The sequence below is a fragment of the Erythrobacter sp. JB1-4 genome (genome assembly GCF_057365025.1).
Window position 1 is genome coordinate 1,791,740 of the sequence record NZ_CP200292.1, and the last position, 56,417, is coordinate 1,848,156.

Sequence of the window (56,417 nt, forward strand, 5' to 3'; positions counted from 1 at the left end):
AGGTGCATCGCCGCCTGCACCCGGTGCAGCAACAGCAACAGCAGCAGCTGCAGAAACGCCCCACTCTTCTTCGAGTGCGGTAGCAAGTTCAGCTGCCTCAAGGACAGTCAGTTTAGAAAGTTCTTCAACAAGCTTGGCGATATCGGCCATGATGTTAACTCCAAAATTAAGCGGGGCCTAAAACGCACCCCATGATGTTTCGTTATTCGCGAATAGCGTCTTAAGCTTAGGCGGCGTCTTTGGCGGCATATGCGCCAATGACACGGGCCAACTTGTTGGCAGGGGCGGTTGCAACCTGAGCGATCTTCGTCGCAGGCGCATTGACCAGACCAACAATCGTGCCACGCAGTTCGTCGAGGCTTGGCATCGAGGCAAGCGCCTTGATCCCAGCTTCGTCGAGCACCTGACTGCCCATTGAGCCACCGACGATTTCCAGCTTGTCGTTCGACTTAGCGAACTCAACAGCCGCTTTCGCAGCCGCCACAGGGTCTTCTGACCATGCAAGCGCGGTTGGACCGTTGAGATATTCCTCAAGGCCAACGTAATCGGTGTCTTTCAGGGCGAGCTTTGCAAGACGGTTCTTCGCAACCTTATAAGTTGCACCTGCTTCACGCATCTTGCCCCGAAGGTCGGTAGACTGGTCCACCGTGAGGCCGAGGTTACGGGTGACAACCACCACGCCAACTTCGTTGAAGACTTGCGAGAGCTGCGCAACCGCATCGGCTTTTTGCGAACGATCCATGCATTTGCTCCTTCACTATGGCCACGTGGATTTAAGGCCCGCGCGACCGGCTCAAATCATCTCGCGCCGTTCATCGACGTGAGACAAGTCCATCAATGGGGAAGGAGGGTAAGCCCTTAGGCTCTAATGCAGCAGAGCTGCGAAAATCTCTTTTCCCCGTCTAGGCTGGAAATTAAGAGAGGCATATTCCTCTCACCAACGGTCTCGGACGGATGACCTCCCGAAAGAGGTCGAGGCGCGCAATTACTATGCGCGACCCGAGAGTCAAGCAAATTGGTGCTTGCCGCTTAGCTATTATTGTATTCCAAAAGGTCGCCCGGCTGGCAGTCCAGTTCCCGGCATATCGCAGCAAGCGTGGTGAACCGGATAGCTTTTGCTTTGCCGGTCTTTAGGATTGAGAGATTGGCAAGGGTTAGGCCAACGCGGTCCGCCAATTCGGTGAGTGTCATGCGCCGGTCGTGCAATATGTCATCGAGCTTGACCATGATCGTTGCTCCTTCGTCATCAGCAGGCATCAGACCGTTCCTTCCAAATCGTCGCGCATCGCTGCGCCGTGCCTAAACACGCGGGCCAGGATGAAGAGGAGAAGAACTGCAAACAGTCCTTCGACGCTCCAGTCTGCGCTGAAATCCCATTCATCCGACATTTTCTGAAACACGGAGACTGTTGTTGCGAACATGGCCACCAATTGACTGGCCAGAAGTAGCCAAGCCATGCGCGCCAAGCGGTCAGCATTGGCAGGGATGAAGGGGTCTCCCATACCCACACTTTCGACAATGCGCTGCAATTGCTGCAGGATGCGTTCGGCGAGTACGATTAAAATAAGCACCACGGTAAATATGATGCCAAGCGCGACCCGAGGGGAAATCGCAAGGCCTTGGCTGGAGAGCTCAAGGCCGATGTCTGCAAATTCCTTCTCTTGGCCAAGGAAAACGAAGCCATAGCCGACTATCATCAGCATTCCGACCAATCCGAGCAATATGCGCCCTATGATTACGCCGATGCGCGCTATTTTGAGCAGCGCATCATTGGGTATGGCGGTGTTTGTCATTTTGAGTTTCCTTCCCAGCGGCGCTGCTTATGCAAGCTCAGTCATGACGATTGTTTCGCCCGTTTGAGCAGGCGGCACAGTTACGATTGTTCCAATGGATGCGAAGGCGAGGACAACTGCTGCAAGAGCTGCGAGTGTGTTGGTGAAACCGAGTGACATATCGTTCTCCTTGAAGTGATTTATTGAATTTCGATAATCACTAGCTAGGTGAGAACGAGTTTATCGTCAATCAATAAATATTGAAAAACGATAATATACTGATCGAAAAGCGATATTTTTGATGATATTGTTTTTCGATATGAAGGCTGGAGCGCAAATTGAAGGCCGGTAAGACGGATTTGGGCCGCGATTCGAATCATTGATCGCACCCGAGGGAACCCTGTTGACGAATCTGGCCGCTATTCCTACATGGCTCATCACACATCGACTTCGAGACGGATTTGTCCATGCGCGACGGACAGGACCAAGGATAGAAGCGGTGCTTTGCCATATTCGCGAGTTTGTAAGCTGCATCCCATTTGGACCTTCTGGAAGGCCCACGTTGGAGTGCGGCTTGTTTGCGTCTCGATATATGGCATCGCAGTCCACGCGTGATGACTGAAACCAACTTGGCTTTGGGTGGTTCAAACCCAGAGCACGACAAGCAAAGAGGCAATACTCCTCCATGGCAACCAAAGCGAAAGCCACCCGCAGCCGCGAGGCAAAGGGTACCGCAAAGCGGCGCATCCGTAAGATTTTTGGCGACATCCACGAAGTCGTCGACATGCCCAACCTCATCGAAGTGCAGCGTGAGAGCTATGAGTTCTTCCTGCGCTCGAACAAGGAGACGGGTTATGTGTCGGGTCTGGAAAAGACCCTGCGCAGCGTCTTCCCGATCCGCGATTTTGCAGGCACCGCAGAGCTCGACTTTGTTCATTACGAACTCGAAGAGCCAAAGTACGACACCACCGAGTGCCGTCAACGCGGGATTACCTACGCAGCGCCGATGAAGGTAACGCTTCGCCTGATCGTGTTTGAAGTCGATCAGGAAACCGAAACGCGCTCTGTTCTCGATATCAAAGAGCAAGACGTTTACATGGGCGATATGCCGCTCATGACGGATAACGGCACCTTTATCGTGAACGGCACAGAGCGTGTGATCGTCTCGCAAATGCACCGTTCGCCGGGCGTTCTGTTCGACCACGACCGTGGCAAGACGCACTCGTCGGGCAAGCTTCTGTTTGCTGCGCGCGTTATTCCTTACCGCGGCTCATGGCTCGACTTTGAGTATGACGCGAAAGACATCGTCAACGTTCGCATCGACCGTAAGCGTAAGCTTCCGGTGACCGCGCTTCTTTATGCGCTTGGCCTCGATAGCGAAGGCATCCTTCACCACTTCTACGACACGATGAAGTGGGAGCGCGCTAAGGATGGGTGGAAGATCCCGTTCAATGCTGAGGCATGGCGCGGTGCGAAGCCAGCCTTCCCGCTGGTGGACGCGAAAACCGGCGAAGAGATTTTTGCAGCGGGCCAGAAGATTTCTCCTCGTGCTGCTAACAAAGCAGCTAAGGATGGTCTCACAGACCTGCTCCTCCCAACCGAGGAAGCTGTTGGTCGCTATGCCGCATACGATATGATCAATGAGCAAACCGGCTCGATCTATATCGAGGCAGGCGATGAAGTGACGCTTGAGCACATTGAAGCTCTCGACGAAGCTGGCTTTGATGCGCTTGAACTGCTCGACATTGACGAGATCAACACAGGTCCCTGGATCCGCAACACGCTGAAAGTAGACAAGGCTGAGAACCGTGATGAGGGTCTTGAGGCGATCTACAAGGTCATGCGTCCGGGCGAACCACCCACCAAGGAAACGGCAGAAGCGCTCTTCGAAGGCTTGTTCTTCGATGGTGAGCGTTATGACTTGTCCGCTGTTGGCCGTGTGAAGCTGAACATGCGTCTTGGCCTTGATGCCGAGGACACTGTGACGACCCTGCGCAAGGAAGACATCCTTGCGGTGGTCAAGGAGCTTGTCGATCTTAAAGACGGCAAGGGTGAAGTTGACGACATCGACAACCTCGGCAACCGCCGTGTCCGCTCGGTTGGTGAGCTTCTCGAAAACCAATACCGCGTCGGTCTCCTGCGGATGGAGCGTGCGGTTAAAGAGCGTATGTCTTCGGTCGATGTGTCGACTGTGATGCCAAACGACCTCATCAACGCAAAGCCTGCTGTGGCGGCTGTGCGTGAGTTCTTTGGTTCCTCGCAATTGTCGCAGTTCATGGACCAAACCAACCCGCTGTCCGAAGTCACTCACAAGCGCCGCGTGTCGGCGCTTGGGCCAGGTGGTCTGACGCGTGAGCGCGCTGGCTTTGAAGTGCGCGACGTTCACCCAACGCATTATGGTCGTATCTGCCCGATTGAAACGCCGGAAGGCCCGAACATCGGTCTGATCAACTCGCTGGCGTCGTTCAGCCGTGTCAACAAATACGGCTTTATCGAGACGCCATACCGTCAGGTGAAAGACAACAAAGTTACCGGCGAGGTGAAGTATCTTTCCGCAATGGAAGAGCAGAAGCACACCGTTGCGCAGGCATCGGCTGAGCTTAACGATGATGGCACTTTCGTCGAAGACCTGATTTCGGCGCGTCAAGCAGGTGACAACCTGATGGCGCCAAACGATCAGATCACTTTGATGGACGTGTCGCCAAAGCAGCTTGTGTCGGTTGCGGCCTCGCTCATCCCGTTCCTTGAGAACGATGACGCGAACCGCGCTTTGATGGGCTCGAACATGCAACGCCAAGCTGTGCCGCTTGTGAAAGCAGAGGCACCATGGGTCGGCACGGGTATGGAAGAGACGGTGGCGCGCGATTCTGGCGCGGCTATTGCTGCGAAACGCGGTGGTATTGTCGACCAAGTCGATGCGACGCGTATCGTGATCCGCGCAATTGGTGATGTTGAGGCTGGTCAGTCCGGCGTTGACATTTACACGCTGCAGAAATTCCAACGTTCCAACCAAAACACCTGCATCAACCAGCGTCCGCTGGTGAAAGTGGGTGAGACGATTGAGCCGGGCGATATTATCGCTGACGGTCCATCGACTGACTTGGGGGAACTGGCGCTGGGCAAAAACAGCCTCGTCGCCTTTATGCCTTGGAATGGCTACAACTATGAGGATTCAATCCTCATTTCAGAGCGTATCGTAAAAGACGATGTCTTCACCTCGATCCATATTGATGAGTTCGAAGTGATGGCCCGCGACACCAAGCTTGGCCCAGAGGACATCACCCGCGACATTCCAAACGTTGGTGAAGAAGCCTTACGCAACTTGGATGAGGCAGGCATTGTCTACATCGGCGCAGAAGTGCACCCCGGTGACATTCTGGTCGGCAAGATCACGCCAAAGGGTGAGAGCCCAATGACGCCGGAGGAAAAACTCCTTCGTGCGATCTTTGGTGAGAAAGCATCTGACGTTCGTGACACCTCGCTGCGTCTGCCTCCTGGTGTGGCTGGCACTGTTGTCGAAGTTCGCGTCTTCAACCGTCACGGCATCGAAATTGACGACCGTACCAAGGAAATCCAAGCGCGGGAGATTGAGAACCTTCGCAAGGATGCCGCGGACGAACGCAACATCTTGAACCGTGCAACCTATAACCGTCTTCGTGACATGCTTATGGGTCAAGTGGTCGCGGCAGGTCCAAAAGGCATCAAGAAGGGCATCGATATCTCTGAGCAAGTGCTCACCGATGTTGAGCGTCATGAATGGTTCCAATTCGCGGTTGCTGATGATGCACGTCAAACGCAGATTGAGGCGATCAAGTCGCAATATGACGAAGCGGCTGGCCTGATTGATGCAAAGTTCGAAGATCGCAAAGAGAAGCTTGAGCGCGGCGATGAGCTGGCTCCGGGCGTTCTCAAGATGGTCAAAGTCTTCGTCGCGGTGAAGCGCAAGCTGCAACCGGGCGATAAGATGGCGGGCCGTCACGGGAACAAGGGTGTGATCTCTCGCATCCTTCCTGCCGAAGACATGCCGTTCCTCGAAGATGGCACGCCGGTTGATCTTGTGCTCAACCCGCTGGGTGTGCCTTCGCGTATGAACGTCGGGCAAATCTTTGAAACGCACCTTGGTTTTGCCGCACGCGGCCTTGGTATGGATATCGCTGAGAAGCTCGAAGAGTGGAAACGCGCCAATCCAAATGCTGCCGAAGACTATGCCGATGTGAAGCCGCCTGAGGCTGTCGTTGAGCGTTTGAAAGATGTCTATGGTGAGCAATATCACAAAGACCTCGACAGCCGCTCGACCTCGAACATTGTTGAGCTTGCAACCAACCTCAAAGCAGGTGTCCCAATGGGTACGCCGGTCTTTGATGGCGCGCGCGAACCCGACGTGACCGACTATCTGGTCAAGGCCGGTGTCGATAGCTCAGGCCAGTCGGTCCTGTTTGATGGGCGCACGGGCGAAGCGTTTGACCGCAAGGTCACTGTTGGCATCATCTATATGCTCAAGCTTCACCACCTCGTCGATGACAAGATCCACGCTCGCTCAATCGGTCCATACTCGCTCGTCACCCAGCAGCCGCTGGGTGGTAAAGCGCAATTCGGTGGTCAGCGCTTTGGTGAGATGGAAGTCTGGGCTCTGCAAGCATACGGCGCTGCTTACACCTTGCAGGAAATGCTCACCGTCAAATCGGACGATGTTGTGGGCCGGACCAAGGTCTACGAAGCCATCGTCAAAGGCGACGACACCTTCGAGGCGGGCATTCCGGAGAGCTTCAACGTTCTCGTCAAGGAAATGCGCTCGCTGGGCATGAATGTCGAACTGACTTCGCTGGGTGACGGCGAAGAGGGCGACGACGATTACGGAGCGATTGCAGCGGAATAACGGGAGCGGGCCCATACGGCCCCTCCCACCTTCCGCCTGAAAGTTTTCACCCTCTCAAGGGAACACAGTTATGAATGAACTGACAAAATTCACCAACCAGCTCGCAAAGCCGGAAACTTTTGACCAGATCCAGATCGGCATCGCCTCGCCAGAGCGCATCCGTTCGTGGTCCTTCGGCGAGATCAAGAAGCCGGAAACCATCAACTACCGTACGTTCAAGCCTGAGCGTGACGGCCTCTTCTGCGCGCGTATCTTTGGTCCGGTAAAGGACTACGAATGCCTTTGCGGCAAGTACAAGCGCATGAAGTACAAAGGCGTCGTTTGCGAGAAATGCGGCGTTGAAGTCACCGTCACTAAAGTGCGCCGTGAGCGTATGGGTCACATCGAGCTTGCTGCTCCTGTGGCGCACATCTGGTATCTCAAATCGCTGCCATCGCGCATCGGCCTTTTGCTCGATATTCAGCTGAAACAGCTTGAGCGCATCCTTTATTTCGAGAGCTATGTCGTGATCGAGCCGGGCCTGACCCCGCTTGAGAAATTCCAACTGCTCACCGAAGACGAACTGCTCGAAGCACAAGACGAGTATGGCGAAGACGCTTTTTCTGCCGACATCGGCGCAGAAGCGGTCAAGGTTATGCTTATGGACCTCGACCTTGAGCAAGAGCGCGAAGACCTCATGGAAGAGCTTGCGACGACGAAGTCGACGCTCAAGCCTAAGAAGATCATCAAGCGCCTTAAAGTGGTTGAGAGCTTCATCGATTCAGGCAACCGTCCTGAGTGGATGATCCTCGAAGTGATCCCTGTGATCCCGCCTGAGCTTCGCCCGCTTGTGCCGCTCGATGGTGGCCGTTTTGCGACGTCCGACCTCAACGATCTTTATCGCCGCGTGATCAACCGGAACAACCGTTTGAAGCGTCTGATCGAGCTTCGCGCACCAGACATCATCGTCCGCAACGAGAAGCGTATGCTTCAAGAAGCTGTCGATGCCCTGTTCGACAACGGCCGCCGTGGCCGCGTGATCACCGGTGCGAACAAGCGTCCGCTGAAATCGCTGTCCGACATGCTTAAAGGTAAGCAGGGCCGCTTCCGTCAGAACTTGCTCGGTAAGCGCGTCGACTATTCAGGCCGCTCGGTCATCGTGACCGGTCCTGAGCTCAAGCTTCACCAATGCGGTCTTCCAAAGAAGATGGCACTCGAGCTGTTCAAGCCGTTCATCTACGCACGTCTGGATGCAAAGGGTCTTTCGATGACCCTCAAGCAAGCCAAGAAATGGGTTGAGAAAGAGCGCAAGGAAGTCTGGGACATCCTCGACGAAGTGATCCGTGAGCACCCGGTTCTCCTGAACCGTGCTCCAACGCTTCACCGTTTGGGCATCCAAGCGTTCGAGCCTGTCCTCATCGAAGGCAAAGCGATCCAGCTTCACCCGCTGGTGTGTTCGGCCTTTAACGCTGACTTTGACGGCGACCAAATGGCGGTCCACGTGCCATTGAGCCTTGAAGCGCAGCTTGAAGCGCGCGTCTTGATGATGTCAACGAACAACATCCTCTCGCCTGCTAACGGTAAGCCAATCATCGTGCCTTCGCAGGATATGGTTCTGGGCATCTACTACCTCTCGATGGAGCGTCAGGAGAAAACCCCTGAATTCCGCGAGAATGAAGATGGCTCCAAGACCGAAGTGCTGCCGCGCTTTGCCGACATGGCCGAAGTGCACCAGGCGCTTGAGACCAAGGCTGTTTCGCTTCACTCCAAAATCCTCGCCCGCGTTCCGCAGGCTGACGAAGATGGCAACATCGTTCACAAGCGTTTCGAAACGACGCCTGGCCGCATGTTGATCGGTGAATGTCTGCCCAAGAACCACAAGGTTCCTTACGACATCATCAACCGCCTTCTCACAAAGAAGGATATCGGCGATGTGATCGATGAGGTGTATCGTCACACAGGTCAGAAGGACACGGTCCTGTTTGCTGACGCCATCATGGTGCTGGGCTTCCGCCACGCATTTAAGGCCGGGATCTCCTTTGGTAAGGATGACATGATCATTCCTGATGCCAAAGAAGGAATGGTTGCTGAAACCAAGTCTTTGGTCGCTGACTATGAGCAGCAATACCAGGACGGTCTCATCACTCAGCAAGAGAAGTACAACAAGGTGATCGACGCTTGGTCCAAGTGCGGTGATCAAGTTGCTGATGCGATGATGGCTGAGATTAAGGCTCAGCCCATCGACGAGGATGGCCGTGAGAAAGAGATCAACTCAATCTACATGATGAGCCACTCGGGCGCGCGTGGTTCGCCAGCGCAGATGAAGCAGCTTGCCGGTATGCGCGGCCTTATGGCCAAGCCTTCGGGCGAGATCATCGAGAACCCGATCATCTCGAACTTTAAAGAGGGTCTGTCGGTTCTTGAGTACTTCAACTCAACCCACGGCGCTCGTAAGGGTCTAGCGGATACGGCGCTCAAGACGGCGAACTCGGGTTATCTGACCCGTCGTCTCGTCGATGTTTCACAAGACTGCACCATCGTGGAGCAGGATTGTAAGACATCGAACGCCATGGAAATGCGCGCCATCGTTCAAGGTGGTTCGGTTATCGCTTCACTTGGTGAGCGTATCCTTGGGCGCACAGTAGCCGAAGACATCGTCAACGCCGCAACGGGCGAAGTGATCGTTAAATCTGGCACTATGGTCGATGAGCCGATGGTGAAGGAAATCGAGGCGGCTGAAGTTCAGTCTGCTCGCATTCGCTCGCCCCTGCTTTGCGAAAGCGATCAAGGGGTTTGCGGCACCTGCTATGGCCGTGACCTGGCGCGCGGTACGCCTGTCAACATCGGTGAGGCTGTGGGCGTTATCGCTGCGCAATCGATCGGTGAACCGGGCACGCAGCTTACAATGCGGACCTTCCACATTGGCGGTGCGGCGCAGCTGAATGAGACGTCTCACCTTGAGTCGATTTCGGACGGTACGGTCGAACTGCGCGATATGCCAACGATCACCGATAAGAAGGGCAACATCTTGTCGCTCGCTCGTAACGGTGAAATCGCGGTTATCGATGCCGAGGGTCGTGAGCGTGAGATGCACAAAGTGCCTTATGGTACGGTCATCAAGTTCAAGAGCGGCGCGAAGGTCAAAGAAGGCGATCGTCTTGCTGAATGGGACCCGTTCACTTTGCCAATCATCACCGAGCAGTCGGGCGTTGTGAAGTATCAGGATCTGGTCGAGGGCACGACGCTCGAAGAGCAGACCGATGATGCAACGGGTATCGCGCAGCGCGTGGTCACCGAAAACCGCGCCACTGGCCGCAAGAAGAAGGAAGAGCTGCGTCCGCGCATGATCCTTCAGGGTGAAGGCCAATCCGACGATGAAGCCGATGCACAGCGCTATATGCTTGCACCGGGCACCACTCTTTCGGTGGCTGACGGCGATACCGTTGAGGCCGGTGACATCCTTGCGCGTGCATCGCGTGAAGCTGCGAAAACCCGCGACATCACTGGTGGTCTGCCGCGTGTGGCCGAACTGTTCGAGGCGCGTCTGCCAAAGGACATGTCGGTCATCGCCAAGATTTCGGGTAAGATCGAATTCGTGCGCGAATACAAAGCGAAGCGTAAGATCGCGATTGTGCCTGAAGAAGGTGATGCAGTTGAGTATCTGATCCCCAAAACCAAGGTGATCGACGTGCAAGAAGGCGACTTCGTGAAGAAGGGTGACACCCTGATTTCCGGCGCGCCAAACCCGCACGACATCCTTGAGGTGATGGGCGTTGAGGCGCTTTCCGAGTATCTTGTGAATGAGATCCAGGAAGTGTACCGACTGCAGGGCGTGAAGATCAACGACAAGCACATCGAGGTGATCGTTCGCCAGATGCTGCAGAAAGTTGAGATCACCAAAGGTGGTGACACCACGCTTCTTCCGGGCGAGCAGGTTGACCTTGCTGAAATGCTCGAGGTGAATTCCAAGCTTGGCAAGAACAAAGAGCCTGCTGAGGGCGTTCCGATCCTGCTTGGTATCACCAAAGCATCTCTGCAAACGCGCAGCTTTATCTCTGCCGCATCGTTCCAGGAGACGACCCGCGTTCTTACCCAAGCTTCGGTTGAAGGTAAGAAGGACACGCTGATCGGCTTGAAAGAGAACGTGATCGTGGGCCGCCTGATCCCGGCAGGGACGGGCGCAGGTATGAACCGCATGCGCGTGACTGCCTCTAGCCGTGATGCTGCTCTCAAAGCTGCTTGGAAAAAGCAGCAAGAGAAACTGGCAGCAGCGGGCGTCAAAGAAGAAGAGCCGGCCGCTGATCCGGTGTCTTCTGAAGAGGCGATGAAGGCAGCTATGGCTGCAGCAGCTCCTACTCCTGCTCCTGAAGCAGACACGAGTGATGCTGGCGAATAAACGCAGCTGTCACTGACAAATAGAAAGGCCCCGAAGGAGCGATCCTTCGGGGCCTTTTTGTTGGCTGTTCATATTGCAGTTCATTTGTGTTTCATATCGTGCGTCCCATTCAAGTTTGGAGGGACTGATCCATGAAAAAGCTTATTCTATTCGCGGCCACCATTGCTGTTGCCACGCCTGTATTGCCACTGACCGCGCAAGACACCGTCGTTGTCACTGGCGCGCGCCAAGACCGCTCTTCGCTCAACGCATATCTAGCGCCAAGCCGGGGTGGCAGCGGGCCTTCGGCCATCGGGGTAACCCGCCGGGCTGACTATTTCGTGACCCCGCTGTTCGTCAGCTCAGACTCGCGTAACTACGACGAACGAAAGTCGGAACTCTTCAAAATGCTGGGCGAGACCCTCAAGCGGGCTGAGGCTGAGGGGATCGATATCGTCGCTGGCCGCTATGGTTTGGAGCCAGTGACACTGGCGAACATGAACGAGCTTCCCTGGCTGGAGGCAATCGGCCAGATACGAACCGCGTCCAGATTTATGCGCGCATACCTCTGCAAGGCGCCGATCCCAAAGTCAGCAAGACAGCGGAGCGGATCAGGGAATTCGTTAAGGCGATCCCAGCCACCGGTCGCTCCTTTATCGACATTGGCACCACCGGCCTCGCGATTGATGACCCTGAGCAATATCGCAAAGACGTGGTCGCTCACATAGCCAAGGAAGCAACCGCTTACGCCAAAGCGTTCGGAAGCGATTATGGGGTCTCGATCAAGGGGCTTCACAGTGATCTCTATTTCCAGCAGTCGAGCGAGACAGAGGTGTTCCTCTATATCGAGCACACTTTCGATATTGCCCCGAAGTAACAGCTCAGCCATTTTGTTCTTGCGAAGCACTTGCAATAAGAGCATTGTGATCTCCCGTCATCGACTAGCAGAGATCACAATGCCCCAAAGCCATATGCCGACCGCCTCCACTCAAGCGCTTATCGCCCGGCTTGCAGAGCCGCGCCAACTTCAATCGCTTGACCCTATTGCAGGCCGCTTCATCTATTCGCTTCGGCTCATAGCCCTCCACCAGCGGGCCAAACGCGATCCTATACCCGAGCTTGCAGCGCGGTTGAGCAGCGTGAATGTGGCGGCCAAGGCGCTCGCCTTGTCGCAGGCTGTATCGGCTCTTTGGCCTGAGAACATCCATGTGTCGCGGTTCTGTTGCTGCAAGCTCACCCATGACGAGGCAACTGTTGCAGCCATGATCGAAGGCGCTATCGCGCGCGACCGAAGCGAATTTGATTATGCGCTCGTGGGCCTGATCCGGCCGGACCGCATCTCTCGGCTTTGGGAGGGTGTGCTTGAGTTGGTGACGGCCGAATTAGAAGCGCTTTAGCTGTAAGCCAGTCTCTCCAACGCGCCGAACGCCTCAAGCGCGCCTGGATCACCGAAAGGGGACATCTGGGTGATGAACAATCCGGCGAGCTCTGAGCTTGGATCAATCCAGTAATAGGAATTGAAAATACCGGCCCACGCCATGCTCCCCGGTGAGCGGCCATTGGGGCCGGGTTCAGGGTTCAAGAGAAACCCGAGGCCCCAACCTGTGTGCATGCCGGGGAAATTGTCGAACGCGCCTGCCAGTTCGGGAAGGCTTGAGGCCATGAAGCCTGCGCGAAGGCTCCCGATTTGATTGCGGCCCATTTCTTCAACAGTCTCAGCTTTAAGAATGCGTACCCCGTCAAGCTCACCGCCTCTCAAAATGGCGCGCAGGAACCGCGAATAATCCTGCGCGGTGGAGACAAGTCCTCCGCCGCCACTGTCGAATTCGGCATTTGAGAGGAAGACCGGCGAGATATCAAAGCCGCCATCTGGCTTGCGAACGTGAACGCTTGCCAACCCTTCGGGCGGTGTGTCGTGAAAAGCGGTTGTGCGCATTGCGAGAGGAGCAAGCACATTGGCAGTGAGGTAATCACGAAGCCGCATGCCGCTTGCCGCCTCAATGGCAAAGCCCACCCAATCCGTCGCAACGCTGTACTCCCAGCGTTCGCCCGGTTCGAACATCAGCGGCATTTCAACGCCCGCACGTTCCCCCGGCTGAGGGATGCCGGTGTGCATGTAATAGCGCAGGATATCGCTGTGAACGAAGAAGTAGCCAAGCCCTGCGGTGTGCGTCAGAAGGTGGCGCAAGGTGACAGGCTTGGTCGCTTTGCGAAGCTGGGGCACACCAGCATCATCAAAACCGGTTAGGATGTCGGGCTCAGCCAAGTCAGGCAAAAGCGGGCCGATGGGCTCATCAAGTTGAAGCTTGCCTTGCTCTACCAATTGCATTGCGGCCACTGAAACCACCGCTTTCGTCATTGAAGCGATCTGGCATTTTGTGCCCAGCTGCATCGGCATACCCGCCGCTGTGTTCGCCTCGCCCACCACATGGCTGAACACCGTACCGTCTTTGTTGACGATCATCGCAGCTGCGCCCGGTAAGTCGGCCGATTTCACTGCGGCTTCAAATTTTGCGGCATCCATCCTGATGTTCTCTCCTTTTCCCGCTAGGACTGGAGCGGTTTTGGCGCTAGCGCAACTTTTATGACGACCACTACACGTTTTGCACCTTCGCCCACGGGCCGACTGCATGTTGGCAACATCCGCACAGCGCTTCACAACTGGATGCTCGCGCAATTGTCTGGCGGGGAATTCATCCTGCGTATCGATGACACCGACGCAGAGCGTTCCAAAGAGGAATATGTCGAGGCCATCCGCGCAGACCTCACATGGCTGGGCTTGGAATGGACCCGTGAAGAGCGGCAATCCACGCGCCTTGATGCCTATGAGGCTGCTTTTGACAAATTGCGCGACGCAGGCCGCATTTACCCGGCGTATGAAACACAGCAGGAATTAGAGCTTAAACGCAAAGTCCTTTTGGGGCGGGGGCTCCCGCCAATATATGACCGAGGTGCGCTGGAACTTTCCGACGAGGAGCGCGCCGCCAAAGAAGCGCAAGGCATTCAGCCTCACTGGCGCTTTAAGCTTGACCATGGTGAGCCCCTCGAGTGGGTTGATGGTGTGCGCGGGAAGACCAAGTTTGATCCGAAACTTTTGTCAGACCCTGTCATCCGCCGGGCAGATGGCTCATGGCTCTATATGCTTCCCTCAACGGTCGATGATGTGGACATGGGCGTGACCCAGGTATTGCGCGGCGAGGACCACGTGTCGAACACAGCCGTTCAAATTCAGATGTTTACCGCCATGGGCGCGGCTGCTCCTGACTTTGCGCATGAGGCTTTGCTGGTCGGAAAAGAGGGTAAGCTGTCTAAACGCTTGGGCTCCCTTGGCTGCGACACCTTTCGCGAAAAGGGGATTGAACCGAGCGCGATTATCGCTCTGCTCTCGCGCCTTGGCACTTCGCTTCCGGTGGAACCAATTGCGGACCGCGCCAAGCTTCTTGAGACCTTTGACCTCAGCACATTCGGGCGCGCGCCTGCGAAGTTCGATGATGCGGACTTGGAGCGGGTTAACACAGCGATTGTTCATGCAATGCCTTATGAGGCGGTCAAACCTCGCCTGCCCGAAGGCATGGACGAGGCAGGATGGCACGCAGTTCAACCCAATATCTCGACTGTGGACGAGGTTGCACAATGGTGGCGTCTGGTAACCGGGCCAATCGAGCAACCAGAGTTCCCAGATGAGGACAAAGAGTACCTCAAGCAGGCCGCTGCAACCCTAGAATGGAGCGATGATCCTTGGGGCGCGCTGACTTCTGCACTGAAAGAGGCAACCGGACGCAAGGGCAAACAGTTGTTCTTGCCGCTTCGCTTGGCGCTAACAGGTATGAACCATGGCCCTGATATGGGCGAACTCTTGCCACTTATTGGCGAACCCGAAACAAAGGCACGGCTTGCTAAAGCGGCGGGTCAGTCTTAAACGCTTCTAGTATTGGTAAATTTTACATTTACTGGTGTCGCAAAAACTTCCGATCAATGTGGATTGAGCCTCGAGAGTATTGGGGCAAAAGTTGATCGGGCACTCGGGGACTAAACCATGAATTTTCTGACTTTCACTTATTTGACCGCAATTCTTGCGTCTTCTGCACCTGCACAAGATGAAGCTGTGCAAGATGTGCCTGCGGCAGCACCAGAGCCTGTCGCAATGCCAGATCCGATGCCAGCCCCCGCCCCGATGCCTCTGCCTGTTCAAACGAAGAAGACTGCGAACGCTGTGCTCCCGGCTAACACCGAAGTGCTGCTCAAGATGAACCAGGAAATCACCACTAAGGGCAAGACCTGGTCTGAAGGCGACACATTTGCGCTGAGCGTTGTGCACGATGTTATGATTGGTGATTATGTTGTGATCCCTGCAGGCGCCAAGGCGACCGGCCGCATCACCTGGCTCACCAACAAAGGCATGTTCGGCAAATCCGGCAAGATGGATGTCGAGATGGAATATGTAACCGTCAATGGTCGCCGTATCGATCTTGAAGGCACCTATCGCCAAGAGGGTGAGGGCAACACGGTTGCCACGGTTGCCGGCGTTGTGGCTGTGCCGATTGCTGGTCTCTTCATCACAGGCCGCAGCGGCACGATTCCGCAAGGCCGTGAAATGATGGCAATGACCCAAGCGGATGTGGAACTCGCCATTCCGGCAAGCGAAGTCTCACGAACGGTTGCGCCGCTTGAGCCAACCGCGGTTGTCGCGCCTGAACCAATGCCAGTGGAAGAAGCGCCTGAGGCTGATCTGAGCGAAGAAGCCGTCGAGGCGGATGTCGATGACGCTGTTGAAACGGCTGAAGAAGCAGTTGAAGGCTAAGCGTCTGAAACGTTTGGAGCGTGTGGGGGTGGGTAACCTACCCCCGTGCTTCTTCAATTCGTCCCCTGCTAGCGTTACGACGTGGAGCACATTGGTGCTCCCCGGAGTTCCAAACGGAACGCCCGCCAGAACGATCTGCTTGGAGCCTGCCTCGCCAAGCCCGTGGCGCAAAGCCATGCGTTTGCCTTTGGCGATCATTTCCTCAAAACTCCCGATATCCTTTGTCACGACAGCATGCGCGCCCCAGAGAAGAGCGACGCGGCGCGCTGTTTTCGTGCTTGGAGTAAGCACCAAGATGGGGGTGCCAGGCCGCTCCCGGCTTACACGGCGCGCGGTTGAACCGCTCATGGTGAAAACCGTGATTGCGGTAATGGGAACTGTTTCTGCAATGGTCATGCAAGAGTGTGCGAGCGCGTCGGAGGTCGTCGAATCGGGTTTCGTCGCGAGCAAGCGAACCCGCTCCTTATACCCCTCTTCGCGTTCAACCTGACGCGCAATAGAGTTCATCATGGCAACCGATTCCTCGGGCCAGTCGCCAGCAGCACTCTCCGCAGACAACATGACAGCATCCGCCCCGTCATAGACCGCGTTGGCAACATCAGAGACCTCGGCGCGGGTCGGTATCGGGCTTTCGATCATGCTTTCGAGCATCTGCGTTGCCACGATAACGGGTTTACCAGCACGCCGCGTTGCGTTCACAATCTTCTTTTGAAGAGGTGGCACTTCGAACGGCTCAAGCTCAACACCAAGATCGCCGCGCGCAACCATAATGCCGTCAGCCATATCGATGATCTCTGACAAGCGATTGACCGCCATCGGCTTTTCGATTTTTGCAAGAAGGGCGGTGCTTGTGCCTTTATGTTCAGCAATAAGCTTGCGCGCCTCGGCCATATCCTCTGGTCGCTGCACAAAAGAGAGCGCGATCCAATCTGCGCCGTGCTGAACAGCAAAGGCAAGGTCTTTGCGGTCTTTTTGTGTGAGAGCGGGAATGGGCACTTCGGCGTCAGGTACATTCACGCCCTTGCGATCAGAGATCACGCCGCCAACTTCGGCCGAACAAAAAATGCGGTTCTCGTCAGCCTCTTTCACCACCAGCTTGATCTTGCCATCGTTGATGAGGAGCCGCTGACCACGTTCCATAATCCCGAACAGTTCAGGGTGGGGCAAGCACACGCGTGTCTCATCGCCAAGCGTGGGATCACGGTCTAGCGTGAAGTGGCCGGAATGACGGATAACCGCGCGCCCGTCCTTAAACTCACCAACCCGCAGCTTTGGCCCCTGAAGGTCGGCAAGGATTGCGATGGGCCGCCCAAATTCCTTTTCCATCGCGCGGATTGCCCGGATTGCGCTTTCATGATCTGTGTGATTTCCATGGCTCATATTGACCCGGAATGCATCAGCACCAGCCTTGAACAGCTTGCGCAGCATATCGGGCGAGCGGCTAGCCGGGCCGATAGTCGCCAAGATCTTGACCTTGCGTCCGCGTGGATCGATTTTGGGATCGATCCGCATTGTGTCCCGTTTTGTCATGGCCTTTTTGATCCCATAGCCCTTTGCATCGGTTTGCTTGCTATGACACAGCCATATTGCAACTCAAGGAAAAGCCTGAATGAATACGAACTCATCTGTCGACCTTGCCCAACTTGACGATGCTGTAGCAGCAGCCGCCTTTCGGCGTCTCGTGAGCCATCTCCAACACCGCCACGATGCGCAGAACATTGAGCTTATGGGGCTTGCCGGTTTTTGTCGCAATTGTCTGGCGGATTGGATTCGCGATGCAGGCTTTGAAGGCGATAAGGCGCAGGCTCGCGAGCTCATTCACGCAATGCCGATGGATGAGTGGAAGGCGACGCGCCAGAAGCCTGCAACCCAAGAACAGCTCGCGGCAATGGAGGCGAGCATCGCGAAAAACAAAGGCTGAGTGGGTCGTCAGTCGGGGTGAATAAAGCCTAGGCGTCCTCGCCTGCGCTTTCGAGGCGGTAAAGTTCAACTTCGCCGTATCTTTTGGGCAAAAGCACGCGCCCAACAGAGATGAAAGAGCACTCGGTGCAATTGTCCATAAGGAGAGCTGCTGCAAAACTCTCTGTGCAATAGACGCCGCCAACTGGCGTGACCGGCTCAATGCGCGCCGTGCGGTTGACTTCGCCGCCGTACCACAGGCGATTGCCTGTGATCCGGTCCGTACCCACCCAAATCGGGCCATAATGCACGCCTATCCGCATGCCTGCGACCGCACCCGAAGGAACGAGCCCGCGCGGAATATCCTCAAGTGCATCCTGCAAAGCGAGGGCTATTGCGGCGGCTTTGCGAGGCTCGTCGACAATCGCATAAACGGCATCGCCCCAAGTGTTGCGGAATTCCACATGGTCACCATATTCGTGCAGCACCTGAGCGATGCGCCCCATGATGAGGTGCATAAACTCAGGCAGTTCGCGCTCACCAAGCCTTGAAAACCCCTTATAATCGGCAAAGATAATCGAGCGGATTTCGCGCTTTGTCCCATCTCCGATCTTGGCGCGTTTGGGGAAGCGCAAATTGCGCGGCACATTGCCCGCAGGGATAGTGACCGTCTTGCGCCCCAAATCCTGCCAAAGCTTCATATCCGCCTTGGTTCCGGCAATGCCTGTGGCAGAAAAGCTTGCAAATTCGTTGGACACAACCGCGATCTGAAACGCTTCACACTTTCGCTTTTCTGAGCGAAGAAGCGCCAATCCCATCGCGTAAAGCGTGTTGTAGGCGAATTGATTATCATCGCCGACATAATCGCTCGGCGTTGCAAAGCTGATCGATTTGGCAGCGTTACGGCAGGCGTAATACCTCTCTGCCCAATCGTGCCCGCCAGAGGTTACGCTTTCATCGATAAAATCCTCTTCGGCAAAGGGCAGCACCACGTTGAGCTCTGCGCCGCGTTTCAGGATCTCTTCTGCGATCACGATATCTGCCCCGCATGCAAGCGGGCCGTAGGCGACTGTTACCTGAAGCTCATCCAAGTGGTTGCTGATCCGCTGGGCTAAAGAGATCTCGGCTTCGCTGCCAGCGTTAAACATATGACCGCAAAAGACAGCAACATTACCCGTTGCATCGGTTTCACTGGGCACAGCTTCCAATTGCTCAGGGGTCATAGCCGCCCCCAGCTTGCGCTTGCGTTCATAATGACCACTGGCGTTTCCCCCACTGCCGTGTCCTCCGATCGTGATCCTACAATATCATGGGGCACACGCAAGCTGTGGCTAGACCGGTGGAGAAAGGCACACACAAAAGCTGCAAGCCGTGCAAGCTCCTGTTAGAGCGCTGCCAAGATTTTAAACCGATTCTTTTGGAAGGACCGACCTTGGCCGAAGCCACCGATGACCGCCTGCGTTTGTTGATCGAGCGTATTGAACGCCTTGAAGAAGAAAAGAAGGGCATCGCTGATGATATTCGCGATGTATACGCTGAGGCGAAGGCTGTTGGTTATGACACCAAGATCATGCGCCAGATTATCAAACTGCGCAAAATGAAACCGGACGAACGCTCTGAGCAGGATATGGTGCTCGAGACCTATAAATCTGCGCTCGGCATGATGTGATCTTGCGATCCTGGCATTGAAACTTCCCAAAAGTGTCTTATTTAAATAACACACTCAAACAGGGAGAATATCAATGGCAGGACCATGGAAAGACGCGCGCGGTGTACTGGTGACCACTACACCAACGGTGGAAGGGCACCCGATCCAGGAATATTGCGGCATAGTCGTGGGTGAGGTGATCGTTGGCGCGAACCTCTTCCGCGATATGTTCGCCAATATTCGCGATATCGTTGGTGGGCGCTCGGGCAGTTATGAGCGTATCCTCAAGGAAGCGCGCGATGAAGCAATTGCTGAGCTTCAGGCAGAAGCAGCGAGCAAGGGAGCGAATGCTGTTGTGGCCATCGACCTCGATTATGAGGTGGTTGGAGATACAGGTTCCATGCTCATGGTCAGCGCTAGCGGGACGGCTGTGCGGCTTTAGCCATCAGCCAAGCCCAAAACTCGCATAATCCAACCCGGCCCAAACGCCATTGTAAAGGGCATGATGTAGCATGGCAGCGCGAAGGCCTAGACGCGTGCGGGTGTATGCAAGGAACATCCCTCCTACGATGAGAGGGAGTAGCACAATCACGCCCAAGGGATGTGAAAGCGGCTCGTAATTGCCGATGTGCGAAATTCCGAAAAGAACCGCGCTGCCCCAAACAAACCAGCGATAGTGGCGTGTGAAAAACTCAGGCACCGCCACATCGTGGTCGCGCCTTGCTCGCCATTGAATATAGCCCAGGAATGCGATCAATAGCCCCAAGAGCGAAACGTATGGGGCGATTGCTCCCAGCCAAACGTATTGCGGCAAAAAGACAAAGGCGAGGGCCAAGAAACCAATCGCGCCAAATCTCAAAGCTGCGATACGGCCGGAAAGCCAGCCGCGAAACACAGCTTCTTCGATGACCGGCGCGAGAATGATCAGGCTAAAAAGATCGAAGATCGGATTGACTTCGAAATCGATAGCATCGGGGACTATTCCAGTGCCTTCATCAACGAAATCAACTGCAATCTGGACGAGGAAATCAATGCAGAAGTCTAATGCGAAGACGGCCAGAAGCGCGATTACTGACGCGCGGCCCCATAGGTGACGATACGCGTAAGGCGAGGGCGAGAGGATAAATTGCACTGCGTCTGCCAAGCGCTCGCGCACTGGCATATGGCCCAAGTCTATAGCCGCCGCCCAGCGACCCGTCGGATCGACTGGCTTTTCTGCATCTGAAATTGAGCCTCTCCCCCGGACTATACAGCGTCAGTCCTACAATTGTCCTGCCAAGGCGGCTAGTCCAAGAGCTGTGGCATTATGCGCCGCGTGGAGCAGGATGGCAGCCCAGAGCGCAAATCGGACGCGGATGTAGCCCAGCATCGAGCCAAGGATGAATTGTGGCAGGACAAGCGGGAGCAACACGGCGAGCGATCCCTCTTCGAAGTTCGCTAAGTGGACCAGCGCAAAGGCCAGCGTTGAGAACCAGAAGAAAAATGGGAATGTTCTTGAGAACCACCCCATCACAGGCCTCTTCCATAATAAGAAGAGCGCGAGAAGTGCGCAAATGAGGCCTACCAAGCCGACCAACGCGCCTCCTGCCGTAGTGAAGGCGTGAAGCAGAGCAGCCCCTATAGCTCCAAGACCAAGAACAAGCATTGCTACAACAGCTCCTGGCCTACCTGAAAGCCATCCGCGAAACGCAAGTTCTTCCATGACCGGCGCCACGATCACGACCATCAAAATTATGGGAAGGGTAAATTCCATCCCCGCAAGCGCCGTTTCAGGGATGTAAACGCCAGCTGCGACAAGAGCGCTTGCAAGGCCGATCAGCGCCACCATCGCCAACATATCGAGCGCGTAAATTCGGGCAAGGACGCGAAACACACCCTCGTTTTGCAAGCTGACATCGAGATTGGGTCGTTTCAGGAAAGCGCCAAAACGCTTCCATTCCTCAACGATGCTTGCCGCTGGACCTGCGTTCGCAGCGGTCATGTCACCTTCAGCAAAGGTGGCCTTGATGCCGCCTTCTGAAATTGGGCCCGAGTTGGGGCCAGATAATGGGGTTGTCGTCATGTCGCTCATAGGGCTAATGCCAATTCTCTAATTCACGCTTAAGCGTTTAAACGAAACACTTCGCGCAAAAGAGTTATCATGGCAGGCCATTCCAAATTTAAGAACATCATGCATCGCAAAGGTGCACAGGACAAGAAACGCTCAAACCTGTTTTCCAAACTGAGCCGCGAGATCACGGTCGCTGCCAAAATGGGCACGCCGGACCCTGATATGAACCCGCGCCTGCGTTTGGCGGTCAACACGGCCAAAGGCCAGTCGATGCCCAAGGACAACATCCAGCGTGCAATTGACAAAGCAGCCGCAGCGGATGGTGAGAACTATGAAGAGGTTCGCTACGAAGGGTATGGTCCAGGCGGTAGCGCCATCATCGTTGAGACGCTCACCGACAACCGCAACCGCACCGCAACCGCTGTGCGCACGGCGTTTTCTAAAAATGGCGGCAATCTGGGCACAGAGGGTTCAGTTGCGCACGGTTTTGAACGTGTCGGCCTGATCGAATATGCAGTTGAGGCTGGCGATGAGGACACCGTTCTTGAAGCCGCGATGGAAGCAGGTGCCCAAGACATCGAATCGAGCGAAGACGGCCACACGATTTGGACCGCAGCCGATGAACTTCATGGGGTTTCATCCGAACTCGAAAAGGCCCTTGGCGAAGCGAAGGAAGTGAAGCTTGCATGGAAGCCCAACCTGACTGTCGACATGGATGAGAAAGGCGCAGGCACCCTTCTTAAGCTTATCGATGTGCTTGAGGACGATGACGATGTGCAAACTGTGTGGGGCAATTACGCGATCAGCGATGAAGTGATGGATAAGCTTGACGCTTGAAAAAGCTAGAGCTCGTCTTTCTCACCTCACTGTTGGCTGCATTCGCGCTTGCGATTGCGTGGCGGCTTGGTTGGATGGTCGGGCTTTAGGTGGATTATCAGGCATGATTATCCTTGGACTGGACCCATCGCTCTCTTGCACCGGTTGGGGCCTTGTGCGCTCCGAAGGATCGCGCCTTGCGCACATTGCCAACGGCCAAATCAAGACGACCCCCAAGGCGCCAATGCCCGAGCGTTTGGCGCTACTCTATACCGAGATTGCCAAGGTCATAGCCGCGCATTCCCCCGACCGGGCGGCCTGCGAGGAGGTTTTTGTGAACGAGAACCCGCAATCGACACTTAAACTTTCACAGGCCCGAGGAAGCGTGCTTGCCGCCTGCGGGACTGCTGCGCTTCATGTGAACGAACACGCTGCGCGGTTGGTCAAGAAAGCCGTGGTGGGAACAGGGGGCGCGGACAAGGCTCAAGTCGCCGCCATGGTCAAGGTTCTGCTTCCCGGTGTTTCTATCGCCGGGTCAGATGCTGCAGATGCACTGGCAGTCGCAATTGCCGATGCGCATCTGGGCAGCCATCCGCGATAAGATCAAACGCCGGTGGACTGAAACTCGGTGTCGTCCTCATCATCCTCAAACAATACGTCTGATTTGGCGATGAACGCGGTGGTCCAAGCGCCGATTACCAGCGCTAGCACAAAGTAAACCGGTGCACTCGTGCCAGCGATTTGTTCGCCATCAGCGCTGCGACCAGCACCCGGTTCAGCGCCAGCAGAGGTATAGACTTGTGAGTTATCGCCTGCACGCGTGCCAGCAGATGCGGAAACAGGTGCCAGGGCGAGCGCAATGCTGCCAGCTGCCAGAGCAAATTTTGAAAGCGATTTTGTCATTGTCTTCCCTATAAGGCCCCGTTTTTGGGATTGATGGTGCACTAGGCAAAAATACTAAAGACGGGGTTAAGCTTGATCTTTGTTGGCAAGAGAAGACGCGGCACTCTGGGCATGTGGCCTGCGTTGCGATAAGGCGCGGCCAAGCGATATCTATCACAGGGAATAACGCGCGGTATGACGCTTCAATTTTACGGCATCCCCAATTGTGACACCGTCAAAAAGGCGCGGAAGTGGCTTGAGGCAAACGGGTTTGACTACACATTCCACGACTACAAAAAAGAAGGCGCAGACGAGGGCAAGGTGACCTCGTGGATTGCCGACAAAGGTGTCGACACCGTGCTGAACAAGCGCGGCACAACTTTCCGTAAGCTTAGTGATGAAGAGAAAGCCAGCGCGGCCGATAGTCATAAGGCGGTCATGCTTCTCGTTCAGCACCCCTCCATGATCAAACGGCCAGTGGTAGAGCACGAAAATGGCATCCTCGTGGGTTTCAAGGAAGATGAATGGTCCGCAAATTTGTTGTAAGCGCTTGGCTTGCGCTGCTTTTGGCACCTGTTCCCGCGATGGCTAACAGCGACCCACTCCTAATCGCGCACCGCGGTGCTAGCGGTGATCGGCCTGAGCACACTCTGGCTGCCTATGAGCTCGCCATTGAACAGGGCGCGGACTATGTGGAGCCAGACCTTGTGGTCACAAAGGACCTTGAGCTTGTCTCTCGTCATGAAAATGAGCTTTCCGGGACCACCGATGTCGCAAACCGGGAGGAGTTTGATCACCTTCGCCGCGAAAAAACCATCGACGGCAGACGCGTAGCCGGTTGGTTTGCTGAAGACTTTACTCTCGCCGAATTGCGCACGCTTCGTGCCAAAGAGCGCGTGCCTTCCAGCCGCCCCGCCAATGTGCGCTACAATGGTTTGTACCAGGTTCCCACCTTCGAAGAGATCGTCAAACTCGTCCGGGCCAAAGAGGCTGAGACTGGTCGGCGCATCGGCCTCTATCCAGAGCTCAAGCACCCCAACTTCATGCTCGAGGTTGAAGGGATCGATATGGTCGATCTCGTGCTGCGCGAGCTGCGCGATCTGGGAATTAACCCTGAAGATCCGATTTTCATCCAGTGCTTTGAAGTGGGTACTTTGCGCCGCCTTAATCAACGTAGTGACTACAAGCTCGTTCAACTCATTGCGCCTGAGGGTGGCCCGGTCGATGAGGCAGATATGCGTTATGCTGAGATGATCTCGCCAAGTGGCCTCAAAGAGGTTGCATCCTATGCAGACGGAATTGGCCCGTGGCTTGGTCATGTCTTGGACCCGCAAACCATGGCAGCGACTTCGCTTGTGGCGAATGCTCAGGCCGCAGGGCTTAAGGTCCATCCTTGGACATTGCGCAAGGAAAATGGCTTTTTGCCCGCCGCGCTTCAGAACGAAGGCGGTCCCTCTGCTGACGGTAAATGGGAAATGCTTTGGAAGGCTGCTATTGCGACCGGTGCTGACGGCTTCTTTACTGACAATGTGAAAGAGTTTGCAGCGCTCGTGGAGCAAGAGGATCATGCTCAAGACTGACGCATTCGACCAATTGCCGCGCGACAAGCCAATCATCGTGTTTGACGGCGTATGCGTGCTGTGCACAGCGAACGCGCGCTTTGTTCTTAAAAATGATCATGAAGGTCATTTCCGTATGGCAGCAATGCAAGACGATGCCGGGGCGTCGATCATGCGTCACGCGGGGCTGGATCCAAAAGACCCTGCAAGCTTCATTCTATTGGACCCGCCAAGCGAGGGAGGCCGCGTTTGGATGAACAGCGATGCCGTCTTGCATATGTGGTCAAAGCTTGGCTGGCCGTGGAAGGCGGGGGTGATCTTCCGGTTGGTCCCGCACCTTTTGCGTGATCGCGTATACAAGATGATCGCGCGCAATCGCTATAGGTGGTTTGGCAAGCTTGAGGAATGCTGGGTGCCGAGCGCTGAGCAGGCCTCTCGTATTCTTTAAGGCTTTGCCCGGGCGCTCAAAATATAATTGAGCGCCTCATCCTCAGACAGGTGCAGCCCTTTTCCCGGCCGCCATGCAATGCCCCGGCGCTCGATGACTTCAAGCCCAACCTCGTTCAGCAGCCCTTCGAGCTCTTCGGGAGTGACAAAATCCTCCCAATGGTGCGTCCCCTTGGGGACATACCCCACCGCCTCTGCTGCACCGACCAGCAGCAAGCGCGAAGCTGGCGTGCGATTGGGAGTGGAGAGCACTAGCAGACCGCCAGGGGCAAGGCGCGCTGCGACATCGTTGAGAAAGGCGCGCTTGTCTGCCACGTGTTCCACCACCTCAAGGCTGGTGACAAGGTCAAAGGTGCCAATATCGAGCCCGGCCACCTCGCCCATCATATAGCGAATATCGAGCCCGCCCGCGTCTGCGTGAGCGCTGGCTGCTTGGACATTGTCACCTGCTGCATCGACCCCGGTCACTTCGGCGCCAAGGCGTGCAAGAGGCTCGCACACAAGACCGGCACCGCATCCAATATCAAGCGCGGTTTTGCCAGCCAGCGGCTTAATCGCGCGAGCATCGGTCCCAAAATGGGCATCCACAGCCTGACGAATAAAGCCAAGCCGAACCGGGTTTACCTGATGCAAGCTCGCCATTTTGCCCTTGGGGTTCCACCAGTCTTTGGCAAGATCAGAAAAGAATGCAGCCTCTTCAGGACGGATTGTTACGTTAGCATCGCTTTGTGTGTTTGCGTTTCCCATAATCACCCGTTAGCAGCGCGGGCGACACATAACTAGCAGGATCACACAAGCGGGAGCTATCGGCTTTGGCCACGCAGAAGCAAAGAGTTGTCATGAAGTTTGGCGGGACCTCGATGGCGGGGACCGAGCGGATTCGCCGCGTCGCCAATATCGTGCGCGCGCAGGCCCAAAACAGCGAAGTTGGCGTCGTCGTCAGCGCCATGGCAGGCGAGACAGATCGCCTCGTGAATTTCTGCCGCGAAGCCAATGCCCTTTATGACCCGGCTGAGTATGATGTGGTTGTCTCTAGCGGAGAACAGGTCACCAGCGGATTGCTTGCGCTCACCTTACAATCGCTAGGCTGCAAAGCGCGCAGCTGGCTCGGTTGGCAAATGCCAGTGAAAACGGTTGAGGCACACTCCAAGGCGCGCATTTCCACTATCGATGCGCCTGAGATGGTTGCAAGTATGGAAGAGGGCGAGATCGCGGTATGCCCCGGTTTCCAAGGCATTTCGGATGAAGGCCGGGTGACAACGCTTGGGCGCGGCGGCTCTGATACCTCTGCAGTCGCGGTCGCGGCGGCGGTTAAAGCAGACCGCTGCGATATCTACACCGATGTGGACGGCGTCTACACCACCGATCCGCGCATCGTTGCCAAAGCGCGCAAGCAAAAGGCGGTCACTTACGAAGAGATGCTCGAACTGGCATCCGTTGGCGCAAAGGTGCTGCAAACGCGTTCAGTGGGACTTGCGATGAAAGAAGGCGTGCGCATCCAGGTGCTCTCAAGTTTTGTGGGCGATGATGCGGTGCCTGCTGATGAACTGCCTGGCACTTTGATTGTGTCGGATGAAGAAATGGAACTCATGGTCGAAAGGGGCGAAATGGAACGCCAACTTGTTACCGGGATCGCTCACGACAAGAATGAAGCGAAAGTCACGCTGACCCGGGTGCCCGATAAACCGGGCGCTGTGGCGGATATCTTCACTCCGCTGGCGAACGCATCAATCAATGTCGACATGATCATCCAGAACGTTGGCCGTGATAAAGGCGAGACCGATGTGACCTTCACCGTACCCGGCGCCGATTTGGCACGGGCCGAAGCGATGCTTGAAGACAAGCGCGAGCAAATCGGTTTTAACCGCATCATTGCGGACACAAAGGTTGCAAAGATCAGCGTTGTGGGTGTCGGCATGAAAAGCCATGCCGGTGTTGCCAGCACGATGTTTAGCGCTTTGTCAGACCGGGGTATCAACATCCTCGCGATCACGACATCTGAGATCAAGGTGAGCGTATTGATCGACGAAGATGAGACCGAGCTTGCAGTGAGGGTGCTTCATACCGCTTACGGGCTTGATGCAGAGGACTAAGTCTATCCTGGGGCCTTTTTCCGGACAATGTGTCGGAGATTGGAATAGGCACTGTGTTAGGCAACGGTTTGCCGAAAACAGGCGCATCTCATCGCAATTAACCCTGTTCGCTAACCCGGCCTTAGCGATTGTAACCGGTAACAGAGGCTCTCACTCAGGAGCCTTACCTCATGGCGTTGAAAGCCCATCTCGAACAAGCAGCTTCCTCTAACGGTGTTAGTGTCGATGGCAGGCGTCATTCGCGCCGTACCTTAAGGCTCCACACAAGCGGTGTTTCACAAAGCGGCGCACCGGCGAATGTGACGATCCACAATCTATCCGCTGTTGGTCTTTTGATCGAAACACAGCTTCAGTTGGTTCCGGGTGATCGGCTTGCGATCGGGCTTCCTGACGTCGGTGCTGTCGATGCTGAGATCGTTTGGGTGAGTGAACAGCTTTATGGTTGTGCGTTTGAGCAGGCGCTGAGCGATGGGGCGCTCGCTGCCAGCCAATTGCAATCGGCACCCACTTCGGCCCAACCCCAGCCGGAAATGCAGCCCCAGCCAGAGACAGAGCCCCACTCAGATATAAAGGCACAGACGCCGTCCGCGTTTCAAAAGCTCTCAGCAGGTGCAAAACTGGGGCCGCAACTCAACCGGCTGCGCCGTGAACGCTCCCTCACGCTTGAACAAGTTGCCAATGCTCTTGGCGTGAGCAAGCCAACGGTTTGGGCATGGGAGAAGGGCAAGGCGAAGCCACTGCCTGAACGCATTGAGGCGATCGCCAAGGTTTTGGGCGTGGAGGCGCGCGAGCTAACTGAAATCGGCCCACAGAGCGATACGCAAAACCTCGTAGAGGAATGTCGCTTACGTATCGCTTCGGAGTATCGAATCAGTCCGGAAAATGTTCGTATCATGATCGAAGTCTGAGGCATTGGGATCACGGTGCTGAAGCTTAGCAAATGCACCAAATCCGCCATTTTATGGTAAACGAAAACAACAATGATTCGTTTTTTAGTTCAGTTACTTAACGTTCACTAACGACCGGGTTTACACACCTCTGAATGCATGGGGATGCACCAGAAAACTCGCCAATTTCGTTAGTTTACTCGCCATCTGAACGAGGAAACGGATCGACCGGGATTGTTGTTGCTTTTCGGGGGCCGAACACATGAATATGTACTCAATGCCAGCGCACCGCCTCGTGCTGCCTGATGAAAATTGTGACCGCGCGGACGATGTTCTTGTTCGCCTTGATGCTGCTGGTTTTGTCGTCAATGCATCCCAGAACGCCGCCCGCTTAGGGGTCGATTTAAACTCCTTTTTGCTGATGCCGCACGTGGCCGATTTTGCAACAGCCGATCACCGCGCGAGCGTTGAAGCCTACTTCAAGAAGGTCATCGCGGGCCTCGATGTTGACGAGGGAATCGAATTTCCCATCACAACATGCAATCTTGCAAACGATTGCGCACAAGCATGCAATTGCAGCTTGGGCCAAGATGAACATTGGTATGGGCTTGAACTCACTTTGATCGCAGGCGCGGACAAGTCTGGAGCAGGCGCGTTGGGAAGGCTGCGTTCGGTGCAGCACAAACGCATGCTGGATCAGCAAGCACAGGTATACCCCTCTACTGACCCCATCACAGGCCTTCATGACCGCCGCCGCTTCGCCGCAGAACTTGCCCGCCATATTGGACATGAGGGTGGACCGGGGAACGCAGCAAGCGCGGTCGTCTTTGCAATCGATGGTATGCGCGCAATCTTTATGCAATGCGGCCAGAGCACAGCGGACCAAGTTCGATGGGGCTTTGCAAAGTTCATCGAAACCATGCTCGCCCCGGGATACATCTTGACCCAAGTGGATGAAGAACGATTTGGGGTGATCCTCCCCGATACAGGCCCAGCGGCCGCACGCGAATGGGCCGCAGATGCGCTCCAGATTTTTGCAGGATTGGCCAAGTCAGAGGGCAGCCGAGGACCGCAGCTATCCGCCAGCGCAGGTGTCGCGAAGGTTGAGCGTAGTGCAGAATGGACCATCCGACAGGCCGAACTTGGCCTTGTCATGGCGCGCGCTGCTGGAGGGATGCAAACGGCAATCTGCCGCCCAAAGTCGAGCCTTGTAAGCGGCCACTTAATCGAAAGAACAATGAATCATGTGATTGACCAAAGAGCCAATCGCACCGCCTAGCGTTTGAACTGTCCCGTCTTTCAATCCCCCCGTGAATGCCCTTGCTGCAAACCTTTGATCCGGTCCAGCGCATCGGCTAAAGCGGCGCAATGTCGTCTACTGCTAAAATCCTATTGCTCGGCTCTGGTGAATTGGGCCGCGAATTTGTCATCTCTGCCAAGCGTTTGGGAGCGCGCGTCATTGCGTGTGATGCCTATGACGACGCGCCAGCTATGCAGGTGGCGGACGCGCGTGAGGTGTTCTCTATGCTCGATGGCGCTGCGCTGCGCGGCGCCGCCGAAAAGCATAAGCCCGACCTGATTGTCCCTGAGATCGAGGCCATTCGCACCGAGGTTTTGGGTGAGCTTGAGGCCGAGGGTTTTAACATCGTCCCCTCTGCGCGCGCCGCTCAGCTTACCATGAACCGCGATGCGATCCGCGATCTGGCCGCGGGAGAGCTTGGCCTCACCACTTCGCGTTACCGTTATGCGACCACTCTGGAAGAGGTGCGTGCGGCCGCAGAGCATGCGGGCTTTCCATGCGTGATCAAACCGGTGATGAGCTCGTCAGGCAAGGGTCAAAGTAAGGTCGATGATGCGGGCGCGCTTGAAGAGGCCTGGGATTACGCCTGCGCCAATATGCGCGGCGACCGTGCGCGGGTGATCGTCGAGGAGTTTATCGCCTTTGACTATGAGATCACCCTTCTAACCGTGCGCCATAAGGGCGGCATCAGTTTCTGCCCGCCCATCGGTCACCGCCAAGAACGCGGCGATTATCAGGAAAGCTGGCAACCTACAGCCATGTCGCAAAGCGCAATCGCCAAGGCCCAAGATATGGCCGTCAAAGTGGTAGAGGCCTTGCAAGGGGATGGCAAAGGCTGGGGCCTTTTTGGGGTTGAGTTCTTTGTGAGGGGTGAAGAAGTGATCTTCTCCGAGCTTTCCCCGCGCCCGCATGACACCGGAATGGTGACGCTCGCCAGCCAAGACCTCACCGAATTTGACCTCCACGCTCGTGCAATTTTGGGCCTTCCGGTGCCAAGCGCCATCGAAGCAGTGCCAGCGGCCTCTGCTGTCATCCTTGCCGATAGGGAAAGCGAGAATTTTGCCTTTGAGGGTGTCGCTGACGCCCTAGGAACAGACGCTACAAGCGATGTCCGCATCTTTGGCAAACCAACAACGCGGCCCTATCGCCGCATGGCTGTCGCCTTGGCGCGAGGGGCAGATACCGACGAAGCCCGTAAGCTCGCTGCCGCTACGGCACACAAGGTGCGCATCACCTACTCGTGATTGATCTTTACCCGCGCGGCCCTTAAGCGAGCAAACCTATGACAAACTATTCAAACACCAGCGCCATGATGCAGCGCGGCACCGAGTTTCTAGGCTGCGAAACCGCCATCCTTTGCGGCGCGATGAGCTGGGTTTCCGAGCGCAATTTGGTGTCAGCCATCTCGAACGCGGGCGGCTTTGGCGTGATCGCGTGCGGGGCGATGACGCCTGAGCTGCTCGACGCAGAAATCGCGGCGACCAAGGCGATGACGGACAAGCCCTTTGGCGTGAACCTCATCACCATGCATCCGCAATTGTTCGACCTCATCGCGGTCTGCAAGAAGTACGCGGTGAGCCATGTGGTGCTCGCAGGCGGCATCCCGCCCAAGGGCAGCGTTGAGGCGATCAAGGAATTTGGCGGCAAGGTTATCGTATTTGCGCCGACACTTGCGCTGGCAAAGAAGCTCCTTCGTTCAGGCGGTGACGCTTTAGTGATCGAAGGCATGGAGGCAGGCGGCCACATTGGCCCTGTTGCGACCAGCGTCCTTGCACAAGAGTTCCTTCCCGCATTGGCCGAAGATCATGTGGTTTTCGTCGCAGGCGGCATTGGCCGGGGCGAGGCAATTGCGAGCTATCTTGAGATGGGCGCTTGCGGTGTCCAGCTTGGAACGCGGTTCGCCTGCGCTGCCGAAAGCATCGCTCACCCTGATTTCAAAAAAGCCTTCTTCCGCGCCAAGGCCCGCGATGCAGAGGCCAGCGTTCAGGTCGATCCCCGCCTCCCCGTCATCCCGGTGCGCGCATTGAAGAACAAGGGCACCGAAGAGTTCACAAAGAAACAGATCGAAGTCGCCGGAATGCTCGACCGCGAAGAGGTCGATATGGGCGAAGCGCAGCTTGAGATTGAACACTTCTGGGCAGGGGCTTTGCGCCGCGCGGTCGTCGATGGCGATGTCGAAAACGGCTCGATCATGGCGGGCCAGTCGGTTGGCATGGTGACCAAAGAAGAGCCTGCAGCTGAGATCATCACTGAGCTTATGCAGCAATGCGAAGCGGCTCTTACAGGAAGGTAATTTGCGCCCATGAGTGATGACCAACCCCAAGAATTCCCTCTCCCCAATGCATCGACTGACCTGTCAGGCAGTGTCGCGTTGGTGACGGGTGCGTCATCAGGATTTGGCGAGCGGTTTGCCCGCGTGCTGGCGAGCCAAGGTGCCGCTGTGGCGCTTTGCGCGCGGCGCGTGGATCGGCTCGAAGCGCTTGCGGCGGAAATCAATTCAGGCGGCGGTAAGGCGGTTGCCATCGCTATGGATGCGACTGATGCGGATGCACTTATCAATGCGGTTGAGGCGGCTGAGCGCGAGCTTGGCCTGGTCGATATCCTCATCAACAACGCTGGCATCCCCGATGCACAGCGCGCGCATAAGATGGAGCTTGAACTCATCGACCGTGTGTTGGGCGTGAACCTTCGGGCACCGTGGATCTTGTCATGCGAAGTGGCGCGCAGGCTCTTGGCCGCCAAAAAGCCGGGCCGGATCGTCAATATCTCCTCGACCGCGCATTACCGTTATGATGGGGGCGGCGCGGCGCTTTATGCGACCACCAAAACCGCGCTTGCCCGGATGACCGAAACGCTCAGCGTTGAGTGGGGCTATGCCAATATCAACGTCAATGCGATTTGCCCCGGCATGTTCGTGACCGAGATGACCGACGGCATGTTCGAACGCATCGGCGACCCGCGTCCCATGCTCGCTCGCAAGCGCGTGCCTGTGCCAGCGCAAATGGACACGACCCTGCTCTATCTGGTGAGCCCGTCGAGCGAGTGTGTGACCGGCGCCGTTATCAAAGTCGATGACGGCCAGTCCGCCCGGATGAAGATGTAAGCAAGACCCCATGAGCTCTCCGCTTATTCTCACGCTCGATTGCGCGGACCGTGCCGGGATCACCGCGCGCGTCACCGCCTTCCTTTTCGAGCGTGGCTGCAACATCCTAGACGCGCAGCAATTCCGCGATGAGACGTCGAACCGCTTCTTTATGCGTGTCGCCTTCGACCCCACGGGCACGACCTCTGATGAGCTGCGGGCAAGCTTTGCCAAGCTCGCGGGCGAATATGCGATGGATTGGACAATCGTTGCCCAAGACCGCCCGCGCCGGGTGATCATCATGGTATCTAAGGGCGACCATTGCCTTGTCGATCTGCTCTATCGCCTGCGTATGGGGGAGCTCAATATCGAGGTGGTGGCGATTGTTTCCAACCACCCACGAGAGGTGGCGATCCGTACCGATATTGGCGAGATACCGTTCCACCATGTGCCGGTGACCAAAGAAACAAAGCCCGAGGCCGAGGCGCGGGTGCGCGAAATCGCTGAAGAAACGCAAGCAGAGCTGGTGGTGCTCGCCCGCTATATGCAGATTTTCTCGGACGAGCAGTCAGCGCATTTTGCAGGTCGCTGTATCAACATTCACCACTCGTTTTTGCCCGGCTTCAAAGGCGCAAAGCCTTACCACCAGGCCCATGCGCGCGGGGTCAAGATTATCGGGGCGACCGCTCACTTTGTGACCGCTGACCTTGATGAAGGGCCGATCATCCACCAGGATGTGGAGCGCATTACTCACGCCGATAGCCCGGCCGATCTGGTGCGCAAAGGCCGCGATATTGAGCGCCGGGTGCTCGCCGAAGCGGTGCGTTTGTTTGCTGGCGAGCGGGTATTGATGAACGGCAATCGGACGGTGGTGTTCCGGGGCTAGCATGATCGTTCAGCGCCTCGACCATGTGAATATCGTCACCCAAGACCTTGGCGGCACTGCGCGGTTTTACGCTGAACTCCTCGACCTTGAGGAACGCGATGGCCCCCCTCGATGCGGCCTGACCAAGTTCGCTGGATGTATGATTCCGGGGGTCAGGCGATCTTGCACATCAACTCGGTCGATTTTCCTAGCACTTACAAGCGTCCACTTGAGGCTGGCGCAGCAACCGGGGCGATCCACCATGTGGCTTTGCGATGCGGTGAGTATCAAACGGTGAAAGCACGGTTGGAGGCGAGGGGGCTGATTTCACGATCAACGAAGTGCCTGCGATAGGCCTCACCCAGATTTTCACGACCGATCCCAACAACGTGCTCTTAGAGCTCAATTTTTTCGCTGAAAGCTAATCCAGCCAACCTTCCTCGCGCAGCGTTTTGACGTTGCTACGGCTGACGGGGACTTCGAGTTCATTCTCGAGGATCAGCTTGATGTCCCGCCCCTCACGTCTCTGGCTGACCACCGCGCCGCGCGCCGCCCACCAGCTGCGGTGGACCTGCTTTCCCTGTCCCTCGGGCATAAGAGTAATGGCTTCGCTAAGAGGCATCAGCACCATCTCGCTGCGCGTTGCAGCGTGCACACGGGTGTAGTGGTCCTCCACCGATAGCGCGATGATCTCTGGGAAGCCTGCAGGCAGCCGTTCGTGCAGCCTGGTTTGGGGCGGGCCGGATAGGGCCGGGCCGTGTTCAACATCATCCTCATGCTCATGGGGCACGTCGGGCGAGAAATCGACCCTTGCGTAGAGCAGGAAAAATAGCGCAAAAAAGCCGAGACCTATCAGGAGCGCTGAAACCCACACGCGGCCAAATGCATTGCCAAGCGCAAGCTCGCTGCCTCCGGTCCAATAGAGCACGCCCCACGCGATCAGCACTGTCGTAAGCGGGATGGTGAGCATGTATCCCCATTGCGGCGCGAGCCCCAACAGCTTGGCCACAGAGCCGCCGACCACGGCCAGCACTCGCACCAATCCCCAGGCTGCCAGAAACCCGATGATCCAATAGGCAAGCCTTGCACTCAGCGGCATTTCGGGGGCGTTGAAGGGATCGACCAACGCGGCCAAACAGCCGCACAAAGCGATAATACCGCCCTCGGCCATGATCCGTTCGGCTCTTGTGAGTTTCACCGGGCCGGACCGTTCACAGAAACTCGCGGACCACTCGCGCAGTCATTGGACGGCCTGCGCATTGCGAGGACGCTCCGCGCAGATTGCCTTTTCTTTTCAGCACGCAGCGCAAAATTGGGGAGGCCATTTAACATGGCTGCCACCCTAAGGTGAGGGCCCAAAAAGAAACAAGAGGTTATGACAGGTAAAACCCCCGATCCATCTCCATCGTCATCCACAACACCATCCACATCACCGTCTCAGGCGCGCATCCCGAACCTCTGGGTGACCGCCCTTATCACGATTGCGATCACGCTGGTGATGACAGTGCTTGGCATTATGACTGACAGCTTTTCCACGCCGCGCGAAGCTCCAGGGCGGGGAAGCGAGATACCGCTTGCGGTGGCGTTTCATTTGGCGACGGTTGTGCCAGCGCTACTGCTCGGGCCCTTGATCCTTTGGCGCAAAAAGGGAAACCGCGTGCACCGCTTTCTTGGCCGCGTTTGGGCAGGGCTGATGCTGGCAACCGCTGTGGCAAGCGCCTTTATCGGAGCGCCGGGCGGTGGGATCGCGGGATCCGGCTTTAGTCCGATCCACATCTTCACCGTTTGGACGCTCGTCAATGTGCCGCTCGCCATATGGTTTGCCCGCCAAGGCAAAATCCGCGCGCACATGGGCGCTATGACGGGGCTCTACGTCGGCCTCTGCATCGCAGGCGCGTTCACGCTGATCCCCGGCAGGTTGCTCGGCAATCTGGTGTTTGGTTAGCGCCCCGCTTTAGCGCCGCGCCACCTGCGCAGCGCTCGCCGCCTCCAACGCCTTGTCCTCATTGGCGCGTTGGATGACATAGGCGCGGATCGCCTCGATCTCGTCCTTTGACATTGAGCCTGCAAAGCTTGCCATGCCGTTGTCTGCAAGGATGCCGTCGTGAACGACCGCCTGCCAGCTTGTCGCATTGCCGAGCGTTCCCGAACGTCTGAGGTCAGGCAATGTCGTGGAGCCCACAGCCGCCGGCGCATGGCACACGGCGCAATAGCGGGCGTAATTGACCTTTCCGAGCGCAATCGTCTCTGCGCTTGCACGCGAAGGTGGCGGGTCGAGCGGAAGCTCCGCCAGTGTCACCATATCGGGAAGCACAGCCTCGCCGCCGATCTTGAACACCAAAAGCCTTGAGATGTTGCGCACGGGGCCTTGATCTTTGATCATATGGCCATCGCCCGCCAAGGCATATGCGCCGCCCCAACCGGCCAGAACCGCGATATATTGCTCACCGCCAACGGTGTAGGTGATGGGCGGCGCCACAATGCCGGTCTGCGCTGCAAAGCTCCAAAGCTTCTCGCCAGAGCCTGCGTTATAGGCGGCAAATTCGCTCGACGAATTGCCTTGGAAGACAAGCCCGCCGCCGGTTGCCAAAAGGCCGCCGTTCCATGGGCCGGGGAATTCCACCGTCCAGCGCGCCTCTTGCGCCACAGGGTCCCAAGCTGTCAGCTTGCCTTTGACCGTGCCATAGATGGATTTGCGAACGCCCAGATCAGGCGGCAAATCGCCTGCGCCAAGGTCAATCCCGACATTAAACCCGCGTGCGCGGTCGGGCTTCCAATCGGCCTCTGGCGCATAGGCAGAGGCTGCCTCGAACGCTGGGATATAGACAAGGCCTTCGCCCGGGTGGAACGCCATGGGGTGCCAGTTGTGCCCGCCAAGTGGTCCCGGCATTACCAGTGCAGTCTCGCCGGTTTTGTCGAACCGCGCTTCTGGATTGAAGATTGGGCGACCGTTTTCGTCGATCCCTTCGGCCCAGTTTTGCGGGATGTATTCTTCAGCAGAGATGAACTCACCCGTTGCCCTGTCGATCACATAGAAGAACCCGTTCTTGGGGGCCTGCATGAGGACTTGGCGCTCCTCACCCTCAATCTCCATATCGGCAAGGATGATGTGCTGCGTCGCGGTGTAGTCCCACGTTTCGCCCGGCGTTGTCTGATAGTGCCAGACATATTCGCCCGTATCCGGACGCACCGCGACGATGCTGGACAGATAGAGGTTGTCGCCTTCTCCTGCCCCATCTTCGCCCGGTGAGCGGTACGCTTGGTTCCATGGGGATCCATTGCCAACGCCGAAATAGAGAAGGTCGAGTTCAGGGTCATAGGCCATGGAATCCCAGACTGTGCCCCCGCCGCCGATTGCATCGGAACCGGCGAGAACGTCCATGTTCCACGTCTCAGCGGCGGCCTTCAAATGCTCCGGCGCATCATCCCCTTCCGTCCCGTCTGGCACGGTGTAGAAGCGCCAGAGCTCGCTGCCGTCCTCCACATCGTAAGCCGCGATATATCCGCGAACGCCAAATTCAGCGCCGCCATTGCCGATGATAACCTTGCCATCAATGATGCGCGGTGCGCCGGTGATGGAATAGGCCATGTCCTGATCGACGGTGACGACTTCCCAATTCACCTCGCCCGTATCGCGATTGAGGGAAATCAGCCGCCCATCAAGCGAGCCAAGGAACAGGTCATCGCCCCACGCAGCTAAGCCCCGGTTGACCACATCGCAGCATACTTTGACGCCGGTTTCGCCGGGCACCTCTGGGTCGTAATCCCAAAGCGGCTCACCCGTGGTCGCATCGAACGCAGCCACCTTGGACCATGCGGTGGTGAGATACATCTTGCCGTCGATGACCAGCGGCGTTGCCTCTTGCCCGCGCGCTGTGTCCATATCGGCGTACCATGCAAGGCCCAGATCGCCCACATTCTCGGCGTTGATGTTTTCTAGCGGAGAGAAACGCTGCTCATCATAAGTGCGCCCATGGGTGATCCAATTGGCGTTGTCGTCGCCCGCGCCAAGCAGCATCGCTGATGTAATGCCGCCCTCGCTGTCGCTGGCCATATCTTCACAAGATGCCAGACCCAAAGTGCCCAGCGCCAAGACAGGCGCTGCCCAAAATAGTTTTTTCACGGTTCTCTCTCCCAAAGGAGCTCTCCCAAGCTCCCACTCTTGGAAAGCAGTCTGCCCTGCAAATTGCCGCTTGTCCATGGGGGGTGCCCGAGCCTATCAAACGCCAAGATCAAAGTCTTAGAAGGAAGATGCGCCATGTGTGATGAAGCCAATCTCAAAGAATGGGCGATGAGCCGCCGCAAGTTCGGCGTTTTAGCAGGCGCTGTGGCGGTCACAGCGTGTGCCCCCGAGGCCGTCACCGCAAGCGGCGAAGGCGACGATGAGGTGGCTCTCACACAAACCGAGGTGAGTTTTGAGACCGCCGATGGGGTTATGGACGGCGTGTTCATCCACCCAAGCGAAGGCAAGCACCCAGCGGTTATCTTCTGGCCCGACATTGCCTCAATCCGCCCCGCCAAAATCGATATGGCAACGCGTCTTGCCAAAGAAGGCTTCGCGGTGCTCATCATGAACCCATATTACCGCGATGTTGCGGGTCAGCAGTATGAGGATTTTGCAGGCTGGATCGAGGCAGGCGCATTGCAGGCGGTCGCTCCTTACAGGGAGAAGCTCGACGCTGATTCGATCGGGCGCGATGCGGGCGCTGCAGTGGTGTGGCTTGATGCTCAGGAAGCTGTCGACACATCCAAAGGCATTGGCACGCAAGGGTACTGCATGGGCGGGCCGTTCACCGTGTGGAGCGCTGCTGCTGCTCCGACCCGGATCAAGGCCGCAGCCAGCTTCCATGGGGGCGGATTGGTGCGCGATCATTATGCCAAGAGCCCGCACAAAGTGCTAAGCGCAAGCACGGCTGGATACCTCATCGCGGTTGCACAAGATGACGATGCCGCCGCGCCAACGCATAAGGATGAGTTTGCAGCCGCAGCACAAGAGGCAGGCCGTCCGGCAACGGTTAAAGTGTATGCGGGAGACCACGGTTGGACTGTGCCGGACGCTCCTTCTTACGCCGAAGCTCCGGCCGAAAAGGCTTATGCCGATTTGCTCTCACTTTACGCAGAGCAGCTCTAGACGCGCGTTTTCCTACTCGCGTCTCGCCAAGTAAGGCGAGGGGCATGTACACTGACCCCATCCAGCTCTTTGCCTCCTCTCAATATGAAAGAGAGGGGCAGGGTTGGGTGCGGGGGCACGATTTTGGACCCTGGACAGTGTGCCAAGTGTGCCAAACTTTGACCTTATCGTGGATTTTGAACGGGTTACTCAGCCGTCAGTTGCACGGCGTTTGTTGCGCTCGTTTGCAAGGCCAAAGCGGCCAAATTTGCGATACCGTGTCATCCACTTGTCTAAGAATAGGCCAAGCGGACGCGCATCAATGCCAAGGTCGGCAAGTGTGTTTGCGCCATCTGCCACCACATTGCCCGCCTTTAAAAGCGTCCATTGATCACGGCTCATCGGGGTCAAAGGCATGGCAGCGAACAGCGCGCTTGCGCCATCGGGGACCTCAAGGAAAGTCCGCTCGCGGCCTTGAGCCGTGGCAATGCGCTGGTGAATTTCAAGCATCGTCAGCTTCTCAGGCCCGCCAAGTTCAAAAATCTTGCCGCCATGGGTGTGCGGGGCTTCGATTGCGGCCACAACTGCTTCGGCCACATCGTCGACATAGACGAGTTGAAGCTCTTTATCGTGGCCAAACACTGGGAGGATGGGAAGGTTTTCGATCATGCCAGCGAAAAGGTTGACGAAATTGTCGTCTTTGCCAAACACGATGGAGGGGCGAAGAATGGTCGCGTTTTCAAAGCCTTCAAGCACCAGCTGCTCACCCAAGGCTTTGCTTGTGCCATATGCGGTGGTGGAGTTTGCATCCGCGCCAATTGCGCTCATATGCACAAAGCCCTTGGCCCCGTTTGCCTTGGCTGTGCGGGCCATATGACCAGGTGCTTCGCCCATCAAAGTGGTCAAGTCGCCTGCAAAGTCGCCGACCAGATTGACCACATAATCGGCATCCGCGAGGGCGGAAGAGATGTCCTCAAGCTTCAACAGATTGCATTTGGCAAATTGCAATTGGCCAAGGTTCGCCAGCGGCTTCAGGGGCCAGCTTTTCTCAGGCGTGCGGCTTGCAACCCGAACACGCGCACCTTTGGCGAGCAGGGCTTGGACGACATAATTGCCAATATAGCCGCCACCACCAAACACGGTGACAAGGGCGTTGGACAAAACAGATGGGTTCGACATGGCTCTTAAATCCCGTGGAGCTGATCAATGTGCAAACGCGAGTGAGCCGCCGCCATGCTCCAAAGCGATGGATTGGGCAAGAGGTGAGATATACGCAAGGCGGACCCTACGGGTTCAGCAGTTAACCTCGATCAATCCAGCCAGTTTCACTGCGGCGACTTCATCCTTGCGGGCAATCGCACTTTGCGCTTGGTCAAGCGCGGGACAAGGAAACTCAGCTCCATCGGCAACACCAAGTTCCAAAACTTCTACGAAGACATCAGGCGGCATCACACGTGCACCTCGGGAAAGGAAAGTGTTTTGCCATCTGTCTGCGCCGCGCACGATTTCGGCAAACACTTGGCGTTCCTCTGACCCACCTTGTGGAAACACCAGAGGTCCCGCTTCCACAAGCAGAGCTGGATCGGTCTTGCGGATCAAAAAGAGCGCCGCATATCTACGGGCAGCTTCAGGGCGGTCGCCTGCGGCAAGGGCGAGTTGCATCATCGCCTCTTGCACCAGCGCATCGCGCCACCCGCGCTGTGCGGCATATTGGATGGCAAGTGCGCTTGCCTCATTGTTGCCGCTTGCAAAGTGGGCTTGAGCAAGGAGGCGCAGATGCCGGGCGGGCATCGGGCGGCGCCTTACAAGCTTTTGTGCCTCGGCAATTCCGCGGTTTTCGACACCGGAATCGATGGCAATGGCGGTTACCCGGGGCTGAGCAGCGGAACGAAAAACCTCCGGTACGAGCAGCGCGAGTTCAGGGCTCTTGCGTGCTTGCCGATCAAGGTGAACGCCCATCGTCACCACGGCAATGGCGAACAAAGACACAAACCAGATCACGCGTCCAATCACGGCTGTCCCCCTGCTTTGCGAATACGTGTTTTCCGGGCCTTTCCGGGAACCGCGAAACGCAAGAGAATGACAAGAGCGAAAGCAGAGATTGCCAGCATAGTCTGGTTTCTAAGTGGGTAATCCGTGATCGATTGAAGCGCGACGGTGAGCAGAATGATACTGCCGCTCCAGGCGATCCATCGGTCCTCAGACACGCGTGCTTTCCAACTGAACCAAACGAGAAGACACAGCCATCCCAGCATCAGTGTGATGCCGGGCAAGCCTGCTTCAATCGCGACCTCGAGGTAATCGTTATGCGCGCGCCCGGCGCGTCTTTGGGTGACGTTCTCAAGCGATTCGTCGACTTGAAAGACGTCATCAAAGGTGCCCATTCCCGATCCCACAGGCCAATAACGGCTCGCTGCATAGCTTGCATCTTCCCAAATGTAGGTTCGTGCATCGGTGCGTTCGCTTTGGAACCGCTCGACCACGTCACCAATACGGCCCGGCGCTGCGATACCGACGGTGGCGGCTGTTCCCAGGATAAGAGCGAGGGCTCCGGCGGCGATCCAGATGGTGTTGCCGCGCGCCGAAGCACCAGCTTTCGTTGCGACAAGGTTCTGTATGATAAAGCGCAGACCCAAAGCTCCTAAAGGCAACAGCGTAAGAACCGCTGCGGTGCGTGACCGGGTCAAAACTATGGCAAGGACAAGAAGGATGCATACCACAACGCGCATAGCGGTCGCTGCTTTTGCGACTTGTCTGGGTGCCGGAAGGAAAGCGGCGAGCGCGAGGCATCCCACAAGGAACAGCCCCGCTGTGTTACGATTCGCTAAGGTTCCAAAGAGCACGCCGGGCATCGGGTTTTCTGGATACAAGAGGCCGGTCGCTCCGTTTGAGAGGACTTGGACTATGCCAATCGCGACATTGGCTATACCCAGTAGGACAACCAGCCATCCGATTGTGATCAATTGGTCTCTTCTGGCATTCCACCCTATCGCGAGAATAGCCAAAGGCGTGATGAGTGCACATAGTGCCAGAAGCGTGCGTATTGGATCGACGCTTGCAGGAGCCCAACCGAGCCCGCCCGTCACCTCATATGACAATGCCACAAGGTCGCGCCCCGGCAGGGCTGTCCATAAACCAGGGGGCAGTGGAATAAGAAACACAGCGGGAATGATCAGCGAAAGCCCGACCAGCGCCCTAATAAGCGCAGGAGAGGAGGTCCAAAATTTCAGGAAAGCGCGGCGATGGAAGGCGAGCGCTCCAATCGCAACAAGCTGGACTGTCAGGTTGGCGAGGCCATACCTCGAACCGCCGCCGCCAAAAAGAACCGCAGCGAGTACAACAGCAACTAGGGCCCAAAGGTGGGCCGAAAACTGCGTGGGCGATGTTTCTGCAGAGATATTAGTGCGTGTCCGTGACAAGAATCGCTGCCTCGGTTTGCGTGTGTGCAATAGACAAAGAAAAAGCGCCCGGAAAACCCGCGCGCTCCCTCTTTGTCAGTCGAAACCGACTATCGCTTAGCGATTAAGCGCCTGGCGATTGTGTTTCGTCGTCGTCGTTCTCGCTTGAGACGATGACAACTGCACCGATCACAGCTGCTGCTGCGAAGATACCGATGACGATGCCAGGTACGCCAACAATGCCTTCGCCTTCGTCAGCACGGCCAAGGCCGGGCTGAGCTGCAGCGCTGCTGGAGTATACTGGTGCCGAATCGGCGGCGCGAGTGTTTGCCTGAGCAGTGATTGGCGCAAGTGCCAAGCCAGCTGCTGCGGCGGTCATGATTACTTTGGAAGTAGTTTTGAACATCAATCCTGCCCTCTTGATGAGTGGTTTCACGTAGTTTGTTAGTGCAGTGCAACACGTTTGACAACAGCGTCATGAAAAAAAGGGTAAACGAAGTGCTAATACCCGCCGCTTGCCTTGCAAATTGTGCCTTTTGCGAAGGCCACCGGCGGCCACCGATGGCTATTTTATAACGGTTAGGCGGTTAATCGGCGCGAATCGATTCGGTCAAAATTGGCGCATATCGATCGATGTCTCCCCCCGTGACCACGCAATCACCGTGCATAAGCCAGGCATGGGCACCAAACTTCCCATCAGCAGGATTCTCCACTCCAATCTGAATCTCAGAATACGCTTCAAACGAAGACAGCCAATTTTGCGCAGCTATCGCCTGGATTACGCAATCACTGCGCCACGGTAGCTTGTCTGACAGGCGAGGAATTACAAATGCGATCCGCGCCAAGACAGCCTCAGTTATGGTGTTCTCTTGATTTGCAGCCGCTCTTGCCTGCTTGTTGCGTTCAGGAATCGCCTTTGCCTCTAACTTTGAAAAGATGAGCCGGGCGCGGACCAGCTCGGCAAATGCTCTAAACGTATATGTAAGCATCCAAGGCAGATCACGCAGACGCGGCTGCTTCGCACTTTTCGGGACATGAGGAGATTGCGCCAAATTCATGATCTGCCTAATACCCCGCAACTATGGATGTGGGGCTCTATTATCGCCTTACGTTAGCATCAAACGTCATACGGGATTAGCACTTTGTCGGTCATTTGCGCCATCTTTTCGGCTGACGGTGTGCAAAAGCAAGACGCCCAGACCATGCTTGCCTCTTTGCAAGCCTATCCACACGATGCACACGGAAGCTGGACCTGCGATCGGATGGCACTTGCGGCCTGCACCGTCCACACCACAAGCGAATCTCACATGCAGCCCCAGCCGATGGTTACGTCTGATGGCAAGGTGGCTTGTGTGTTTGATGGCTATCTGATCAACCACGAAGAGGTCGCTAAAGATATTGTAAGTCGTGGCGGGGAGCTAACCAATCGTTCCGACGTTGAGATTGCTCTTCGCGCATATGAGATTTGGGGCGACGGTTGTGCAGAGCGCTTGCAGGGTGAGTTTGCTCTTATCATCGCGGACATGCGTCACGGACGCCTTTTTGCAACGCGCGACCATTTGGGCTTTGTTCCGCTTTACTTTCTGCAAGAAGACACCCGGCTGATTATCGCCTCAGACTTCAGGGCAATTGCCGCACTTAAACCCAAGGTGTTAGAGCCAAACCTTCGGTACCTTGCGCAAACCCTCACCAATCGGTGGTATCTGCGTGAAGAGACGGCCTGGAAACAAATACATAGGCTTAAGCGCGCTCACTATCTGAGTTTTGACGGTAAAGGCGTTAAGGAAACTCAATATTGGACACCGCCCACCGAGGTGACGATCCGATATAAAAGCGACGCTGAGTACGCGGAACACTACCGTGAAATCCTGTTCGATTGTGTGCGTCGGTCTTCGCGCGCTCATGAGAAGGTCGCAGTTGCTGTCAGCGGCGGGCTTGATTCGTCTGCAATTTTCTCTGTTGCGAACGCATTAGAACAAGATGACCATTGGCAAGCGCCCGGCTTTCGCGGGTATTCGCTTGCGGCGGCGGAAGGAAGCAATGCCTTTGAGCTTCCCTACGCAAGAGCGGCAGCAGCAAATGTCGGCCGCGACCTAAGCGAGCTGCCCTTGTTCGACCCAGAAATCGACTATTACACCAAGGATGGCCAATGGCACATGGATCTGCCCAGTCCCTCCAATGGAGCGATGATGCTGACGATGGAGCAGCAGGCGGTCGATGATGGTTCGCGAGTGATGATCAATGGGATCGGCGGTGATGAGTGGTTGCAGGGTCATGCTCATACCTATCCCGAATTTCTCGATGCTGGCGATGTGCGCGGGTATGCCCGCGCCTTTCGTAGCGAGGTGTCTGCCTTCGGATTCCTGACTGCGGCCACACAGTGCTTACGACAAACCACCGGGTGGCTTATGCCGGTGGGCATGAGAGACGCTGTGCGCCGCCGTATGCGTGAACGGCGCCGCAAGCACGACAAGGCTTTAAGTTGGCTCGCTCCAGAATTGCGCGCAGCGTTGAAAGAAGCAGAGGAAGAGTTCGAGGCATCGTTACCGAGCGATCCCGTCGAGTGGTCGAAAGTAAATCTTGCTACCACTCCGCGCGGCGACCTTACCCATTCCATGATGCGCCGCCAGAGAAACAGGATTGGCCTCGAATCGCGCCACCCCATGCTCTACCGATCGTTCATAGAATTTTCCCTTGCAACACCGGCACATATCAAAAGACGCGGTGATGTTGCCAAGGTTACTCACCGTTTGGCCATGGCGCCCTATCTGCCTGATAAGGTCCTTAATCGTACAACGAAGGCTAACTTCACTAACACGAAAATTGATCACCAGTTTGCCGAGTATGTCCGCGCGACCGCTCCGCAAAGATTAGCGCAATTGTGCGATACGCAGGGCTTGAAACAGATTTTGGACATAGATTTCCGGGGTCCAGAAGGAGATTATTGGGCTTGGGAAATTTGGGGTCTTTACGCTTCCGCAGCATTTTTGTATCAAGCTAACCGAACACACGGAATTAACCCTGCCACTGGGGTGCAATTGGACAGGAAATGACAATGAATAAGACTTTTGAAAAAGCTAAATACGAAGCTCCAAAGCTGACCGTTTTCGGTTCAGTTCGCAACCTGACCGGTGGCAGCCAAACACGTTTCCGTGACGGCGGCGCATCAAACTCACGCTTCTAATTCGGATTGCTCTGTCTACTGCTTTAGGCAGATCACAAACGAAAAGTTGAAGGCATCCGTAAAGGGTGCCTTTTTCTTTTGCACGTCCCAAATGCCTGATTTTCTACGCTAAATTTGCGGCAGGGTCAGTTCGTGATCGCATGGGCCTGAGGTTTACGACGTGTGATCAATTCTGAGGCGCATCGATCATTGGGCTGGCTTCTTGCGCCATTTCGGCGGCACTGCATGCGCCCCGCCATCTTGCCAACTTCAAGAGCGAGCAATCAGTGTGAGATGACCATACCGATGCGCATCCGGCAGCCAGGCGATGTCAGCGATCGTTTCAAGAATCATCCTTAATGATTCGCACCTAGTTTTGCCGCATTCGGCAACACCAGGATGATGCAATGCAGCATAATAAGCTCGAATATCGCGGTAAAAATGCAACAAATTGTATCGAAATTTGGGCTCAAGGCGAAGATCATGCTGCACGCGCGATCAAGAGGGGCGGGACTAAGCATAGAGTATCAACCCGGTTGCGGTTAGAGCGATTGTCATGAACTGGGAAAGCCAAACCGCCTGCCATCAAATGGAATTGCCAAGCGAACCGTATGATCGCTGGGTTTCGCCTGCCGGCGTATGTATGGCCGAGTTTCATCGCGATGGAGCAGATTTTCTAGTCCGCTTTCCCCGCCAAGCTGACTTTCGCCTCACGCCAGATGGCGACAGCTTCAAAATCACCGGTTGTCCGGTGCCTGACTGTGACTTCCAAACCCTGACCAATCTGTTTCACAACGCGATAGAGCCCATACTTGGAAATCATAGCGGCGGGCTCTTTTTGCATGGCAGCGCTGTCATGCTTCCCGCCATTGGGTCCAATCCCCAAGATGAGGGCGTCATCGCTTTTCTCGGACTTTCGAGGGGTGGCAAAACGACGCTCGCAGGTTCATTTGCTCGTGCCGGTTACCCTTTCCTGACTGAAGACGTGATTGACTTGAGACGAGACGAGGACCGCTATTGGCTCCAGCCCAAACGCTCCAAGCTCAGGTTGTTTGCAGACAGTGCGCGTTTTCTGCTTGGTGAAGACACCGCTTTTGAAGACGATAATATGAAACAGGACGTGGAGGCCGGAGCCGCGCTTCCTTTTGCGAAAACACACGCGCCACTGCGCCAGATATACTTGCTGGGGACCGATCACAGTGCGGCTTTGTCGATCCGCCGATTGTCAAATCAAGAAGCCTTAAGCGCGCTGATGCCTCATGCTTTCATTCTCGATGTAACGGACAAGGCGCGGCTTAAAGGTCACTTCACGCGCATGGCTGACCTGTCTCAGGACATTGCCTGTTATGCCCTTGACTTTACCCGCGAGTATGACGAGTTGCCGCGGGTGAGAGAGGCCGTGCTTAAGGCCTACTCTGGTCTTTCGACCTGAAGTTAAGGGCTTGATTGAGGTACAATAATGCAACTCACTGATCAAATTACGGTGTCGGACGATGTCGTCACCCGTGAAGTGGGCGGAGAGCTTGTGCTTCTTGATCTGAACTCGGGCCAGTATTTTGGCTTGGACGCCGTCGGTGGACGAGTTTGGGAGCTGCTTTCAGATACCCCGCGCAAACTCAGCGAATTGTGCGATCATATTGAAAACGAATTCGATGCACCGCGCGATCAGATCGAAGCAGATTTAACGGCTCTTGCCGCTCAGCTGAAAGATCAAGAGCTGATCTCAAGCGAAGCATCTTAGGCGCGATCTGGGATTAGGCGCTCATAGTCACGCCTGATGGACTTAACTTGATAACTCGGTCCGCTAGCGACAGGCTTGCGGGACGATGGGTTATCAAGATGACGGTCCGGTCTTGTAGCACGTTGACGCATTCCTCAATAAAGGCCGCCTCGCTTTCGAGGTCGTACATGCTTGTTGCTTCATCCAAGATCAGTATTGGCGGATCGCGGAAGAGAGCCCTTGCAAGAGCAATCCGCTGACGCTGCCCACCTGATAGTTTGACACCGTGATCGCCAATTTCAGTATCAAGTCCGTCTGGAAGGTCGGCTAAGAAACGATCAACCTGGGCGAGCCTTGCAGCTTCTGCAATTCGAGCTTCGCGGTCTTCGGTTTCCTGCCCGAAGGCGATGTTGTCTGCGATTGAACCGTTAAACAGAAGCGCGCGCTGTGGGACATAGCCAAATTGGCGTCTAAATTGTTGGACCTGAAATTCATGAAGGCCGGTGCCATCAAGGGTAATTTGTCCAGACTGAGGCTCATAAAATCGCAGCAAAAGCCTCACCAGAGTGGACTTGCCGACACCGTTTTCGCCGGTGACAGCAAGGGTTTCTCCTGCAGCAATTGTGAGGTTGAGATTGTCGAGAACACAGGGGCGACCGGGGTAGCTAAAGCTTACGTCCTTGAAGGTGATTGCGCCTTTTGCGCGCTCGATCCGTTTGCCGCCGTCGTGGCCGGTCTCAGGCTGAAACGCAAAAACAGTCTCAAGCCGCGCAAGTGTCCCGCGAGCCATTTGATATGAGGAATACATGCTCGCCAAAGCGCCTGCGGGCCGGGTGAGAAGCGCTGCGTATAGGAGAAATGCGAACACTTCTGATGCAGATGATGCTTCGCCGCTCAGATATCCGCTGCCGATGACAAGAACGCCGATTGCCGCAAGCGCTGCGATCAATGCCATGAGCGGTCCGATTATGGCCTTGAGCTGCGCTTGTTTGAGGGCGTATTCTCTTGCTGTCTCTGCTGCTTTACCGAAGGCTGCACGGTGATGTTCTTCAGTTGCAAAAGCCTTGATCGCCGGGAGGATCTCTAAATCGCGCTCGGCAATTGCAACCAATTCGACTTCGGCGGCGCGAACTTTGCCGGAAAGGCCTCGCAACTGGCGCCCTGTAAGCCTGATCATGACTGCAAAAGCTGGGACGAGCAGTGGGACAATGAGCGCCATCACCGGATCTATCCAGTAAAGGATCGCGATCGCACCAAGGGTGGTGAGTAGGATTGCAGGGGCATTGGCAAGAGTGCTTGCCAAAAAGTCGCTCAAATTGCCGACTTCGTAGGAGGTCAGAGCCAAAACGTCTCCAGAACGTTGCTCGTCGTGGAAGGAAAGCGGCATGATCTGCACGTGCTCGTATATCCGCTTGCGAAGATCAGTAAGGATGCGGGTTGATGCCCGTTCTGATTGGATGGCTGCGGCAATGTTCAGTCCAGTCAGCAATGCGAGCACCACGACCAGGATTAATAATGTCCGGCTCAAGTCAGGCGCGCTTAGCGATGATGTCACAACGCCGCCCAGAGCCTGTGCTGCCAGCCAAGGGACAGCAAGAGTGGCAACAGAACTCAGCAGCGTGAGGGCGCTTATCCCAGCAAGCTGCCAGCGAAAACGCTTTGCCCAATCAAGCCAAAAGCCGACGCTCACCGCGAGCCTACCTTGCGAAATGCGCGCGCCGCGGTCTCTAACAACATGCGAAATTGAAGAAATGGGGTCGGCCAATTTTCGGCTGCGGGATACTTTTCCAAAAGGTGCTCACGCGGAGGAAAGGCACGAGTTGAAAGCAGACGGCTTTTCTTGTCAAAAGAGTCAGCCGCTCTCAGGTCAATCCAGAACTGGGTCAAACTATCGGGATTGGCGAAGTATTTCGATAGGGTCGCGTTCAGGGGCGTGGCTTCGAGTGAGGCCAGAACGTCGGCGGGAACCTCATTGGCCAGATCACTCTCCACTCCGCGCAGCGCCTCTGCGACCAGCGCGCCAACACCATGTGAGGTGCAATGCTGAACGAGCCTTCGCCAGTCGTCATCTGCCATGCTTTGACACAACAAATCCAAATCAACAGACCAGATAAGCCGCCTTGGGCTAGACAATCTGCCACTTTCAGAGTGGTAACCATGTAGCGCGTGCCATTTTTGGTTGATTGTCGCATGGAGGATCATGAGAGCTGGATCAGGTCTGCGTGCTGCGGGATGCAGGCGAGGAAGATCTCTCACATCTTCAAAAAATGCATCAAGCGGCAGAATGCCTTGAAGCACTGGCCGGTCTGAGGGCTCCCAATGAAGATCGATTGAATGCACAAAGAAACCAGCTGAATCGAAAAGCCACCCTTCTTGGTAATACAAACCGTGAGGATCCTCTTTGCGATACCAGCCGAGTGACTGGAGGATGGACCGGGTCTTTTGATGGTCTTTGGGTCGCACAAGCAAATCTGTATCGCCGCGCCTGCGTGTCGCCGGTTCCTCGTGGAGTGAATAGGCGAGAGCTGTGCCTTTCATCAAAACCGCCTCAACACCCGCTGAATCTAACTCTTCGATCACGCGTGAAATCGCTTTGTGATGGGTGGTTTCCCATAGAGCGATCAGACGCGCCTCCTCCGTCATGCGCTCAAGCAATTGTGTTGGCCATTCGCGCAGCTTATCAATGTGGGTGCTAAGCAGGAATGCGACGCCGTGGTATTCAATGCGCGCCCAGACCTGATCCCATTGGCTAGCTTCGTCAGACATCCAAGAGGCGCAATTTCCGCCGCGCACGGCCCGAAGCGCCCCTGCTAGGAACTCATCAATGGAAGCTGCATCGCTCATGAGTGGTATCAGTTTGGTCCCTAAATCTGCCTGCTCGCCTCCGCAGGTGTCTCCCTTTGCGACAAAGCTTACAGATTTACCAGCGATAGCATGGTAAGCGACCTCCCGCGGGACATCATGCGCCTTGTGAGAGACATTAAGCCTTGACCCCTCATAGGCATGCTGCAAAGCACAATTTCAGCTTTTGGGTTAGGGACAATCAGGGCAATCAACGTGACAAAACCGCGCAAGGGAATAATCCTCGCAGGGGGATCGGGCACGCGGCTTTATCCGCTGACAAAAGGTGTCTCCAAACAGCTGATGCCGATCTTCGATAAGCCGATGATCTATTATCCGCTGAGCACTTTGATGCTCGCCGGAATTCAGGATATTTTGATCATCACAACACCTGAGGATGCAGCCCAGTTTCAGCGTGTGCTCGGCGATGGATCGGATTTTGGGGTAAACCTCTCCTACGCGCAGCAGCCCAAGCCCGAGGGCCTCGCGCAAGCCTTTCACATCGGCGCAGACTTTGTGTCAGGGGGGCCAAGCGCGCTGATTTTGGGCGACAATATTTTCTACGGGCACGGTCTTCCCGACATTTTGCAAAGCGCCAATGCGAGGGATGAGGGGGCGAGTGTTTTTGCCTATCGCGTGACCGATCCAGAGGCATTTGGCGTGGTAGAGTTTGATCCATCGGGTAAGGCGATCTCTATCGAGGAAAAGCCGAAAGAGCCCAAATCCAACTACGCGGTCACCGGCCTTTATTTCTATGACGAAACGGTCGTGGACCGGGCGCGCGATCTGAAACCATCACCGCGCGGCGAACTGGAAATCACTGATCTCAACCGCCTTTATCTCGACGAAGGTTCGATGTCGGTTGAGATTATGGGGCGCGGGTTTGCCTGGCTTGATACGGGCACGCACGCCTCGCTTTTGGATGCCGCGACCTATGTGCGCATTACAGAAGAGCGGCAGGGTCTTAAGATTGCCTGTCCTGAAGAAATTGCATGGCGACAGGGCTTTATCAGCGATGCGCAGCTTGCTGAGATTGCTGAACCTTTGCGCAAATCGGGTTACGGCGAGTACCTTCTCGCGCTTTTGGAAAAGCCGGTTTTGCCGTGAACATTGTTGAGACCCAAATTGATGGCCTCCTGATTTTCGAGCCGCGCGTGTTCGGGGATGAACGCGGGTTTTTCATGGAGACATGGAATGAAGCTGCGTTCAAAGAGGCTGGGCTCAACCTAACCTTTGTTCAGGACAACCACAGCCGCTCGCAAAAAGGGGTGCTGCGGGGACTGCATTTCCAAAATCCTGGTCCGCAAGGAAAGCTGGTGCGCGTGACCAATGGCGCGGTCTTCGATGTCGCGGTCGATCTGCGCAAAAGCTCGCCCACGTTTGGAAAATGGGCAGGCGTTGAGCTTTCAGCTGAAAACAAGCGCATGTTCTTTGTGCCAGAGGGCTTTGCGCACGGCTTTCTGACCCTCGCTGACGACACCGATTTTCTCTACAAATGCACCGCGCCTTACGCCCCTGCCTCAGAGCATACGCTGGCTTGGGATGACCCATCTGTTAGGATTGAATGGCCGGTCTCCTCCCTTGATCCGATCATCTCTGACAAAGACGCTAAGGGTCTGGCGCTTGCAGATGTGGCGGTGTTTTGATGAGGGTTCTGATTACAGGGGCTGGTGGGCAATTGGGCAGGGCGCTTCAAGCGACGGCCCCGGAGCACGCGGATATTACGGCAATTGATGTCGATGATGTAGACCTCACTGACAGCGCGATGCTGACTGCGCGGCTTGCGGTTGAAGGTCCTGAGGTGATCATCAACGCAGCCGCCTACACCGCAGTTGATAAGGCCGAAGACGAAGAGGACTTGGCCCTTGCGATCAATTCAGGCGCAGTGGCCGTTATGGCGGATGCCATGGGGCAAACGGGCGGCAAGCTTGTGCACGTCTCGACCGATTTCGTATTCGATGGAACCTCTAAAGCCGCGTACCAGCCGGGTGATGCACGCGCCCCGATCAGTGCCTATGGCCGCACCAAAGCGGCTGGTGAAGATCATGTTCGAGATATCGATATCCTTGTGCGGACGGCCTGGGTCTATGCCGCAGGCGGTGCAAATTTCGTGCGCACGATGATCCGCCTTATGAACGAGCGTGACGAGCTGGGAGTGGTTGCCGATCAGGTAGGCGCGCCCACCTGGGCGACAGGCTTGGCTGAGACGATCTGGGGTTTGCTTGCCAAAGATGCGTCCGGAACTTTCCACCACAGCGATGCGGGCGAGGCCAGCTGGTATGATTTTGCGGTCGCCATCGCCGAAGAAGCGCATGAGTTGGGCCTGATCGGGAGTATCCCGACGATCAAGCCGATCACAACATCAGACTACCCGACACCTGCCGCGCGCCCTGCATTTTCGTTGCTTGATAGCAGCGCCACGCGCGCGGTTCTTGGTGACACACACACGCCATGGCGCGAGAATTTGCGAACCATGCTGAAAGAGGAAAAAGCTCTTGGCTAATCTGCTGGTCACTGGCGGCGCCGGGTTTATAGGCGGCAACTTCGTGCATTATTGGAATGCGCATCACCCGGACGATCATGTGATCGTGCTCGATGCGCTCACCTATGCGGGCAATGCCTCAACCATTGAGGGCGCACCCTCGGCGGAGCTTATCGAAGGCGATATTCGCGATCAGGAATTGGCCGAAAAGCTCCTGCGTGAGCGCGATATCAGCACCATTGTGCACTTTGCGGCGGAAAGCCATGTGGACCGCTCTATCACAGGGCCCGATGCGTTTATCGACACCAACATCCTTGGCACCAACTCGCTCTTGAAGGCGGCGCGGGCGGTTTGGCTTGATGGTGATGGCAAAGACCACCGTTTCCATCACATCTCGACCGATGAGGTTTACGGGTCGCTCGGTCCCCAAGACCCCGCGTTTAGCGAGACGACTGCCTACGCGCCGAACTCACCCTATTCGGCTTCGAAAGCCGCGTCGGACCATCTGGTACGCGCCTACCACCACACTTATGGTTTGAACGTCACTACCAGCAATTGCTCGAACAATTATGGGCCGTATCAATATCCCGAAAAGCTGATCCCCTTGTTCTTGCTCAATGCTTTGTCGGACAAGAACTTGCCCATATACGGCGATGGGATGAATGTACGCGATTGGTTGCATGTTGAGGACCATTGCCGTGGGATTGAGGCGTGCCTTGAAAAAGGCGTACCCGGCGAAACCTACAATATCGGAGGCGGGGCAGAGCTGCCCAATCTTGAAGTGATTGCGGCAATCTGCCGCGAGGTTGATTTGGCCTTTGAGGAAGTGGACGGGCTTGCTGATCGTTATCCTGATGCGCCAGCCGCCAAGGGTCAGAAGAGCGAGACGCTCAAGACCTTTGTGACCGACCGTGCTGGTCATGATCGCCGGTATGCTATTGATGAGACAAAGGCGCGCGGTGAGCTTGGTTATGCCGCAACGCGCAGCTTTGATGAGGGCCTTCGCCAGACCCTGCGCTGGTATCTTGATAATGAAAAGTGGTGGCGGCCACTTTTGCAAACACACTGAATTTCGCTTCACAGGAGCTAACAATGTTGAAATCGACAGCCCGCGCACTTCGCAATGCGTTCAACGCGGCAAGAGCGGGCAATGATTACCCTAAGCTGATCAAATACCGCGCGATTGAGCGGCCGCATTATGGCTATATCGTTTATTGGGCCGCGGACCTTGCAAAGCGGCTCAAGATTGACCGCATCAGCCTGCTTGAATTCGGCGTTGCGGGTGGTAACGGCCTTTTGAGCCTTGAGGAGCACGCTAAGCGGGTGAGCCAAATCACGGGCGTTTCTTTTGAGATCTACGGCTTTGACACAGGCGGCGGTTTGCCGCCCCCCGCGATTACCGCGATGTCGCATTCTTCTGGCAGAGCGCTCACTATAAAATGGATCGGGCAGCCCTCGATGCGCGTTTGACGACCGCCAAATTGGTGATCGGTGATGTGTCAGAGACCACCACGGACTTCGTGGAGAAGTTCAATCCAGCGCCAATTGGCGCAGCGGCCTTCGACGTTGACTACTATTCGTCGACAATGGACGCGCTGAAAATCTTCGATGTTCCCAGCGAATACCGTTTGCCGCGCATTCAGTGTTATTTCGATGACATCACAGGACATGACTTGGCGCCAATTGGTATTGGCATGGGAATGCCGCTTGCGATTGATGACTTCAATGCTGCCAACAAAGGCTCGCGCGCACTCTCGCCTTTGCGCCATATGGAATACCATTATGCGCCTGCGCAGCCGTGGCACCACCGGTTATATAACTTCGCGGATTTCAATCATCCGCGCTTTAACGATTATATTCTGGAAACCGACAACCAGCTTCCGCTCGATATTTAATGGGCTCCTATGCAGCTGACCGGGATTGCCCATAGTCAGCGAGGAGATGAGGCGGTATACTCACCCGGGATTTTGAAGGCCACGTACCATGTCACGTTTTGATTACTTGCTCGACCGGATTGCAGACGCGCCCTTTGCCGCGGACCCTTTTCGCCATGTCTACATTACGGAATTTCTAAAGCCGGAAGATTTCGCGGCCATCGTTGGCTCCCCTGAAATCAACCTGCCAGCCGTGAATAGCGATGAAGAGCTGTTTGAGACCTTGGATGGTGCTGGCTATAAGATCATCGAATTTCCTGGCTGTATCACCGATAAGCAGGACTATATCGACTGGCACAAGACGGGCAAAACTGACCGATATCATAGCTCGGCGTGCGAAGGGTTTGGCATTACGTTGAGGCTCTATGGCCCCGAGACGCCGATCCTCAACGACCTAATTGAATTCCTCTCAAGCGATGCGTTCAACAAGGCACTGGCTGACAAATTCGATCTCGATTTTGGTCGCTGCAAGACCGATAACGGTATTCAAAAATATCTCGACGGCTATGAGATCAGCCCGCATCCCGATATTCGGCGCAAAGCGGCTACGTTTATGGTCAATATCAACCCGCACGAGGGTTCCGAGGCGCTTGACCACCATACGCATTATCTGACCCTTAAAGACGAGCATAAGCGCGTTCGCGAGTTTTGGGATGCCAATGTGGACACAGAACGCTGCTGGATCCCGTGGGATTGGTGTAACGATGTGAAGACCCAGCCGGAAAACAATTCCATCGTGCTCTTCGCGCCTGGAAACGACACCATGCACGCAGTGCGCGCGCATTACGACCATTTGGCGGGTCAGCGCACGCAGCTTTACGGTAACCTTTGGTACAAAGATGTGGGTGACCTCCCGCCGCATGATTGGGAGCTGTTTGATCTTGAGCGTGGTAATCTCACTTGGGGCGGTATCAAACAGAAGCTCCGCAGCAACCTGCCAGAACCAGTCCTCTCGCTTGTTCAAAAAGCACGCGGGCGCGATGCAAAAGGCAAGCAAGCAGCAGATGTGGGCGAGCGCAACTACCAATAGGCTGAGGAAAGGCCCTGCGGGTCTCAGGCCGCCAATTTTGCCCAAAACGCGGCCCGGCTGGTATCTAGGATAAGCACATTGACGATGAATCCTGAGATCGCCTCAGCGCCTAAAAAGATCGGCTTTGTCGGCACGTTCGATGTCGCCAATTATGGCGATTGCCTATTTCCAGTGGTCTATCAGCACCTGCTTCAAAAACGAATGCAGGGCCTTGAGTTCAGTTACTATTCCCCCTTAGCCCAGGCCGCCCAGATCATGGATTATGGGCCAATAAAACCGCTGCCTGAGAAACTTTCAAAGATAGATTTTGCAGAAGACGCTCTTATCCTTTGCGGGGGCGAGACATTGTGGCTTGGTCATTCTGCGGGAACTTTTAACTTTCCAACATCCACTCTTAGCGCGTTTGCTCGTCTTTGGTTGGGCCCAACAGTGGCGGCGTCGAAAGGCATTACCGATTTTTACGTGCACTGTGTCGGGATGCCCCAAGCACACCTAGAGGCGCCAAGCTCAATTTCGCAGGCTTTGTTGTCTGCCACAAAGGTATGCGTACGCGACGAGATCACTGCAAACAGGTTGGGCAATCAGTTTCCGGTAATGGTGGACCCTGTTTTCGCGCTTTCGACCATGAAGAGCGACGAGGACTGGCTAACTGAGCTTAAGCGATGGCTACCACAAGGTTACACGCCGGGTGGCTATCTTGCCGCTCACATTTCGTCACCTTACCTCAAGAATGATCTGCGCGATTGGTGCGAGCAAGTTTATTCGACCGCGAAAAGTCATGCGATGCCAATTCTCATGGTGCCGGTATGTCACTTCATGGACGACAGGCACACTTTGGAAACCGCCCGGTCAATTTTGATCGAGCTGGGTATCGATGAGGAGAAAGTGCACCTTGCCCCTTTTGAAAGTAAGGACATAATCGCGACCGCTGCCATGTTGGGTATGAGCGGGGGTGTTATCACGAGCTCCCTACATGCCTGTGTCACCGCCGCCTCTTTTGGTGCTCCATTTGCAGGTTATGTCGGCAAGGGCAAAGGCAACGGAAAACATCGCCAGACCCTTCTGGCAGCAGGCATAGATTACGGTATGTCGATGGATATTCCTGATATTTCGAAGACCTTTGCGAATGCGATGGAAAATGACCGGTCTGCTAGCCGGGCAGAGGCTATTTCGCGGGCATTGAGTGGGTTTGAAGAACTGGCTGAAAGCCTCAAGGCGCGGCACGGTTCACCCAATGAGCTTTCACAGGCCACAATCGATGCTGTGCTTCTTGATGATACAGCGCCGACGCGGGACTTGCGTTTCGAGGCAAAACGAACAATCCTTCGGCTGGTAAAGAAGTCAGCATTCTTCGCTGGCTTGTTGACCAAGCGGCGGCGTGCTCGCATGCGGCAGGGCACAGCGCAAA

57 protein-coding genes (2 of these 57 running past the window's edge) are annotated in these 56,417 nt (G+C 55.9%); 36 read left to right on the top strand and 21 right to left on the bottom strand.

Annotated elements, in window-relative coordinates:
* The 5 genes from rplL to AC0V61_RS08365 form a co-directional block, all read right to left on the bottom strand.
* Positions 1-150: the 5' end (the start) of a 50S ribosomal protein L7/L12 gene (rplL, locus tag AC0V61_RS08345; protein WP_486156788.1), read on the bottom strand. The gene continues 225 nt to the left of window position 1, outside the view; only the first 150 of its 375 coding nucleotides appear in the window; it begins with the start codon at positions 148-150; its stop codon lies off the left edge, out of view.
* Positions 151-226: 76 nt separating this feature from the next.
* The gene (gene rplJ / locus AC0V61_RS08350; RefSeq protein WP_486156789.1) at positions 227-742 is read right to left on the bottom strand and encodes a 50S ribosomal protein L10; all 516 of its coding nucleotides are present in this window, start codon (positions 740-742) and stop codon (positions 227-229) included.
* Between the two features lie 287 nt (positions 743-1,029).
* On the bottom strand, positions 1,030-1,257 hold the full coding sequence (locus AC0V61_RS08355) for a helix-turn-helix domain-containing protein (RefSeq protein WP_486156790.1): 228 nt from the start codon (positions 1,255-1,257) through the stop codon (positions 1,030-1,032).
* Entirely contained in the window at positions 1,257-1,793 is a 537-nt protein-coding gene (locus AC0V61_RS08360; protein ID WP_486156791.1) for a DUF2975 domain-containing protein, read from the bottom strand. Before AC0V61_RS08360 ends, AC0V61_RS08355 begins: the two co-directional genes overlap by 1 nt.
* 27 nt (positions 1,794-1,820) lie before the next feature.
* On the bottom strand, positions 1,821-1,952 hold the full coding sequence (locus AC0V61_RS08365; RefSeq protein WP_486156792.1) for a hypothetical protein: 132 nt from the start codon (positions 1,950-1,952) through the stop codon (positions 1,821-1,823).
* A gap of 505 nt (positions 1,953-2,457) precedes the next feature.
* On the opposite strand from AC0V61_RS08365, the gene rpoB reads away from it, so the two are divergent.
* The 5 genes from rpoB to AC0V61_RS08390 all read left to right on the top strand — a co-directional run bounded on the left by rpoB (position 2,458) and on the right by AC0V61_RS08390 (position 12,399).
* Complete coding sequence (gene rpoB / locus AC0V61_RS08370; RefSeq protein WP_486156793.1) at positions 2,458-6,648, top strand: DNA-directed RNA polymerase subunit beta; 4,191 nt, start codon at positions 2,458-2,460, stop codon at positions 6,646-6,648.
* 70 nt (positions 6,649-6,718) lie between these two features.
* Positions 6,719-11,023 (top strand): DNA-directed RNA polymerase subunit beta', encoded by a 4,305-nt coding sequence (gene rpoC, locus AC0V61_RS08375; protein WP_486156794.1) that lies wholly within the window; start codon positions 6,719-6,721, stop codon positions 11,021-11,023.
* A gap of 131 nt (positions 11,024-11,154) precedes the next feature.
* Positions 11,155-11,730: a hypothetical protein gene (locus AC0V61_RS08380; protein WP_486156795.1), complete on the top strand. Its 576-nt coding sequence runs from the start codon at positions 11,155-11,157 to the stop codon at positions 11,728-11,730.
* Entirely contained in the window at positions 11,715-11,879 is a 165-nt protein-coding gene (locus tag AC0V61_RS08385) for a hypothetical protein (RefSeq protein WP_486156796.1), read from the top strand. Before AC0V61_RS08380 ends, AC0V61_RS08385 begins: the two co-directional genes overlap by 16 nt.
* Before the next feature lie 79 nt (positions 11,880-11,958).
* Positions 11,959-12,399, top strand: coding sequence for a DNA-directed RNA polymerase subunit beta' (locus AC0V61_RS08390; RefSeq protein ID WP_486156797.1), 441 nt, complete (start codon positions 11,959-11,961; stop codon positions 12,397-12,399).
* Here the strand turns inward: AC0V61_RS08390 and AC0V61_RS08395 are convergent.
* Positions 12,396-13,526, bottom strand: a complete 1,131-nt coding sequence (locus tag AC0V61_RS08395) for a serine hydrolase domain-containing protein (protein ID WP_486156798.1) — start codon at positions 13,524-13,526, stop codon at positions 12,396-12,398. The genes AC0V61_RS08390 and AC0V61_RS08395 overlap by 4 nt on opposite strands.
* A 60-nt stretch (positions 13,527-13,586) precedes the next feature.
* Here AC0V61_RS08395 and gltX point away from each other — a divergent pair, with 60 nt between their 5' ends.
* The gene (gltX, locus tag AC0V61_RS08400) at positions 13,587-14,921 is read left to right on the top strand and encodes a glutamate--tRNA ligase (RefSeq protein ID WP_486156799.1); all 1,335 of its coding nucleotides are present in this window, start codon (positions 13,587-13,589) and stop codon (positions 14,919-14,921) included.
* Between the two features lie 729 nt (positions 14,922-15,650).
* On the opposite strand, the gene pyk is transcribed toward gltX, so the two are convergent.
* The gene (gene pyk, locus AC0V61_RS08405; protein WP_486156800.1) at positions 15,651-17,333 is read right to left on the bottom strand and encodes a pyruvate kinase; all 1,683 of its coding nucleotides are present in this window, start codon (positions 17,331-17,333) and stop codon (positions 15,651-15,653) included.
* Positions 17,334-17,412: 79 nt separating this feature from the next.
* Here pyk and AC0V61_RS08410 point away from each other — a divergent pair, with 79 nt between their 5' ends.
* Positions 17,413-17,724: a DUF1244 domain-containing protein gene (locus tag AC0V61_RS08410; RefSeq protein ID WP_486156801.1), complete on the top strand. Its 312-nt coding sequence runs from the start codon at positions 17,413-17,415 to the stop codon at positions 17,722-17,724.
* 28 nt (positions 17,725-17,752) lie between these two features.
* Here AC0V61_RS08410 and AC0V61_RS08415 read toward each other — a convergent pair whose 3' ends face one another.
* Complete coding sequence (locus tag AC0V61_RS08415) at positions 17,753-18,925, bottom strand: adenylate/guanylate cyclase domain-containing protein (RefSeq protein WP_486156802.1); 1,173 nt, start codon at positions 18,923-18,925, stop codon at positions 17,753-17,755.
* A gap of 209 nt (positions 18,926-19,134) precedes the next feature.
* Here AC0V61_RS08415 and AC0V61_RS08420 point away from each other — a divergent pair, with 209 nt between their 5' ends.
* Positions 19,135-19,371 carry a DUF2312 domain-containing protein gene (locus tag AC0V61_RS08420; protein ID WP_223073326.1) on the top strand — a complete coding sequence of 79 codons (237 nt, stop codon included), beginning with the start codon at positions 19,135-19,137 and terminating at the stop codon, positions 19,369-19,371.
* A 73-nt stretch (positions 19,372-19,444) separates the two neighbouring features.
* Entirely contained in the window at positions 19,445-19,792 is a 348-nt protein-coding gene (locus AC0V61_RS08425; RefSeq protein WP_486156803.1) for a heavy metal-binding domain-containing protein, read from the top strand.
* 3 nt (positions 19,793-19,795) lie between these two features.
* On the opposite strand, the gene AC0V61_RS08430 is transcribed toward AC0V61_RS08425, so the two are convergent.
* Positions 19,796-20,512, bottom strand: a complete 717-nt coding sequence (locus AC0V61_RS08430) for a CPBP family glutamic-type intramembrane protease (protein ID WP_486156804.1) — start codon at positions 20,510-20,512, stop codon at positions 19,796-19,798.
* 99 nt (positions 20,513-20,611) lie between these two features.
* Entirely contained in the window at positions 20,612-21,421 is an 810-nt protein-coding gene (locus AC0V61_RS08435) for a CPBP family glutamic-type intramembrane protease (protein WP_486156805.1), read from the bottom strand.
* Between the two features lie 69 nt (positions 21,422-21,490).
* On the opposite strand from AC0V61_RS08435, the gene AC0V61_RS08440 reads away from it, so the two are divergent.
* A complete protein-coding gene (locus tag AC0V61_RS08440; RefSeq protein WP_486156806.1) occupies positions 21,491-22,237 on the top strand; it encodes a YebC/PmpR family DNA-binding transcriptional regulator in 747 nt (248 codons plus the stop codon).
* Positions 22,238-22,340: 103 nt separating this feature from the next.
* Positions 22,341-22,817: a crossover junction endodeoxyribonuclease RuvC gene (gene ruvC, locus AC0V61_RS08445; RefSeq protein ID WP_486156807.1), complete on the top strand. Its 477-nt coding sequence runs from the start codon at positions 22,341-22,343 to the stop codon at positions 22,815-22,817.
* Between the two features lie 2 nt (positions 22,818-22,819).
* Here ruvC and AC0V61_RS08450 read toward each other — a convergent pair whose 3' ends face one another.
* Positions 22,820-23,119 (bottom strand): hypothetical protein, encoded by a 300-nt coding sequence (locus AC0V61_RS08450; protein ID WP_486156808.1) that lies wholly within the window; start codon positions 23,117-23,119, stop codon positions 22,820-22,822.
* A gap of 174 nt (positions 23,120-23,293) precedes the next feature.
* Here AC0V61_RS08450 and AC0V61_RS08455 point away from each other — a divergent pair, with 174 nt between their 5' ends.
* From AC0V61_RS08455 to AC0V61_RS08465, 3 genes are read left to right on the top strand one after another with little or no spacing between them, the layout of a single operon-like run.
* The gene (locus AC0V61_RS08455) at positions 23,294-23,644 is read left to right on the top strand and encodes an ArsC family reductase (RefSeq protein ID WP_486156809.1); all 351 of its coding nucleotides are present in this window, start codon (positions 23,294-23,296) and stop codon (positions 23,642-23,644) included.
* A complete protein-coding gene (locus tag AC0V61_RS08460; protein WP_486156810.1) occupies positions 23,623-24,678 on the top strand; it encodes a glycerophosphodiester phosphodiesterase family protein in 1,056 nt (351 codons plus the stop codon). The genes AC0V61_RS08455 and AC0V61_RS08460 overlap by 22 nt, the downstream gene beginning before the upstream one ends.
* Positions 24,665-25,105: a thiol-disulfide oxidoreductase DCC family protein gene (locus AC0V61_RS08465; RefSeq protein WP_486156811.1), complete on the top strand. Its 441-nt coding sequence runs from the start codon at positions 24,665-24,667 to the stop codon at positions 25,103-25,105. The genes AC0V61_RS08460 and AC0V61_RS08465 overlap by 14 nt, the downstream gene beginning before the upstream one ends.
* Here AC0V61_RS08465 and ubiG read toward each other — a convergent pair.
* Positions 25,102-25,851 (bottom strand): bifunctional 2-polyprenyl-6-hydroxyphenol methylase/3-demethylubiquinol 3-O-methyltransferase UbiG, encoded by a 750-nt coding sequence (ubiG, locus tag AC0V61_RS08470; protein ID WP_486156812.1) that lies wholly within the window; start codon positions 25,849-25,851, stop codon positions 25,102-25,104. The two genes, AC0V61_RS08465 and ubiG, sit on opposite strands and share 4 nt — an antisense overlap.
* 92 nt (positions 25,852-25,943) lie before the next feature.
* On the opposite strand from ubiG, the gene AC0V61_RS08475 reads away from it, so the two are divergent.
* From AC0V61_RS08475 to AC0V61_RS08510, 8 genes are all read left to right on the top strand, one after another.
* Positions 25,944-27,197: an aspartate kinase gene (locus AC0V61_RS08475; RefSeq protein WP_486156813.1), complete on the top strand. Its 1,254-nt coding sequence runs from the start codon at positions 25,944-25,946 to the stop codon at positions 27,195-27,197.
* 170 nt (positions 27,198-27,367) lie between these two features.
* Entirely contained in the window at positions 27,368-28,105 is a 738-nt protein-coding gene (locus AC0V61_RS08480; RefSeq protein ID WP_486156814.1) for a helix-turn-helix domain-containing protein, read from the top strand.
* A 241-nt stretch (positions 28,106-28,346) separates the two neighbouring features.
* Positions 28,347-29,363, top strand: a complete 1,017-nt coding sequence (locus tag AC0V61_RS08485) for a GGDEF domain-containing protein (protein ID WP_486156815.1) — start codon at positions 28,347-28,349, stop codon at positions 29,361-29,363.
* Between the two features lie 89 nt (positions 29,364-29,452).
* Positions 29,453-30,628, top strand: a complete 1,176-nt coding sequence (gene purT, locus AC0V61_RS08490) for a formate-dependent phosphoribosylglycinamide formyltransferase (protein WP_486156816.1) — start codon at positions 29,453-29,455, stop codon at positions 30,626-30,628.
* Positions 30,629-30,666: 38 nt separating this feature from the next.
* On the top strand, positions 30,667-31,677 hold the full coding sequence (locus AC0V61_RS08495; RefSeq protein ID WP_486156817.1) for an NAD(P)H-dependent flavin oxidoreductase: 1,011 nt from the start codon (positions 30,667-30,669) through the stop codon (positions 31,675-31,677).
* Between the two features lie 9 nt (positions 31,678-31,686).
* Positions 31,687-32,487, top strand: a complete 801-nt coding sequence (locus tag AC0V61_RS08500; RefSeq protein WP_486156818.1) for an SDR family NAD(P)-dependent oxidoreductase — start codon at positions 31,687-31,689, stop codon at positions 32,485-32,487.
* A gap of 10 nt (positions 32,488-32,497) precedes the next feature.
* Entirely contained in the window at positions 32,498-33,352 is an 855-nt protein-coding gene (gene purU, locus AC0V61_RS08505) for a formyltetrahydrofolate deformylase (protein WP_486156819.1), read from the top strand.
* Position 33,353: 1 nt separating this feature from the next.
* Positions 33,354-33,629 (top strand): hypothetical protein, encoded by a 276-nt coding sequence (locus AC0V61_RS08510; protein ID WP_486156820.1) that lies wholly within the window; start codon positions 33,354-33,356, stop codon positions 33,627-33,629.
* A 123-nt stretch (positions 33,630-33,752) separates the two neighbouring features.
* On the opposite strand, the gene AC0V61_RS08515 is transcribed toward AC0V61_RS08510, so the two are convergent.
* Positions 33,753-34,529, bottom strand: coding sequence for a LytTR family DNA-binding domain-containing protein (locus AC0V61_RS08515; protein ID WP_486156821.1), 777 nt, complete (start codon positions 34,527-34,529; stop codon positions 33,753-33,755).
* A gap of 177 nt (positions 34,530-34,706) precedes the next feature.
* Here AC0V61_RS08515 and AC0V61_RS08520 point away from each other — a divergent pair, with 177 nt between their 5' ends.
* Positions 34,707-35,276 carry a DUF2306 domain-containing protein gene (locus tag AC0V61_RS08520; RefSeq protein WP_486156822.1) on the top strand — a complete coding sequence of 190 codons (570 nt, stop codon included), beginning with the start codon at positions 34,707-34,709 and terminating at the stop codon, positions 35,274-35,276.
* A gap of 9 nt (positions 35,277-35,285) precedes the next feature.
* On the opposite strand, the gene AC0V61_RS08525 is transcribed toward AC0V61_RS08520, so the two are convergent.
* Complete coding sequence (locus tag AC0V61_RS08525; protein WP_486159503.1) at positions 35,286-37,385, bottom strand: PQQ-dependent dehydrogenase, methanol/ethanol family; 2,100 nt, start codon at positions 37,383-37,385, stop codon at positions 35,286-35,288.
* A gap of 204 nt (positions 37,386-37,589) precedes the next feature.
* Between AC0V61_RS08525 and AC0V61_RS08530 the strand changes: the two genes are divergently transcribed.
* The gene (locus AC0V61_RS08530) at positions 37,590-38,462 is read left to right on the top strand and encodes a dienelactone hydrolase family protein (RefSeq protein ID WP_486156823.1); all 873 of its coding nucleotides are present in this window, start codon (positions 37,590-37,592) and stop codon (positions 38,460-38,462) included.
* Between the two features lie 189 nt (positions 38,463-38,651).
* Here the strand turns inward: AC0V61_RS08530 and AC0V61_RS08535 are convergent, their stop codons facing one another.
* The 5 genes from AC0V61_RS08535 to AC0V61_RS08555 all read right to left on the bottom strand — a co-directional run bounded on the left by AC0V61_RS08535 (position 38,652) and on the right by AC0V61_RS08555 (position 42,897).
* On the bottom strand, positions 38,652-39,620 hold the full coding sequence (locus AC0V61_RS08535) for a complex I NDUFA9 subunit family protein (RefSeq protein ID WP_486156824.1): 969 nt from the start codon (positions 39,618-39,620) through the stop codon (positions 38,652-38,654).
* Positions 39,621-39,734: 114 nt separating this feature from the next.
* Positions 39,735-40,454: a hypothetical protein gene (locus AC0V61_RS08540; protein ID WP_486156825.1), complete on the bottom strand. Its 720-nt coding sequence runs from the start codon at positions 40,452-40,454 to the stop codon at positions 39,735-39,737.
* Positions 40,451-41,860, bottom strand: coding sequence for an O-antigen ligase family protein (locus tag AC0V61_RS08545; RefSeq protein WP_486156826.1), 1,410 nt, complete (start codon positions 41,858-41,860; stop codon positions 40,451-40,453). The genes AC0V61_RS08540 and AC0V61_RS08545 overlap by 4 nt, the downstream gene beginning before the upstream one ends.
* Before the next feature lie 103 nt (positions 41,861-41,963).
* A complete protein-coding gene (locus AC0V61_RS08550; RefSeq protein WP_486156827.1) occupies positions 41,964-42,245 on the bottom strand; it encodes a hypothetical protein in 282 nt (93 codons plus the stop codon).
* A gap of 181 nt (positions 42,246-42,426) precedes the next feature.
* On the bottom strand, positions 42,427-42,897 hold the full coding sequence (locus AC0V61_RS08555; protein WP_486156828.1) for a lasso peptide biosynthesis B2 protein: 471 nt from the start codon (positions 42,895-42,897) through the stop codon (positions 42,427-42,429).
* 144 nt (positions 42,898-43,041) lie between these two features.
* Here AC0V61_RS08555 and AC0V61_RS08560 point away from each other — a divergent pair, with 144 nt between their 5' ends.
* From AC0V61_RS08560 to AC0V61_RS08575, 4 genes are all read left to right on the top strand, one after another.
* Entirely contained in the window at positions 43,042-44,892 is a 1,851-nt protein-coding gene (locus AC0V61_RS08560; protein WP_486159505.1) for an asparagine synthetase B family protein, read from the top strand.
* 2 nt (positions 44,893-44,894) lie between these two features.
* Entirely contained in the window at positions 44,895-45,023 is a 129-nt protein-coding gene (locus AC0V61_RS08565; RefSeq protein WP_486156829.1) for a lasso RiPP family leader peptide-containing protein, read from the top strand.
* Between the two features lie 535 nt (positions 45,024-45,558).
* Positions 45,559-46,434 (top strand): hypothetical protein, encoded by an 876-nt coding sequence (locus AC0V61_RS08570; RefSeq protein ID WP_486156830.1) that lies wholly within the window; start codon positions 45,559-45,561, stop codon positions 46,432-46,434.
* A 27-nt stretch (positions 46,435-46,461) separates the two neighbouring features.
* Positions 46,462-46,743 (top strand): PqqD family protein, encoded by a 282-nt coding sequence (locus AC0V61_RS08575; RefSeq protein ID WP_486156831.1) that lies wholly within the window; start codon positions 46,462-46,464, stop codon positions 46,741-46,743.
* A gap of 13 nt (positions 46,744-46,756) precedes the next feature.
* Here the strand turns inward: AC0V61_RS08575 and AC0V61_RS08580 are convergent, their stop codons facing one another.
* Together AC0V61_RS08580 and AC0V61_RS08585 are read right to left on the bottom strand one after the other, a co-directional pair.
* Entirely contained in the window at positions 46,757-48,412 is a 1,656-nt protein-coding gene (locus AC0V61_RS08580; protein ID WP_486156832.1) for an ABC transporter ATP-binding protein, read from the bottom strand.
* Positions 48,409-49,566: a nucleotidyltransferase family protein gene (locus AC0V61_RS08585; protein WP_486156833.1), complete on the bottom strand. Its 1,158-nt coding sequence runs from the start codon at positions 49,564-49,566 to the stop codon at positions 48,409-48,411. The genes AC0V61_RS08580 and AC0V61_RS08585 overlap by 4 nt, the downstream gene beginning before the upstream one ends.
* Positions 49,567-49,779: 213 nt before the next feature.
* Between AC0V61_RS08585 and rfbA the strand changes: the two genes are divergently transcribed.
* The 8 genes from rfbA to AC0V61_RS08625 form a co-directional block, all read left to right on the top strand.
* Complete coding sequence (rfbA, locus tag AC0V61_RS08590) at positions 49,780-50,670, top strand: glucose-1-phosphate thymidylyltransferase RfbA (RefSeq protein ID WP_486156834.1); 891 nt, start codon at positions 49,780-49,782, stop codon at positions 50,668-50,670.
* On the top strand, positions 50,667-51,209 hold the full coding sequence (gene rfbC / locus AC0V61_RS08595) for a dTDP-4-dehydrorhamnose 3,5-epimerase (RefSeq protein ID WP_486156835.1): 543 nt from the start codon (positions 50,667-50,669) through the stop codon (positions 51,207-51,209). The genes rfbA and rfbC overlap by 4 nt, the downstream gene beginning before the upstream one ends.
* Positions 51,209-52,066, top strand: coding sequence for a dTDP-4-dehydrorhamnose reductase (gene rfbD, locus AC0V61_RS08600; RefSeq protein ID WP_486156836.1), 858 nt, complete (start codon positions 51,209-51,211; stop codon positions 52,064-52,066). Before rfbC ends, rfbD begins: the two co-directional genes overlap by 1 nt.
* Positions 52,059-53,114 (top strand): dTDP-glucose 4,6-dehydratase, encoded by a 1,056-nt coding sequence (gene rfbB / locus AC0V61_RS08605; protein WP_486156837.1) that lies wholly within the window; start codon positions 52,059-52,061, stop codon positions 53,112-53,114. Before rfbD ends, rfbB begins: the two co-directional genes overlap by 8 nt.
* Positions 53,115-53,137: 23 nt before the next feature.
* On the top strand, positions 53,138-53,515 hold the full coding sequence (locus tag AC0V61_RS08610) for a hypothetical protein (protein WP_486156838.1): 378 nt from the start codon (positions 53,138-53,140) through the stop codon (positions 53,513-53,515).
* Positions 53,485-53,940, top strand: a complete 456-nt coding sequence (locus tag AC0V61_RS08615) for a hypothetical protein (RefSeq protein WP_486156839.1) — start codon at positions 53,485-53,487, stop codon at positions 53,938-53,940. Before AC0V61_RS08610 ends, AC0V61_RS08615 begins: the two co-directional genes overlap by 31 nt.
* An 88-nt stretch (positions 53,941-54,028) precedes the next feature.
* Positions 54,029-55,009, top strand: coding sequence for a hypothetical protein (locus AC0V61_RS08620; protein WP_486156840.1), 981 nt, complete (start codon positions 54,029-54,031; stop codon positions 55,007-55,009).
* 84 nt (positions 55,010-55,093) lie between these two features.
* Positions 55,094-56,417, top strand: the 5' portion of a protein-coding gene (locus AC0V61_RS08625; RefSeq protein WP_486159507.1) for a polysaccharide pyruvyl transferase family protein. 14 nt of this gene lie beyond the right edge of the window; 1,324 of the gene's 1,338 nt are visible here — the first part of the coding sequence; it begins with the start codon at positions 55,094-55,096; its stop codon lies beyond the right edge, outside the window.

Excerpts from the sequence above, each read along its gene's own strand:
- AC0V61_RS08480 (WP_486156814.1), top strand. The coding sequence starts at position 27,368 with ATGGCGTTGAAAGCCCATCTCGAACAAGCAGCTTCCTCTAACGGTGTT.
- ruvC (WP_486156807.1), top strand. The coding sequence starts at position 22,341 with ATGATTATCCTTGGACTGGACCCATCGCTCTCTTGCACCGGTTGGGGC.
- rpoB (WP_486156793.1), top strand. The coding sequence starts at position 2,458 with ATGGCAACCAAAGCGAAAGCCACCCGCAGCCGCGAGGCAAAGGGTACC.
- AC0V61_RS08410 (WP_486156801.1), top strand. The coding sequence starts at position 17,413 with ATGAATACGAACTCATCTGTCGACCTTGCCCAACTTGACGATGCTGTA.
- purU (WP_486156819.1), top strand. The coding sequence starts at position 32,498 with ATGAGCTCTCCGCTTATTCTCACGCTCGATTGCGCGGACCGTGCCGGG.
- AC0V61_RS08570 (WP_486156830.1), top strand. The coding sequence starts at position 45,559 with ATGAACTGGGAAAGCCAAACCGCCTGCCATCAAATGGAATTGCCAAGC.
- AC0V61_RS08430 (WP_486156804.1), bottom strand. The coding sequence starts at position 20,512 with ATGCCAGTGCGCGAGCGCTTGGCAGACGCAGTGCAATTTATCCTCTCG.
- AC0V61_RS08575 (WP_486156831.1), top strand. The coding sequence starts at position 46,462 with ATGCAACTCACTGATCAAATTACGGTGTCGGACGATGTCGTCACCCGT.
- AC0V61_RS08615 (WP_486156839.1), top strand. The coding sequence starts at position 53,485 with ATGGATCGGGCAGCCCTCGATGCGCGTTTGACGACCGCCAAATTGGTG.
- AC0V61_RS08535 (WP_486156824.1), bottom strand. The coding sequence starts at position 39,620 with ATGTCGAACCCATCTGTTTTGTCCAACGCCCTTGTCACCGTGTTTGGT.
- AC0V61_RS08510 (WP_486156820.1), top strand. The coding sequence starts at position 33,354 with ATGATCGTTCAGCGCCTCGACCATGTGAATATCGTCACCCAAGACCTT.
- AC0V61_RS08415 (WP_486156802.1), bottom strand. The coding sequence starts at position 18,925 with ATGACCCCTGAGCAATTGGAAGCTGTGCCCAGTGAAACCGATGCAACG.
- AC0V61_RS08455 (WP_486156809.1), top strand. The coding sequence starts at position 23,294 with ATGACGCTTCAATTTTACGGCATCCCCAATTGTGACACCGTCAAAAAG.
- rpoC (WP_486156794.1), top strand. The coding sequence starts at position 6,719 with ATGAATGAACTGACAAAATTCACCAACCAGCTCGCAAAGCCGGAAACT.
- AC0V61_RS08500 (WP_486156818.1), top strand. The coding sequence starts at position 31,687 with ATGAGTGATGACCAACCCCAAGAATTCCCTCTCCCCAATGCATCGACT.
- AC0V61_RS08610 (WP_486156838.1), top strand. The coding sequence starts at position 53,138 with ATGTTGAAATCGACAGCCCGCGCACTTCGCAATGCGTTCAACGCGGCA.
- AC0V61_RS08550 (WP_486156827.1), bottom strand. The coding sequence starts at position 42,245 with ATGTTCAAAACTACTTCCAAAGTAATCATGACCGCCGCAGCAGCTGGC.
- AC0V61_RS08425 (WP_486156803.1), top strand. The coding sequence starts at position 19,445 with ATGGCAGGACCATGGAAAGACGCGCGCGGTGTACTGGTGACCACTACA.
- AC0V61_RS08435 (WP_486156805.1), bottom strand. The coding sequence starts at position 21,421 with ATGAGCGACATGACGACAACCCCATTATCTGGCCCCAACTCGGGCCCA.
- AC0V61_RS08380 (WP_486156795.1), top strand. The coding sequence starts at position 11,155 with ATGAAAAAGCTTATTCTATTCGCGGCCACCATTGCTGTTGCCACGCCT.
- AC0V61_RS08565 (WP_486156829.1), top strand. The coding sequence starts at position 44,895 with ATGAATAAGACTTTTGAAAAAGCTAAATACGAAGCTCCAAAGCTGACC.
- AC0V61_RS08525 (WP_486159503.1), bottom strand. The coding sequence starts at position 37,385 with ATGGCCAGCGACAGCGAGGGCGGCATTACATCAGCGATGCTGCTTGGC.
- ubiG (WP_486156812.1), bottom strand. The coding sequence starts at position 25,851 with ATGGGAAACGCAAACACACAAAGCGATGCTAACGTAACAATCCGTCCT.
- AC0V61_RS08475 (WP_486156813.1), top strand. The coding sequence starts at position 25,944 with ATGAAGTTTGGCGGGACCTCGATGGCGGGGACCGAGCGGATTCGCCGC.
- AC0V61_RS08530 (WP_486156823.1), top strand. The coding sequence starts at position 37,590 with ATGTGTGATGAAGCCAATCTCAAAGAATGGGCGATGAGCCGCCGCAAG.
- AC0V61_RS08440 (WP_486156806.1), top strand. The coding sequence starts at position 21,491 with ATGGCAGGCCATTCCAAATTTAAGAACATCATGCATCGCAAAGGTGCA.
- AC0V61_RS08495 (WP_486156817.1), top strand. The coding sequence starts at position 30,667 with ATGACAAACTATTCAAACACCAGCGCCATGATGCAGCGCGGCACCGAG.
- AC0V61_RS08560 (WP_486159505.1), top strand. The coding sequence starts at position 43,042 with ATGCTTGCCTCTTTGCAAGCCTATCCACACGATGCACACGGAAGCTGG.
- AC0V61_RS08360 (WP_486156791.1), bottom strand. The coding sequence starts at position 1,793 with ATGACAAACACCGCCATACCCAATGATGCGCTGCTCAAAATAGCGCGC.
- AC0V61_RS08485 (WP_486156815.1), top strand. The coding sequence starts at position 28,347 with ATGAATATGTACTCAATGCCAGCGCACCGCCTCGTGCTGCCTGATGAA.
- AC0V61_RS08450 (WP_486156808.1), bottom strand. The coding sequence starts at position 23,119 with ATGACAAAATCGCTTTCAAAATTTGCTCTGGCAGCTGGCAGCATTGCG.
- AC0V61_RS08390 (WP_486156797.1), top strand. The coding sequence starts at position 11,959 with ATGCCCCAAAGCCATATGCCGACCGCCTCCACTCAAGCGCTTATCGCC.
- rfbD (WP_486156836.1), top strand. The coding sequence starts at position 51,209 with ATGAGGGTTCTGATTACAGGGGCTGGTGGGCAATTGGGCAGGGCGCTT.
- AC0V61_RS08555 (WP_486156828.1), bottom strand. The coding sequence starts at position 42,897 with ATGAATTTGGCGCAATCTCCTCATGTCCCGAAAAGTGCGAAGCAGCCG.
- AC0V61_RS08520 (WP_486156822.1), top strand. The coding sequence starts at position 34,707 with ATGACAGGTAAAACCCCCGATCCATCTCCATCGTCATCCACAACACCA.
- AC0V61_RS08620 (WP_486156840.1), top strand. The coding sequence starts at position 54,029 with ATGTCACGTTTTGATTACTTGCTCGACCGGATTGCAGACGCGCCCTTT.
- AC0V61_RS08585 (WP_486156833.1), bottom strand. The coding sequence starts at position 49,566 with ATGAGCGATGCAGCTTCCATTGATGAGTTCCTAGCAGGGGCGCTTCGG.
- rplJ (WP_486156789.1), bottom strand. The coding sequence starts at position 742 with ATGGATCGTTCGCAAAAAGCCGATGCGGTTGCGCAGCTCTCGCAAGTC.
- AC0V61_RS08355 (WP_486156790.1), bottom strand. The coding sequence starts at position 1,257 with ATGCCTGCTGATGACGAAGGAGCAACGATCATGGTCAAGCTCGATGAC.
- purT (WP_486156816.1), top strand. The coding sequence starts at position 29,453 with ATGTCGTCTACTGCTAAAATCCTATTGCTCGGCTCTGGTGAATTGGGC.
- AC0V61_RS08395 (WP_486156798.1), bottom strand. The coding sequence starts at position 13,526 with ATGGATGCCGCAAAATTTGAAGCCGCAGTGAAATCGGCCGACTTACCG.
- pyk (WP_486156800.1), bottom strand. The coding sequence starts at position 17,333 with ATGACAAAACGGGACACAATGCGGATCGATCCCAAAATCGATCCACGC.
- gltX (WP_486156799.1), top strand. The coding sequence starts at position 13,587 with ATGACGACCACTACACGTTTTGCACCTTCGCCCACGGGCCGACTGCAT.
- AC0V61_RS08460 (WP_486156810.1), top strand. The coding sequence starts at position 23,623 with ATGGTCCGCAAATTTGTTGTAAGCGCTTGGCTTGCGCTGCTTTTGGCA.
- AC0V61_RS08465 (WP_486156811.1), top strand. The coding sequence starts at position 24,665 with ATGCTCAAGACTGACGCATTCGACCAATTGCCGCGCGACAAGCCAATC.
- AC0V61_RS08365 (WP_486156792.1), bottom strand. The coding sequence starts at position 1,952 with ATGTCACTCGGTTTCACCAACACACTCGCAGCTCTTGCAGCAGTTGTC.